46 protein-coding genes (2 of these 46 only partly in view) are annotated in these 57,671 nt (G+C 64.8%); 14 read left to right on the top strand and 32 right to left on the bottom strand.

The window, feature by feature from the left end; genetic code table 11:
• Positions 1–317 carry the start of a 7-cyano-7-deazaguanine synthase QueC gene (queC, locus tag ASF04_RS23055; protein WP_019923322.1) on the bottom strand. The gene continues 391 nt to the left of window position 1, outside the view, so only the first 317 of its 708 coding nucleotides appear in the window; its start codon is at positions 315–317; the stop codon falls past the left edge of the window.
• A gap of 216 nt (positions 318–533) precedes the next feature.
• Between queC and ASF04_RS23050 the strand changes: the two genes are divergently transcribed.
• Together ASF04_RS23050 and ASF04_RS23045 are read left to right on the top strand one after the other, a co-directional pair.
• Positions 534–2,396, top strand: coding sequence for an autotransporter assembly complex family protein (locus tag ASF04_RS23050; RefSeq protein WP_056146995.1), 1,863 nt, complete (start codon positions 534–536; stop codon positions 2,394–2,396).
• Complete coding sequence (locus ASF04_RS23045) at positions 2,396–6,922, top strand: translocation/assembly module TamB domain-containing protein (protein WP_056146993.1); 4,527 nt, start codon at positions 2,396–2,398, stop codon at positions 6,920–6,922. Before ASF04_RS23050 ends, ASF04_RS23045 begins: the two co-directional genes overlap by 1 nt.
• Here the strand turns inward: ASF04_RS23045 and ASF04_RS23040 are convergent.
• On the bottom strand, positions 6,919–9,402 hold the full coding sequence (locus tag ASF04_RS23040; RefSeq protein ID WP_056146992.1) for a S9 family peptidase: 2,484 nt from the start codon (positions 9,400–9,402) through the stop codon (positions 6,919–6,921). The two genes, ASF04_RS23045 and ASF04_RS23040, sit on opposite strands and share 4 nt — an antisense overlap.
• 168 nt (positions 9,403–9,570) lie before the next feature.
• Between ASF04_RS23040 and ASF04_RS23035 the strand changes: the two genes are divergently transcribed.
• Positions 9,571–10,098: a hypothetical protein gene (locus ASF04_RS23035; RefSeq protein ID WP_229205168.1), complete on the top strand. Its 528-nt coding sequence runs from the start codon at positions 9,571–9,573 to the stop codon at positions 10,096–10,098.
• Positions 10,099–10,156: 58 nt separating this feature from the next.
• On the opposite strand, the gene ASF04_RS23030 is transcribed toward ASF04_RS23035, so the two are convergent.
• The 5 genes from ASF04_RS23030 to ASF04_RS23010 all read right to left on the bottom strand — a co-directional run bounded on the left by ASF04_RS23030 (position 10,157) and on the right by ASF04_RS23010 (position 17,249).
• Positions 10,157–13,006 (bottom strand): ATP-binding protein, encoded by a 2,850-nt coding sequence (locus ASF04_RS23030; protein WP_056146989.1) that lies wholly within the window; start codon positions 13,004–13,006, stop codon positions 10,157–10,159.
• Positions 13,007–13,009: 3 nt separating this feature from the next.
• Positions 13,010–13,822 (bottom strand): hypothetical protein, encoded by an 813-nt coding sequence (locus ASF04_RS23025; protein WP_056146987.1) that lies wholly within the window; start codon positions 13,820–13,822, stop codon positions 13,010–13,012.
• Positions 13,815–15,170: a hypothetical protein gene (locus tag ASF04_RS23020; RefSeq protein WP_373922151.1), complete on the bottom strand. Its 1,356-nt coding sequence runs from the start codon at positions 15,168–15,170 to the stop codon at positions 13,815–13,817. Before ASF04_RS23020 ends, ASF04_RS23025 begins: the two co-directional genes overlap by 8 nt.
• 116 nt (positions 15,171–15,286) lie before the next feature.
• The gene (locus ASF04_RS23015; RefSeq protein WP_056146983.1) at positions 15,287–16,048 is read right to left on the bottom strand and encodes a DUF3108 domain-containing protein; all 762 of its coding nucleotides are present in this window, start codon (positions 16,046–16,048) and stop codon (positions 15,287–15,289) included.
• Position 16,049: 1 nt separating this feature from the next.
• Entirely contained in the window at positions 16,050–17,249 is a 1,200-nt protein-coding gene (locus tag ASF04_RS23010) for a DUF3108 domain-containing protein (RefSeq protein WP_056146981.1), read from the bottom strand.
• A gap of 141 nt (positions 17,250–17,390) precedes the next feature.
• On the opposite strand from ASF04_RS23010, the gene ASF04_RS23005 reads away from it, so the two are divergent.
• On the top strand, positions 17,391–18,128 hold the full coding sequence (locus ASF04_RS23005) for a PhaM family polyhydroxyalkanoate granule multifunctional regulatory protein (RefSeq protein ID WP_056146979.1): 738 nt from the start codon (positions 17,391–17,393) through the stop codon (positions 18,126–18,128).
• A gap of 214 nt (positions 18,129–18,342) precedes the next feature.
• On the opposite strand, the gene ASF04_RS23000 is transcribed toward ASF04_RS23005, so the two are convergent.
• The 7 genes from ASF04_RS23000 to ASF04_RS22970 form a co-directional block, all read right to left on the bottom strand.
• The gene (locus ASF04_RS23000) at positions 18,343–18,558 is read right to left on the bottom strand and encodes a hypothetical protein (RefSeq protein WP_056146977.1); all 216 of its coding nucleotides are present in this window, start codon (positions 18,556–18,558) and stop codon (positions 18,343–18,345) included.
• 68 nt (positions 18,559–18,626) lie between these two features.
• Complete coding sequence (locus tag ASF04_RS22995) at positions 18,627–20,327, bottom strand: tetratricopeptide repeat protein (protein ID WP_056146975.1); 1,701 nt, start codon at positions 20,325–20,327, stop codon at positions 18,627–18,629.
• A complete protein-coding gene (locus ASF04_RS22990) occupies positions 20,324–21,073 on the bottom strand; it encodes a sensor histidine kinase KdpD (protein ID WP_056146973.1) in 750 nt (249 codons plus the stop codon). Before ASF04_RS22990 ends, ASF04_RS22995 begins: the two co-directional genes overlap by 4 nt.
• 72 nt (positions 21,074–21,145) lie before the next feature.
• Positions 21,146–22,855: an FAD-dependent 5-carboxymethylaminomethyl-2-thiouridine(34) oxidoreductase MnmC gene (gene mnmC / locus ASF04_RS22985; protein ID WP_056146972.1), complete on the bottom strand. Its 1,710-nt coding sequence runs from the start codon at positions 22,853–22,855 to the stop codon at positions 21,146–21,148.
• Positions 22,852–23,406, bottom strand: coding sequence for a DNA-3-methyladenine glycosylase I (locus ASF04_RS22980; protein WP_056146970.1), 555 nt, complete (start codon positions 23,404–23,406; stop codon positions 22,852–22,854). Before ASF04_RS22980 ends, mnmC begins: the two co-directional genes overlap by 4 nt.
• Positions 23,407–23,463: 57 nt before the next feature.
• A complete protein-coding gene (locus ASF04_RS22975) occupies positions 23,464–26,358 on the bottom strand; it encodes a sensor domain-containing diguanylate cyclase (RefSeq protein WP_056146968.1) in 2,895 nt (964 codons plus the stop codon).
• Between the two features lie 209 nt (positions 26,359–26,567).
• Positions 26,568–27,062: a helix-turn-helix domain-containing protein gene (locus tag ASF04_RS22970; protein ID WP_056146966.1), complete on the bottom strand. Its 495-nt coding sequence runs from the start codon at positions 27,060–27,062 to the stop codon at positions 26,568–26,570.
• Positions 27,063–27,478: 416 nt separating this feature from the next.
• Here ASF04_RS22970 and ASF04_RS22965 point away from each other — a divergent pair, with 416 nt between their 5' ends.
• On the top strand, positions 27,479–27,754 hold the full coding sequence (locus ASF04_RS22965) for a hypothetical protein (RefSeq protein WP_156368742.1): 276 nt from the start codon (positions 27,479–27,481) through the stop codon (positions 27,752–27,754).
• Between the two features lie 85 nt (positions 27,755–27,839).
• On the opposite strand, the gene ASF04_RS22960 is transcribed toward ASF04_RS22965, so the two are convergent.
• The 4 genes from ASF04_RS22960 to ASF04_RS22945 are packed head-to-tail and all read right to left on the bottom strand — an operon-like array spanning position 27,840 to position 32,519.
• Complete coding sequence (locus tag ASF04_RS22960; RefSeq protein WP_156368741.1) at positions 27,840–28,874, bottom strand: spore coat U domain-containing protein; 1,035 nt, start codon at positions 28,872–28,874, stop codon at positions 27,840–27,842.
• Complete coding sequence (locus tag ASF04_RS22955) at positions 28,856–31,237, bottom strand: fimbria/pilus outer membrane usher protein (RefSeq protein WP_229205167.1); 2,382 nt, start codon at positions 31,235–31,237, stop codon at positions 28,856–28,858. Before ASF04_RS22955 ends, ASF04_RS22960 begins: the two co-directional genes overlap by 19 nt.
• A 7-nt stretch (positions 31,238–31,244) precedes the next feature.
• Positions 31,245–31,958 carry a molecular chaperone gene (locus ASF04_RS22950; RefSeq protein ID WP_227012314.1) on the bottom strand — a complete coding sequence of 238 codons (714 nt, stop codon included), beginning with the start codon at positions 31,956–31,958 and terminating at the stop codon, positions 31,245–31,247.
• Positions 31,959–31,991: 33 nt separating this feature from the next.
• A complete protein-coding gene (locus tag ASF04_RS22945; RefSeq protein ID WP_056146957.1) occupies positions 31,992–32,519 on the bottom strand; it encodes a spore coat U domain-containing protein in 528 nt (175 codons plus the stop codon).
• 231 nt (positions 32,520–32,750) lie between these two features.
• On the opposite strand from ASF04_RS22945, the gene ASF04_RS22940 reads away from it, so the two are divergent.
• Positions 32,751–33,575 (top strand): response regulator, encoded by an 825-nt coding sequence (locus ASF04_RS22940; RefSeq protein ID WP_056146954.1) that lies wholly within the window; start codon positions 32,751–32,753, stop codon positions 33,573–33,575.
• Between the two features lie 2 nt (positions 33,576–33,577).
• Here the strand turns inward: ASF04_RS22940 and pnuC are convergent, their stop codons facing one another.
• The 3 genes from pnuC to ASF04_RS22925 form a co-directional block, all read right to left on the bottom strand.
• Positions 33,578–34,156 carry a nicotinamide riboside transporter PnuC gene (gene pnuC / locus ASF04_RS22935; RefSeq protein WP_082488962.1) on the bottom strand — a complete coding sequence of 193 codons (579 nt, stop codon included), beginning with the start codon at positions 34,154–34,156 and terminating at the stop codon, positions 33,578–33,580.
• A gap of 31 nt (positions 34,157–34,187) precedes the next feature.
• Positions 34,188–34,574 carry a hypothetical protein gene (locus tag ASF04_RS27670; RefSeq protein WP_156368740.1) on the bottom strand — a complete coding sequence of 129 codons (387 nt, stop codon included), beginning with the start codon at positions 34,572–34,574 and terminating at the stop codon, positions 34,188–34,190.
• A 148-nt stretch (positions 34,575–34,722) separates the two neighbouring features.
• Positions 34,723–36,744 carry an ATP-binding protein gene (locus ASF04_RS22925; RefSeq protein WP_082488961.1) on the bottom strand — a complete coding sequence of 674 codons (2,022 nt, stop codon included), beginning with the start codon at positions 36,742–36,744 and terminating at the stop codon, positions 34,723–34,725.
• A gap of 172 nt (positions 36,745–36,916) precedes the next feature.
• Here ASF04_RS22925 and ASF04_RS22920 point away from each other — a divergent pair, with 172 nt between their 5' ends.
• Positions 36,917–38,479 (top strand): carboxylesterase family protein, encoded by a 1,563-nt coding sequence (locus tag ASF04_RS22920; RefSeq protein ID WP_056146949.1) that lies wholly within the window; start codon positions 36,917–36,919, stop codon positions 38,477–38,479.
• Positions 38,480–38,670: 191 nt separating this feature from the next.
• Complete coding sequence (locus ASF04_RS22915; protein WP_056146947.1) at positions 38,671–41,661, top strand: TonB-dependent receptor; 2,991 nt, start codon at positions 38,671–38,673, stop codon at positions 41,659–41,661.
• 152 nt (positions 41,662–41,813) lie between these two features.
• Here ASF04_RS22915 and ASF04_RS22910 read toward each other — a convergent pair whose 3' ends face one another.
• The gene (locus ASF04_RS22910) at positions 41,814–42,920 is read right to left on the bottom strand and encodes a catalase family protein (protein ID WP_056146946.1); all 1,107 of its coding nucleotides are present in this window, start codon (positions 42,918–42,920) and stop codon (positions 41,814–41,816) included.
• A 243-nt stretch (positions 42,921–43,163) separates the two neighbouring features.
• Here ASF04_RS22910 and ASF04_RS22905 point away from each other — a divergent pair, with 243 nt between their 5' ends.
• A complete protein-coding gene (locus ASF04_RS22905; protein ID WP_019923352.1) occupies positions 43,164–43,721 on the top strand; it encodes an outer membrane beta-barrel protein in 558 nt (185 codons plus the stop codon).
• Positions 43,722–43,887: 166 nt separating this feature from the next.
• Positions 43,888–45,111, top strand: coding sequence for an MFS transporter (locus ASF04_RS22900; RefSeq protein WP_200931134.1), 1,224 nt, complete (start codon positions 43,888–43,890; stop codon positions 45,109–45,111).
• Here the strand turns inward: ASF04_RS22900 and ASF04_RS22895 are convergent.
• The gene (locus ASF04_RS22895; RefSeq protein ID WP_056146945.1) at positions 45,108–45,494 is read right to left on the bottom strand and encodes a type II toxin-antitoxin system death-on-curing family toxin; all 387 of its coding nucleotides are present in this window, start codon (positions 45,492–45,494) and stop codon (positions 45,108–45,110) included. The genes ASF04_RS22900 and ASF04_RS22895 overlap by 4 nt on opposite strands.
• The gene (locus ASF04_RS22890) at positions 45,491–45,718 is read right to left on the bottom strand and encodes a hypothetical protein (protein ID WP_056146944.1); all 228 of its coding nucleotides are present in this window, start codon (positions 45,716–45,718) and stop codon (positions 45,491–45,493) included. Before ASF04_RS22890 ends, ASF04_RS22895 begins: the two co-directional genes overlap by 4 nt.
• Before the next feature lie 207 nt (positions 45,719–45,925).
• On the opposite strand from ASF04_RS22890, the gene ASF04_RS22885 reads away from it, so the two are divergent.
• The 4 genes from ASF04_RS22885 (at position 45,926) to ASF04_RS22870 (ending at position 48,658) form a co-directional block, all read left to right on the top strand.
• The gene (locus ASF04_RS22885; RefSeq protein ID WP_056146943.1) at positions 45,926–46,870 is read left to right on the top strand and encodes a dihydrodipicolinate synthase family protein; all 945 of its coding nucleotides are present in this window, start codon (positions 45,926–45,928) and stop codon (positions 46,868–46,870) included.
• A complete protein-coding gene (locus ASF04_RS22880; protein ID WP_056146942.1) occupies positions 46,867–47,541 on the top strand; it encodes a GntR family transcriptional regulator in 675 nt (224 codons plus the stop codon). The genes ASF04_RS22885 and ASF04_RS22880 overlap by 4 nt, the downstream gene beginning before the upstream one ends.
• A 176-nt stretch (positions 47,542–47,717) precedes the next feature.
• On the top strand, positions 47,718–48,257 hold the full coding sequence (locus ASF04_RS22875) for a hypothetical protein (RefSeq protein WP_056146940.1): 540 nt from the start codon (positions 47,718–47,720) through the stop codon (positions 48,255–48,257).
• A 71-nt stretch (positions 48,258–48,328) separates the two neighbouring features.
• Positions 48,329–48,658 (top strand): carboxymuconolactone decarboxylase family protein, encoded by a 330-nt coding sequence (locus ASF04_RS22870; RefSeq protein WP_056146938.1) that lies wholly within the window; start codon positions 48,329–48,331, stop codon positions 48,656–48,658.
• Between the two features lie 12 nt (positions 48,659–48,670).
• Here the strand turns inward: ASF04_RS22870 and ASF04_RS22865 are convergent, their stop codons facing one another.
• The 8 genes from ASF04_RS22865 to ASF04_RS22830 all read right to left on the bottom strand — a co-directional run.
• Positions 48,671–49,444 carry an enoyl-CoA hydratase gene (locus tag ASF04_RS22865; protein ID WP_056146936.1) on the bottom strand — a complete coding sequence of 258 codons (774 nt, stop codon included), beginning with the start codon at positions 49,442–49,444 and terminating at the stop codon, positions 48,671–48,673.
• Positions 49,445–49,526: 82 nt separating this feature from the next.
• Positions 49,527–50,723: an acetyl-CoA C-acyltransferase gene (locus ASF04_RS22860; RefSeq protein WP_056146934.1), complete on the bottom strand. Its 1,197-nt coding sequence runs from the start codon at positions 50,721–50,723 to the stop codon at positions 49,527–49,529.
• A 15-nt stretch (positions 50,724–50,738) separates the two neighbouring features.
• Positions 50,739–53,138: a 3-hydroxyacyl-CoA dehydrogenase/enoyl-CoA hydratase family protein gene (locus tag ASF04_RS22855; RefSeq protein WP_056146932.1), complete on the bottom strand. Its 2,400-nt coding sequence runs from the start codon at positions 53,136–53,138 to the stop codon at positions 50,739–50,741.
• 12 nt (positions 53,139–53,150) lie between these two features.
• Positions 53,151–54,941 (bottom strand): acyl-CoA dehydrogenase C-terminal domain-containing protein, encoded by a 1,791-nt coding sequence (locus ASF04_RS22850; RefSeq protein ID WP_056146930.1) that lies wholly within the window; start codon positions 54,939–54,941, stop codon positions 53,151–53,153.
• A 68-nt stretch (positions 54,942–55,009) separates the two neighbouring features.
• The gene (locus ASF04_RS22845) at positions 55,010–55,597 is read right to left on the bottom strand and encodes a TetR/AcrR family transcriptional regulator (protein WP_019923369.1); all 588 of its coding nucleotides are present in this window, start codon (positions 55,595–55,597) and stop codon (positions 55,010–55,012) included.
• Between the two features lie 276 nt (positions 55,598–55,873).
• A complete protein-coding gene (locus ASF04_RS22840; RefSeq protein WP_056146928.1) occupies positions 55,874–56,245 on the bottom strand; it encodes an RNA-binding S4 domain-containing protein in 372 nt (123 codons plus the stop codon).
• A complete protein-coding gene (clsB, locus tag ASF04_RS22835; protein ID WP_056146926.1) occupies positions 56,242–57,408 on the bottom strand; it encodes a cardiolipin synthase ClsB in 1,167 nt (388 codons plus the stop codon). The genes ASF04_RS22840 and clsB overlap by 4 nt, the downstream gene beginning before the upstream one ends.
• Positions 57,409–57,417: 9 nt before the next feature.
• A protein-coding gene (locus ASF04_RS22830; protein WP_026637556.1) for an endonuclease/exonuclease/phosphatase family protein crosses the window boundary here: on the bottom strand, positions 57,418–57,671 show its final stretch. The gene runs 565 nt beyond the window's last position; 254 of the gene's 819 nt are visible here — the last part of the coding sequence; its start codon lies beyond the right edge, outside the window — the gene reads right to left on this strand; its stop codon occupies positions 57,418–57,420.

Here is a 57,671-nt window from a genome sequence, read left to right as displayed (position 1 = left end):
CCCGGGACAAAGGTGTTGGGCAGGCCATTGGCCTGGGTTTCGATGGCGATATCGTGGGTCATCGCGGTTTGCGAGATCTTCGAGATCAGCGACAGGTCGATCATGTGGTCTTCGCCCAGCTTGGCGTCCCACGCGGGATTGAGGGCGCGCAGGCTGGCGATCAGCTGCGGGCGTACGGTGAGTTCGACGGCATGGCGCTGGCCGTAATCGAAACCGATGGTTTCGACCCGCGCGTAATTCTTGAGCGCCCACGCCAGGCAGGTGGTGGAATCTTGTCCACCGCTAAACAGGACCAGGGCGGAATCGGTTGGCAGCATTGCTTTTCTTTCCAGATGTATCAACTATTATTAGTACGCCATGATTCGGGGCATTCCGGTACCATGCTGTGAACGCACTACCCCTGATGGAGTCTCATGTTACCGGCATCGCCCGCAAATAAATCGGCAAGACCACGAATTTTGGCACATCTTGTGACAAAAGTATCCGTGCTGCTTGCAACAACCGCAGTGACGGCCGTGGTTCCCTCGTTGGCAATGGCCCAGGAGGAGCAAACCGCCGCGCCGGCGCCGGTTTCCGAACCTGCTACTGCGCCTGTCGCCACGCCCGCCCCCGTGGCTGCCAGCGAGGCCACTGTCGCTGCCAACGCCGCGCCGGTCGTCATCAAGTACACGGTGCGCATCGACGCACCAGGCGACTTGAAGGAATTACTGGAAGACAACCTCGACCTGCAACGCTTCCGCGACAGCCCGCGCATGACGCGCGAACAGCTGTTCCGGCTGGTGCGCGCTGCGCCCGAGCAAATCCGCACGCTGGTTTCCACCAGCGGCTACTACACGCCCGAGGTGTCGGTGACGTTCGACCGCAACGCCACGCCGGCGGTGGTCGATGTCAAGGTGGTGCCGGGCGAACCGGTACGCGTGGGCGAGACCGACCTGGTACTCGAAGGCTTTGCCCCCAACCCCGAGCAGCCGGCCGACAAGCAGTTCGACGCCAACGCGCTCAAGGCCAGCTGGCCGCTCAAAAAGGGCACCGTGTTCCGCCAGGACGAGTGGGAAGGCGCCAAGCGCGCCATCCTGCGCCAGGTCGTGCAAACCCGCTACCCGCGCGCGCAACTGACCGACAGCCGCGCCACCGTCGATCCCGAAGCGCACACCGCCAACCTGCGCGTGGTGCTCGACAGCGGCCCCGAGATGCGCTTCGGCGAGCTGCGCATCGAAGGCCTCAAGCGCTACCCGGACACCGTGGTGCGCAACCTCAATGCGATCAAGCCCGGCGACTACTACAGCGAAGCCGCCCTGCAGGCCTACCAGTCCAAGCTGCAGGACACCGGCTACTTCGCCAGCGTGGAAGTGAGCGCGGACCTGAGCGCGGTGCTCGACCAGCAGCTGGCCACCGCCGAAGGCGAGCCTGGCGCCCCTGCCACCACTGCCGCCTCCATGGAGCCGCTGCCGCTGCTGGTGCGCGTGACGGAGAACAAGCGCAAGAATGTCAGCGCCGGTGTCGGTATCAGCACCAACACCGGTAACCGGGCCTCGGTCACCTACGACGACTTGCAGGTGTTCGGGCTGCGCATGAAAAGCGCGCTCACGCTCGAGACCAAGAAGCAGACCGCCAAGGCCGACCTGTACTTCCCGATCACCCCCGAGGGCTACAACCACAGTATCGGCGTGACCTACGAGCGCAGCGACATCGCCGGCGAAGTAACAGCCGTGTCGAGTATCGCCGGCAAGCGCGCCTGGGGCACACCCCTGCTCGAGCGCAGCTTCACTCTGGAGCTGCTGTCCGAGACCAAGTCGGTCGGCGCCCTGCCCAAGGTCACCAGCAAAAGCTTGCCGCTCACGTACGCGGTCACCTGGCGCCGGCTCGACAACCTGCTGCTGCCCACCAAGGGCTACGCCATCAACGCCCAGATCGGCGGCGCCGTGCTGCCGGTGCTCACCGATGAAAAATTCGTCCGTGGCTACCTGCGCGGCGTGTACTACAAGCCGTTCGGCGCCAGCTCCAACATCATCCTGCGCGCCGAAGCCGGCGCGCTTGGCTCGGGCAGCAAGAACGGCGTGCCGTCCGTGTTCCTGTTCCGCGCCGGTGGTGACCAGTCGGTGCGCGGTTACGCGTACCAGGAACTGGGCGTGAAGGAAGGCGACGCCACCATCGGCGGGCGCTACCTGGCCACGGCCAGCGCCGAATACCAGTACTGGTTCAAGCCCACCTGGGGCGCGGCCGTGTTCTACGACGCCGGTAACGCCGGCGACCGGGTCAAGGACCTGCATCCCAAGTCCGGCTACGGCGTGGGCGCGCGCTGGAAAAGCCCGGTCGGTCCGCTCAATGTCGACGTGGCGTATGGCCACGCGGTTCAAAAATATCGTTTGCACTTCTCGCTGGGATTCACTTTCTGATGTCCGACCAACTTAACCACGATCCCCAAGAGAGCGCGCCGGAATCCGCCAGGAAGCCGCGCCGCTGGCCGCGCCGCGTATTCATCTCGCTGATGGTGCTGGTGCTGCTGCTGGGCGGCGCCTTCTGGCTGCTGGGCCGCGAATCGACCTTGCAGCAGCTGGTGCAGCGCGTAGCCAGCGCCAGCGGCGGCAGTATTTCCGTCACGGGCGTCACCGGGTCGCTGTACCACCGCATGCATATCGGTCAGCTGGTCTATAAAACCAAGGACAGCACCGTCACTGCGCAAAGCATCGACATCAACTGGTCGCCGTTGCAGTATTTTTCGGAAGGCCTGCAAATCAGCGAGCTGCACGTGGCTGCGCTCACCGTGCGCAGCACCGGCAAGTCCGACGAACCAGCCACCATGCCCGCTTCGCTGGCGTCGCCGTTCCGTCTGAGCCTGTCCGATGCGCGGCTCGACAAATTGATCATCGCCAGCGACACCGGCACCACCGTCATCGACAACCTGCGCTTCGCGCTGTACGGCGACAAGACCAGCTGGCACTTGCAGGACGCTTCGGCCAGAACCCCGTTCGGCCTGGCCAAAGCCGATCTGACGATTGCCGGCGCGCGCCCGTTCGCGCTCAAGGGCACGGCCTCGCTCACGCAGGCGCTGGTGGCCACGCCGGCCGCACCGGGCACCGCCGCCACGCCGGTGGGCCAGGCGCCTGCCCCGGCCACATTGACCTTGCAGGCCGGCGGCAGCCTGGCGCTGCTCGAACTCAAGGCCAAGGGCGACGCGGGCGCTGCCACCGGCACTGCATCGCTGGCGCTGGCGCCGTTCGATCCGGTGATCCTGCGCGCGATCGACCTGGTGGCCCGCGACGTCGATCCGCACGGCTTTAGCGCCGGCCTGCCGCCGGCCAAATTCAACCTCAAGGTGCAGGCGGCGATTGCGCCCGACCAGAAGCTGGCCGGCGAGTTCGAGCTGATCAACCAGGGCAAGGCCGGTCCGCTCGACCAGGATCTGCTGCCACTGGAAGTTTTCCGGGGCCGCCTGGGCGGCACGCTGACCGTGTCCACGCTCGACAACGTGCTGCTCGACCTGGGTCCCGCCGGCCGCTTCAACGGCGGCGGCAACGTTGCCCGCACGGCCATCGACGGCGGCATCGACACGGCCAGTTTCAAGCTGCACACCGACCGCCTCGACCTGTCGTTGCTGCACACGGCCGCCAACAAGACCGCCATCGGCGGCGACATCGTCCTGGCCAGCACCGCCACCAGACAGACCCTGAACGCCAGGCTGGCCGACAAGGGCCTGCGCCTGGACGCCGACGCCACCCTGGCCGACGCCCTGCTGCAATTGCAGCAACTGCGCCTGGTCGCCAAGAATGGCAGCATCAACGCCACCGGCCAGTTGAGCTTGAAGGACCAGCAAGCGTTCAGCGCCAAGGTGCGCACCCAGAAGTTCGATCCGTCGGCGCTGGTCCCAAGCTATCCGGCCGGCGACCTGAATATCGACGTCAATGCCGCCGGACATATCGCGGGCAAACCCGCCCCCGCATGGAAAGTGGCGGCCGACTTCCAGGTCAAGCCCAGCAAACTGTATGGCCAGCCGCTCACCGGCGCCGGCAAGCTCAATGCCGATCCCACCCATATCAGCGGCGTCGATGCGCGCCTGGCCATGGGCCAGAACACCGCCACCGTTACCGGCAGCTTCGGCGCGCCGGGCGAGCAGCTGCGCTGGAAGGTCGATGCGCGCCAGCTGGCGGCCGTGAGCCCCGACCTGATCGGCGCCATCAACGCCAGCGGCGTGGTCACCGGCACCATGGACCTGCCACGTACCAGCTTTGAAGCCGACGCGCGCGGCCTGGGACTGGCCTCGGCCAAGCGCCCCGCCAACGATAGCGTGATCCACGCCAGCGGTGACGTGGCCATGGCCGGTGCCGCCAAGACGCCGGAACTGAAAATGACCGGCACCGTGCAGCGCCTCAATCCTGCCGCCTTTGGCGCCGCCCAGGCCGGTGCCATCAACGCCGCTTTTACGGCGGACGCGCGCCTGTCCGCCGACTGGCGCGCGGGCCTGAACCTGACCTTGCAACCATCGACGCTGTCGAACGCCCCATTGTCGGGCTACGCCAAGTTGTCGGCCAATGCAAAAGACATCAGCAACGCCGACATCGACCTGCGCCTGGGCGCCAACAGCCTGGTTGCCAAGGGCAGCTTCGGCAGCGCCATGGATAAACTGGACTGGAAGCTCGACGCGCCGCAACTGGCCGCATTGGGGCCGCAGTTTGCCGGCATCCTGCACGCCAACGGCACCCTGTCCGGCACCACCGCCCGCCCCGCGATTTCGCTGAACCTGGACGGCAGCAAGCTGCGCGCGCCGGGCCAGCAGCAGGTCGAGAGCATTCGTGGCAGCGCCACCCTGGGCAGTACGGCCGCCGCGCCGGCAGCGCGCAATGGCAATCGCGCAGCGGCAGCAACGGCGGATGTGCCCCTGATCAGCGATATCGAGATTACCGGCTACGAATCGCCGTCGATCAAGATCGCCAAGGCGCGCCTGCAAACGGCAGGTACCCGCAGCGCCCACACCATCACGCTGGCCGCCAACAACAGCGACTTCGACGCCACCGTGCGTATAAAAGGCGGCTGGGCCAACGACACCTGGACCGGCGCCATCGACGCGCTGCAAAACAAGGGCCGCTTCGCGCTGGCGCTGGTGGCGCCCGCGCCGCTGCGCCTGGTCGCACCCAAGGACAGCGGCGTGGCCGGACTGGCGCGTCCCGAGCAGATCGCGCTCGGTACCACCACCATCAAGATCCGCGACGGCAGCGTGCGCATCGACAGCCTGGAAAAGAACGGCGCCGCCTGGCGCAGCAAGGGCCAGGCTTCGGCGTTGCCGGTCTGGTACCTGGGCCAGTTGTCGGACGCGTGGCGCGACAGCGTGCGCGGCAACATGACCATCGGCGCCGACTGGGGCCTGAACCTGCAAGCGGGCGTAAAGAATGCTCCGCCGGTGCTGGCCGGGTCGTTCCACGTGTTCCGCGAACAGGGCGACATCACCATCATCGGCGCCGACCTGTCGCAGCCGCTGGGCCTGAAAACCCTGGACGCGCGCGCCACCGTCAACGACGGCGCGCTGCGGGTAGAACTCAATGTCGATGGCACCCGCGTGGGCCAGGCGCGCCTGGACGGTACCGCCCAGCTGCGCGACGGCCGCCTGGCCAACGACAGCCCGTTCACCGTGACCGGCAGCGCCAATATGGGTTCGCTGGCGTGGCTGGCGCCCCTGGCCGGCCAGCCGGGACTGGAAATCGACGGCATCCTCAAGCTGGCGCTTGATGGCAGCGGCACCATCGGCGCGCCGCAGCTCACCGGCGACATCAACGGCCAGAAGCTGGTGGTCAACCTGCCCGACCAGGGCATCAAGCTGCGCAACGGCGTGCTGCAGGCGCGCCTGACCGGCGACCAGTTGCAGCTGCAAACGCTGAGCTTTGAAGGCCAGCAGGGCCGCGCCCAGGCCGATGGCTGGATCCGTTACGCCGGCAATGAAGCGACCATGCAGCTGAAACTGACCGCCGACAAGCTCGAAGTGCTGTCGCGCCCCGATCGCCTGCTGGTGCTGAGCGGCCAGAGCACGCTGGTGCGCGACGCCAAACACTTCCAGCTCGACGGCAAATTCCGCGCCGACCGCGCGAATATCGAGCTGGGCGACGAAAACGCGCCCACGCTCTCGAACGACGTGGTCGTCCTCGGCAAGGGTGCGGCCGCACCGGCCACCAAGCCGGCGCAGGGCCTGCCGCTGAATATCGACGTCGAGGCCGACCTGGGCGACTCGTTCAAACTCAAGGGCATGGGCATCGAAACCGAGCTGGCCGGTGCGGTGCGGGTGCGCATCACCGACCGCCGTCCGCCGCGCGTCAATGGTTCGATCCGGGTGGTGGGCGGCACGTACGCGGCGTATGGCCAGAAGCTGGCGATCGACCGTGGCGTGATCAACTTCACCGGCGCCTACGACAATCCGGGCCTGAACATCGTGGCCGTGCGCCGCCGTCCCGAAGGCGAGCCTTTGAGCGAGACCAACGTGGAGGCGGGGGTGGAAGTGCGCGGCACGGCGCTGGCGCCTTCGGCCAAGCTGATCTCCACGCCCACGGTACCGGACAGCGACAAGCTGTCCTGGCTGGTGCTGGGCCACGGCATCGAAAATACCGAGGGCAACGACATGGCGCTCTTGAGCACCGCGGCCGGCGCGCTATTCGGCGGCAAAGGCCAGGGCAAGCTGGCCAGTTCGCTGGGGCTCGACGAACTGGGCGTGGGGCAGGCATCGGGCAGCGCTGCCGGTGCGGCCACCGGCTTGCAGAACACCGTGGTCACGGTGGGCAAGCGCATTTCGTCGCGCGCCTACCTGAGTTTTGAACAGGGTGCGGGCACAGCGACCAGCCTGGTCAAACTCAAGTACAAACTCAATCCGCGCATCTCGCTGCAGTTCCAGACCGGGACCAATAATGCGCTTGATGTGTTATATAGCTGGGCGTTCGACTAACTCCGGGGCTGGGCGTTCTTGACGTACTTCTCCAGCCACGCATTGGTCTCATACAGCATGTGCATGATCGATTCCCGCGCCCGGTAGGCGTGGGATTCGTTCGGCAGCATCACCAGCCGCGCCGTCCCGCCCAATCCCTTGATCGCCTGGAACATCCGTTCGCTTTGCAACGGGAACGTGCCGGAGTTGCTGTCTTCCGCGCCGTGGATCAGCAGCATCGCATCCTTGATGCGGTCCGCGTGGTTGAACGGCGACATGGCCTGGTACACGGCCGGCGCCTGCCAGTACGGCCGCTCTTCCGACTGGAAGCCGAACGGCGTCAAGGTGCGGTTGTACGCGCCGCTACGGGCGATTCCCGCCCGGAACAGCCGCGTATGGGCCAGCAGATTGCCGGTCATGAAAGCGCCGTACGAGTGGCCGCCGATGGCCAGCCGTTCGCGGTCGCCCACGCCGCGCCGCACCACCTCCTCCACTGCCGCTTGCGCATCGGCCACCAGCTGCGCCAGGTACGTGTCGTTCGGTTCTTCCTCGCCATTGCCGATGATCGGGAACGACGGGTTGTCCAGCACCGCGTAACCCATGGCCAGGTACGCCGCCGGGCCCCAGTAGCTGACCGCGTTGAAACGGTACGGCGAACCGGTGGTCTGGCTGGCCGCGCCGGCCGACTTGAACTCCTGCGGGTATGCCCACATCAGCAGCGGCAACGGGCCGTCGCGCGCGGCGTCGTAACCGGGCGGCAGCATCAGGGTGGCCGTCAGCTCCACGCCGTCGTGGCGCGGGTAGCGGATCTGCTCCTTGTGGATGTCGCGCAGCTGCGGCGTGGGATGGGGATAATGCGTAAGCGCGCGCAGTTGGCGGTCGTCCGGCTTGGTCAGATCGCGCAAGTAATAATTGGGACGCTCGAGGGGCGACTCGCGCGTGGTGAGCAGCAGCGTGCCATCGTCGTTCAACACCGCCGCGACGTTTTCAAAGTATGGCGCCTGGCTCTGGAACAGCCGCTTTTTTTCGCGCGTGGTCAGGCTCAGGCGATCGAGGAACGGGCGGTCGCCTTCGGGCGTGGCGCCGGCGCCGTCGAGCAGGATGGTGGTGTTGGGGCCGATCAGCAGGAGCGGGAAGCCGCTGGCGTCGGCACGCATCACCGGCGAGCCGGGGCTGTTGTAGCGGTCTTCGTAGGAGCCGGAGTGAATCAGTTCGGGCGGCGTGGACAGGTGACCGGGAGCGATCATCCACTGCCGGTACTGGCGCGTTTTGTGCCAGCGCTCGTTGACCAGCGCCACGTCTTCGCGGCCCCACGCCACGCCGCCGTAGCGCATCGACAGGCGCGCCAGCACCAGCGGCGGCGCATGGAACGGCGCCGCGTGCAGGTACACCAGGTCGCGCACGCCGTCCGGTACGTCGCGCGCGGGGTCGCCGCCGTCCTGCGCCTCGGCCCAGACCAGCGACGCCGGTGCGTCGGCCCGCCATGACACGTGGCGCACGCCGCTTGATGCCGCATCGTTCCCCGGCGGCAGGCCTTCTTCGAGCGGCAGGTTGGCCACCGTGTGCAGCAGCCTGCCGTGCAGGTCGCGCACTTCCACCCGCTCGCCAAAGCTCGATGCGGTGACAATATACGAGTATGGGCGCGTCACGCTGTGCGTGAGCAGGTACTCGCCGCCCGGCGCCACCGAGGTGCGCGAAAACTGGCCCGGCTCGCCGATCGGACGCGCCTTGCCATCTAGGCTCAACAACACCATCTGCACCGTGATGTAGTACTCGAACAGGCGCGCGTCGTCCTCGTTGCGCAGCAGGTCCTGGTAGGTGCGCAGCTGGCGCACCGTGCCATCGGCTTCGCTGTCCTGCAGGATCGGCCCGGCCGGCACGCCGTTCGCCTGCGGCGGCTTGCCGATGCCCACCGGACGCCAGTGCACCAGCAGGCCGCTGCTGTCGGGCAGCCAGTTGAAGCCGCGCGTGAGTACGGCCGACAGAGGCTGCGGCGACAGCTTGCGCGCACGACGCGCGGCGATATCGACCAGCCACAGTTCCACTGCGCCCGTGTCTTCGCCCACGCCGCCCGCGCCATCATTGAGCGCCACGTGGGTAAAAGCGAGATGGCGCTGGTCGGGCGACCAGCTCAGGTCCGACAGCCGCAGGTCCGGCGGCAGGCCGGCAATCGCGCTTTCCTCGTGGCTGGCGATATCGAGCAGCGACAGGCCGGTGCCGAACGAGAAGCGCGAACCGGCATACGTGCGCGGGTTGATGCGCAAGCCGGCCAGTTTCAGTTCGGGTTGCGCCACCTCGGCAATGCCGGGCAGCGCGGGCGTTTGCACCACGGCAGCGGTGTCGCGGCGCGGGCTCAGGCTCAGTGCCGGCGCACGCGGCGCATCGACAATCGCCTGCAAAGGTTCGGGGGGCAGGCGGTAGCCGGTGTCGGACGCGCCCTGTTGCGGCGAGGCGGCCATCAGGCCGGGGGTTGCGGACGGCACGGTGCGTTGTTGTTTCATGGAGGTCCTTTCCAGTAGCCGGCGACGCGGGCGCTGCTCGAGCCCAGTGCCTGGGTCGAGTGTGCCGGGTTGAGTGTGCTTATGCTAACCGTGAATGTCAATCGCCGGGCACACTACTCTGGCGTACAATCGCTGTTCTCGAAAAACCGCTGTGGGCAGATTATGGAAATGACTACTATTGTGCTGTTGCTGCTGGTGCCGGTGGCCGTGTGGCGCATCTACTCGCGCCTGAAAGCCATGCTGGTGCGCACCCAGTCCGAGCTGTGGAAGCACTACACGATGGCCGGCATCATGGCCGCCGCGCTGCTGGTGCTGCTGGTGCTCTCGATCGGCAAATGGCCGGCGCTGGGCGCGCTGGTGGCCGGCGCCGCGCTGGGCGCCTGGCTTGGCCAGCGCCAGTTCGGCCTGACGCGCCTGCGCAACCTGCCGGAAGGCTTTTTCTATACGCCCGACCGCCGCCTTCCACTGTTAATCATCATGCTGTTCGTCAGCCGCCTGATTTACCGCCTGTTCGAGGCGTACCTGCATATGCACGACGGTATCGCGCTCGACCCGGACTTCCTCGGCAGCCCGGTCACCACCGTGGTCTTCGGCCTGCTGGCGGGCTTTTATCTGACCTACAGCGTGCTGCTGGTACGCTGGCACAAGAGCCAGACGCCATTACCGAAGCCGATCAACATCTTCGATATCAAGTAAAAAAAAGGGGCGAGGAGTGAAGACTCCCTGCCCCTTTTACCATCCAGCCTTATAGCCGTCAGACGGCTTTGGCGGCTGCCTTGCCAGCTTCCACATCCGCCGCCCGCCGTTGCAGCACGAAGATCGGCTGCGCCCACTGGGTGTCCTTCTTCTTTTTGCTGGTGATCAGCGTCAGTTCCGAAGGATCGTAGACGTCGGTGTTGTGCGTGAGCGGCGTCGTCATCAGGTACTGGGCATCGGTGTTCTTCAGGAACTCGCCCACCAGCTGGATGTTGCGGATATCGAGGTGGGCAAACGGTTCGTCGATGAACACGAAGCCGCCGGAACCCTCTTCCGATTTCAGCAGCGCGATCAGGAGCACCAGCGACTTCATCACCTGCTGGCCGCCCGACGCTTCGCCGTCGTTCATGCCGATGATGCCCTTGCCGTCGAACTTGAAGCGCACGTGCAGGCCGGCCTGCGACAGCAGCACATCGTCGTTTTCCAGCTTGACCGGATCGGCGTGCACCTCGATGCCGGCCAGTTCGCCGAGCTCCTTGATGTTCTTCGAATAGGTCTTGATGGTGTAGCGCAGCCGCTCCATGTAGGCCCCGCGCGCGTTGCCGGTGGCTTCGATGGCGCGGTTGTTCTGGTAGCGGCGCTCTTCGGTTTCCGACTGGCGCCCGCTCAGTTGCTCGTTCAGGCGCGTGTACTGGTCGATCACAGTGGCATCGAGTTCCCAGTCGCTGCGGGCGAGACTCGCTTCGAGCGTATGCAGGCGCAGCGTGACCTGGTGCGTGTTCTGGTGCTCGGCCACCAGCGCCAGGCGGCGCTCGAGGCGGCGCCAGGCCTTGGGCAGGTGGCGCCAGTTCTTGCGCAGCGTGAGCAAGGCGCGCGCGTGGTCGGCGCGCTGCTCGATCTGGCGTTTCAGGTTCAGGCGCGTACCCGCTTCCGCTTCCGACAGGGCAAAGCGCGCGTTCTGGCACGTGGTGTCGGCACGGGTGCGCGCCACCACGGCGCTCTTGATCAGGTTTTGCAGCTCGCCCAGGCGGCTGCCCACTTCCGTGCGCTCGGCGCGCAGCGGCACCGCGTTGCGCGCCGCTTCCTCGAATTCGTCGTGACGCGCCGCCATTTCCTTGGCTGCATCCACGCCCGCCAGGCGGGTTTTGAGCGCGCTGATTTCGGACGCCAGTTTCGATACCGCCAGGGTCAGCGTATCTTCCTGTGCTTCCAGCGCCGGCAGCGCTTTCTGGATTGCTTCCATGCGCTGGGTGCGGCCGGCCGTGCCGAAGCGGTAGCGCGAGGCTTCCACGAACAGCGAGCGGCCACCGCGGCGTTCGCGGTGATAGGCCTCGGGCGTGATCCACTCGTCGTTGTTACCGAGCCTGGCGCCGGCATCGACGCTATCGACGCGGGTGATGCGCGAGAGCTGTTCGACCAGCCACGCTGGCACCTTGGCAGCGAATTTGACCACCGACATCAGGCTGTCGTCGCGGGTACTTTGGGCGTTGACCAGGTCGGTGACGATGAAGTGGCGATAGCGCTCTTTTTCCGCCAGGCGGTAGGCCGAGGTGGCGTCGCCGGCTTTATCGAGCAGCACCACCGACGCGTAACCACCGAGCACACCTTCGACCGCGCCTTGCCAGCGCGGGTCGGTCACTTCGACGATGTCGGACAGCATGGCGTGGCTGATGCCGGCGTCGTTGAGCGCGCGGCGCATGCTGCGCTGTGCTTCCGGCTCCGGCATCGCGGTCTTGCCCTGCAGCGCCGAGATGGTGGCCATTTCGCCGGCGATTTTCGAGGCGACCGCATCGCGCGCGTTGCGCTGGCGCGCCAGCTCGATTTCCTTCTCTTGCAGCTGCTGCGCCACTTCGGCCAGGTCGGCGCCGGAATCGGCGGCCAGCTTTTGCAGGCGCGCCTTTTGTTCGAGCAGGCTGTCGAGCGGTTTAAGTTTGCCGTTGATCAGGTTCAGGCGCGATTGCAGCGACGTCGATTCCTGTTCCAGCACCGTCTCGTGCTGCTGCGCCTCGGTCAGCGCCTTGGCAAAACTGGTCACCGCGTGGCGCTTGTCGGCCAGTTGGGCGTCGGCCTGCTGCAATGGCTTACGGGCTTCGCGCAGTTGGCGGCTGATATTGCCCTGCTTTTCGCGCGCCTCGTGGTACTCCAAGGTAGGCAGCGCTTCCTCCTGCAGGTTGCGGCGCTCCTTGTTCAGGTCTTCCCATTGATGGTAGTTGGCCACGCGCAGGCGCAGGCCTTCCAGGTTGGTCTTGGACGCGTCGAGTTCCGCCTCGAAGCGTTTCAGTTCTTCCTCGGTGTCGCGCTGGTGGCGCTTGGCTTCGTCGTAGGCGTCGAGCACCTCCTTGTCGCCGAACACCTGGAACACCAGGTCGAGCAGCTGGCGCGGTGCGTATTCGCACAGCTTGTCGGTCTCGCCCTGCTCCAGGGCCAGGACCTTGGCCATGGCCGGCGACAGGCCGGCGTTGGCCAGGCGCTTGCGGTAGTTTTCCACGCCGAGCCAGTCGTTGCCGACGTCGCCGATGTCTTCGATCTGCACGTTACCGGGCCGCATCAGGTACTGGCGCTTCCAGTCGCCGCCGTTCTTCTGGATCTGGCAGAACAGCGTGACTTCGTCGTCGCTGAAAAAGCCGGAGCTGCGGAACGGGCGGTTCGACAATTGCCGGCCGACCGCCTTGTTATCGACCACTGCGCGCAGCCAGGCCGTTTGCTGGCCGCTGTGACGCGCATAGTGCTTGTAGGTGCGGCCCATCGAGCAATCGAGGCCGAACAGGGTGCGCAGCGCGTCGAGCAGCGTGGTTTTTCCGGAACCGTTCTGGCCGGCGATGGTGATGATCTTGGCGTCGAGCGGGATGTTCTTGATGCGCTGCCAGTAATCCCAGTGGACCAGCTCCAGCGATTTGATATGAAACATGGCTTAATCCTTGGGTGGTTCTTGGGTGTCTTGCGGGTCTTCAAAGGGCACATCGAAGACCGGCACGGCATTGCCATCGGCGTCGTAGTCGGGGTTTTCCATCTCCGGCTCGATCGTTTCCACGGCGTTCGGCGCATCGTCCTCGTACGCGCGCGGCTTCGGTGTGCGGCGCGGCACGGCCATCTCCTGCGGCGGCGTGCGTTTGAAGACGTCGGCCAGCGCGCCGTTGATGATGCGTTCTTTCAGCAGGTCGGTATCCATCAACAAATCGAGCAGCGGGCCTTCGAGCACCACGTCGCCACGGCGTTCGATGAAACCGAGCTTGGCCAGGATGGACAGGTTCATGTCCAGCCGGGTCTTTTTACCGAGCTTGTCGCCGAAGTCGGCCAGCAGCGCCTTGTAGGCGATGCCGATCGAGGTGTCTTCGGCGCGCGGCAGCGGGCGCTCGGTGCCGAACATGTCGTTCTGCTTGTCGTCCGCGTGCTGGTGGTTTTCCTGGCGCTCGCGCTTGGGCAGAATGATCTGCGCCCACAGCACGACCAGCAGGGCCACGCCGTCGCGCGACAGGCCGAAGTTATTGTTCTGCCAGACGTCCTTGGCGCCGAAAATCTTCGGTTCGATATTGCGCGTCAGGGCCACGGTCACATGGTCGGCATACACGTTGTCGAGCAGTTTCAGGCCCACGGCCAGCAGGCGCGCATCGACTTCGATGCGGAACTGTTCGTCAGCGAGCGCGCGCTTGACCAGGCGGTCGTCGCGGCGCAGGGTCTGATGCGCGAGCAGGCGCGCGATCAGGATTTGTGCATCATCATTCATCGGACTTGTCGCCTTCCGGGTTCAAAGACAGGGTAAGCGAAGCGAGGGACATCGCCGCGACGTGCAGGTCGGGCAGTTGTACCATTTCGTCGCTCGGAGTAAACGTCACGGGCAGGCGCGCCAGGTCGCCGGTGGCGCCTTGCAGGCGCGCTTCGTCGGCGTCGCCCAGCAGCGGCAGCATCGAGGCGCGGTACGACGCCACGGCAAACGACGCCGGCAGCAGCGATTCGTGCACCTGGATCGAGGGCGCCGCACCGTCCACGCTGGCGGGGAATTTGCCGGGCGCGGTAAAGTCGGCCAGGCGGGCCAGCCATTCGTCGAGTTCTTTTTGCATCGGTGGTCCGTCGCTGATGGTGGTGGGCGCGTCTTCGCCGCTGGGCAGACCGCCCTGCACCGCGCTGGCGGCGCGGTCGGACAGCAGTTCGGCTTCGGCCACGTCGATCATCTCCGCCGGCGTAATAAACTGCGGCACCACCGGCAGGTCGATGGCGCCCACGGCCAGCGAGGCCAGGTCGTCATGCAGCAGCAGCCAGCGCTTGATGTCGGTGGTGGACAGGCCGGACTGGCCCAGGTGCACGCGCTGGCGCTCGATCTGGTTCAGCGCGCGCGAGAACATGCCCTGCATATTCAATAGCGACGACTGCGCGCGGCCAATCGCTTGCGCTGCGCGGTGCGTGGCGTGGTCGGCGTTTTCGTCGCTGGTGATCGCGCGCAGGATCTCGGATCCCTTCTCCACCCAGTCGCACGCCACGTGCCACTTCGCCTGCGATTCGCGCAGGCGGAACTCGGAGCCGGAAGCGATGGCGTCGGCGAATTCCTCGGTCAGCTCCACCAGGCGGCCCAGCAGGTGGTGCAGCTGCTCCACCGTGACGCCGCCCATCATTTGCGAGCCGGCCACCTGCGACAGCAGGTAGCCCATGTCAGCCGGGTCTTCCTCTTTGCCCATGGCCAGCAGCGCGTCGATGGCGGACAGCACGTTGCGCGCCATCGGCGTGACGCGATAGACGGCCTGCTGCGGATCCCACGCCAGCAACTGGTTGGTGCGCAGCCGCATCAGCACCGTTTCCAGGCTTTCCGGCAGCAGGTAGGCCAGGCGGGTGTTGATGTCCGGACGCGTAAAGCTGGCCGACGCCGTGTCGGACGCCAGCTCGCGCAGCACCAGCAGGCGCACCAGCACGCCGTCGAAACCGCCGTGGAACAGCGCCGTAAACACTTGCAGCAGCGGCTGCGCGCGTTTCAGGTGGTAGACCTGCTCGATTTCATCGGCCGAGATATTGGGCTTGAAGTGGGCCTGCAGGCCGTCCTGTTGCGAGTCCAGCGCCGGGTCGGGCGCGGACTCGGTTGTCATAGTTTCTATCATTCTTTGCCATGTTGGTCGCAACAATCACCGCATTAAGCAGCCTGCCGGACTTGGGATCCTCAGCTGCTCGCGGGGGCGACAGTATAGCAGTTGCGATCTTGCGCTTACTTTTTGGCGAATTTATCAAGTGTCTGGTCCACGTAGTCGCCATCGGTGTCCTTGAACACCACGCGCACCGGGTACCAGTCCATGGACGGCGCCAGCCAAAGGTCCACCTGCGAATCCTTGTCGTCGGTCTGCTGGCGCACCAGGTGCAGCGCGCTGATCTCGTTGCCGCCCACGGTGATGTTTTCGGTCTTGAGCACCTTGAACACCCACTGCTCGGCGTTGCGGCGCGCGGCGACAAAGTACGCCCACTCGCTGCCGGGCTTGAATTTATCGGGCGTGGCGCGGGCGTTGGCGGCCAGTTGCCACTGGATGCTCACCCGGTCCTGCTCGCCGCCCTTGATCGGATAGGTTTCGTCGCCCACGCTGAAGCTGATGATTTTCGTGTCGCGCTTGAACGTGGCGGTGGTGGCTTCCTTGCGGAAGCGCTTTTCCATGAACGACACCGGCGCCAGGCCGTAGTCGTCGATGGCGCCCTCGCTGCGGGTTTCCAGTATCTTGCCGAAGATCGGCGCGCGGCTTTCGGCCGCCACCGAGTACGTGCCGTCCCCGGCGCGCCACTGCACGGTGGCCGTGCCGTTGATGGTGAGACCGTGCTGCTTGGCCTTGATGGCGTAGGTCAGGTCCGCCGACGGCGGCGCGCTGAAGGGACGCTTGACGGCGGCGTGCTCGCTGTCGGCAGCATGGGCGCCGGTGGCAACTGTGCCCAGCGCCAGCATGGCGGCCACGCTCAGCGCGTAAAAAGTATGGTTGATTGTCATATCATTGTCCGGTAGTTGTTATTCTGGAGACGGTCTGCGTGGTGAGCGCGCCGCTCGCTTCGGTATTGCGTATCTGGACCGGGTACCACTGCATGCCCGGCGCCAGCCAGATGTCGAGCCGCGACGAATACGTGCCCGGCTTCGGTGGCCGCGTCAGGTGCCAGGTGACCAGCTTGCCCATCTTCGTGTTCAGTTCATCTTCGCCCACCAGCTGGAAGCGGAACAGGGCGGCTTCCTTGTCCTCCCCTACCTGGATGTCGATGTCGCCGCCAAACTGGTTGATGTCGGCGCGGCCAATGCCGGCCAGCTGGAACGGCACCGTGGCCTTGTCCTGCGCGCCGGCCAGCAGCGGGTAGCTGCGGTCGGAGGCCGAGAACGAGATCGTGTTCGCACCAGCCACATTGCCGCCGCCATTGCGGTTGAAGTGGGTGGCGGTCTCGGACCGGCGCGCGCGCTTTTCGGTGGCTTTTTCGGGCGCGATGCCATGGTCGTCAATGGCGCCCTCGCTGCGCAGCACCAGCAGGTTCAGGCGCGTGACCAGCAGGCTCACGCCCGCTTCCACCGACGCCCGGTAACGGCTGCCGTCAGTATGCCATGTCATCACGGCAGACCCTGTCCATTTGGTGCCGTCGGCGTCCACCCGCGCCACGTCCATGTCGAACGTGGCCGATGGCGGCAACTCCACCTTGTAGCGGCGCCCGCCCTGCGGGACCGGTTCGGCGGCCGCCGGCGCGGGTGCGCTGGTGGTCGTGTCAGGCGCTGCTGCCGGTCCCTGGGTCGCCGCCGGCTCGGGCGCGTGCGCCAGTTCCAGGTCGGCGGTGTCGATGGCCGATGCAGGCGCTGCGCTGTCCACCGGCGTGATGGCGGCTCCCGCCTGCGCCTGCGCTGGCACCGGCGCACGCGGCCTGGCAAAGGCCGGGCTGGCGACGGGCGGCTTGGCGGGCGGCTTGGCAGGCGTTTTGACGGCAGGCGGCATGGCGGCAGCATCAAGCGGCGCGATCTCCCGCAACGGCGCGCTGGCCACGCGCGGCGGCAGTGTCAGGCGCACTTGCGCGGTCACCACCGACGGCGACGCGTTGACGGTGGCCGATGCCGCCAAGTGGCTTGCGGCCCAGTCGATCGCCAGTCCGTGCAGCACCACCGTGGCCGCGCAGAACAGCACCATGCGGCGGCGTTGGGAAAGGAAGGAGGCGATCGTCATGGCGCTAGTTTAACGTGTCCGGCCGAATGCTTCCGGCGCGGCGTTTGCATGGCGGTTGCCGGCAGCAAGCAACGTTGCCAGAAAACTTTGATCGGTACCGCGTTATCTGCTACGCTGAACCAACTACTACAGGAGACTTTCATGGCCCAACCGCAGATGCCGCACATTCCCGGCGCAGCAGTGATGAACGACACGCTCGATTTCGTGAAGAACCTGTGGGGTAGCATGGGCGTGCCCGGCCTGACCACGCCCACCCTGTCGGTCGATGAACTGGACAAGAAGATCAACGACCTGAAGGCGGTCGAGGCGTGGCTCAACCTGAATATGAGCATGCTGCGCGGTAGCATCCAGGCGCTCGAGGTACAGCGCAACACCATCGCCACGCTCAAGTCGGTGGGCGCCAGCCTGGCCGCCGCCGTCAATCAGGGCACCGCGCCAGGGCAGGCGCCGACCGCCGATCACAAATCGATCTTCGACGCCAACCCGTACACCTCGGCCTTCTTCCAGCATGCGCGCGAAGCGGACAAGCAAAAGCCGGCCGCCGAGCAGCCACCGCCACCACCTGCCCCGGAACCCAAGGCAGCAGCACCGGCGGCGGAAACGCCGAAGCAGGCTGACGCCACCGCCGGCGCAGCCGCGCTGTGGTGGAATCTGCTGCAGGATCAGTTCAAGCAGGCGGTATCGACCGCTGCGGCATCGGAATCGATGATGGCCGAGACAGCAGCGAAGTTCGCTGCCGCAGCGACGGCCAAGCCGCCAACCGAAGCTGTGCCACCAGCCACCGAGGCGCCGGAGCCGGCACCGGACAAAAAGCCCGCAGCCAAGCGCGCCGAACCCAAACCTTCGGCCAAATCAGTCAAACCGACAGCAGGGAAGTAGAAGCCAAGAGCGGCTGAGAAACCTCCAGAGCGAGGCGCAGCGACGAAGACAGTACGAAAGTACGGCGAGGCGCTGCAACGAAGCTATGGAGGATTTATCAGGCGCTCGACAAGCCAAGAGCGGCTGAGAAACCTCCAGAGCGAGGCGCAGCGACGAAGACAGTACGAAAGTACGGCGAGGCGCTGCAACGAAGCTATGGAGGCTTTATCAGGCGCTATGCCAAGCGTAAAATTCTGATTGCATCGATCAGTCCATCGGCTTGGCGCGTGACCTTTTGGACGTCGATCAAACCTTCTTCTTCGAGCAGCTTGGCGCTGTCGAGGGCGCCCTGGAAGCTCTCGATGGTGTCACCCTTGGCGGCGACCGGTTTTACCCAGGCTACGCTGCCGACCTTCATTTTCGTATAGACTTCTTTTGCGATATCGCGCATAAATTTACATCCTCTCTCTTGGTGGTGCGTACTTGATTGCCGCACCTGTTTTAATTCATCTAAACGGTTTAGCGGTCCGGGACCGCGCCGTTGGCCGCCTCGTATTCGCTGGCGGCGGCTGCCGCCACCACGCCGGACACCGGCGCCAGCAGCGCCAGTTGTTCCATCAGCTGGGCAAAGCGCGGCTGGCCAGGGGCGATGGCATCGACATGCATCAGCACCTCGATCGCCTCGTCGGCCAGTTCGCGCACGTAACCGGTTTGCTGCAGGCGCGAGATCAGGATCTGCGCCGAATTGAACAGGATGCGCATATTGTGCGGCAGCGCGTGGCGCGCCACGCGCATCCAGTCGATGGCCTCTTGCAGCCGCTCGGACTTCCACAGCAGCACGCCCTTGTTCATCATGTCGGCCGCTTCCTTGCGCGAGGAGCGGATCAGCTCCGTGCCCTCGTCGCCCATGCGCGCCTTGTCGAAAATCTTCTGCAACTCGTCCATCAACGGCACGTTATCATGGTTGTTGCGCGCAATGTAGCACAGCAGTACCACCGGCGCTTCCTTCACGCCCACCGCGAACAGCAGGGTCGCCATGTCCAGGCACGTGGCGGTGTCGGGACGGTGACGGCTTTCGTCGGCCAGCATGGCTTCCAGCTCGTCGCCCGATTTGCGCGCGCGCCGGAAGTCGCCCGTCTCGTGGTACACCAGGCCCTCGGTGATCTTGGCGCGCAAGGTGACCTGGTCGCCGCCGAACTGGTGGACCGCCGCGTTGAGCAGGCGGATCGCTTCCTTGGTGTCGTTCTTCTTGCCGCACACGCGCGCCATGCCGAAGTATGCATCGACCGTCTTGGCCACCGAGTACTCGCCGATATCGATACACTTGCGGAACGCCCGCTCCGCCACCGGGATGTTCTCGAGCCGCAGCGCGGTCTGGCCCAGCGTGCGCTGGCGCGGCACCGAGTTGGGCGACAGCTTGGCCGCCTTTTGCAGCACGTCGAATGCTTCCTCGTGCTTGCCCTGCAACTGGAACGCCTGCGCCAGCTGATCGAAAGCGTCGATATAGAAGCGGTTGTCGGCGATCACCGCCTGGAACATCTTCTGCGCCTCCTCCACCTCGCCGTCGTGCATCATGATCTTGGCCAGGCCGCAGCGCGCCCAGTTGTAGTCGCGCTCTTCGAGCACCTGTTCGTACACCTTGCGCGCACCCAGCGGGTCGCCGGCCTTGAGCTGCAAGGTGGCCTTCATGCGCAGCAGGTCGATCGCGTGCAGCGGGTTGACGGGAATCTGTTCCTCGCACAGGCGCGCTGCGCGCAGGTAGTCCTTGTCGGCGTAAGCCTGGTCGATTTCGCTGAATATCTGCTTCTTGATCCACACCCGATTGAGGCGCGTGAGCAGCACGCCTTCGGTGATCGGCTTGATGATGTAGGCGTCGGGCTGGTGCTCGGCCGCGCCCATCACCGACTCCACGCTTTTTTCGGCGGAGACCATCAGCCACACGCTGCTGGGCAGAATCAGGTTGCGGATGCGCGCTTCTTCAAGTACCTGCTGGCCGTTCTTGCCGTCGCCCAGGTTGTAATCGCACAGCACCACGTCGTAGCGGGTTTTGGCCAGCAACATCATGCCCTCGCCGCCGCTGGCCGCCTGGTCGATATGCTTGGCGCCCAGGTTGCGCAGCGACTCGCGCAGCAGTTGGCGGATGCCAACGAAATCGTCGACGATCAGGTAGCGCTTCGCGCCCCAGTCGATCTCGCCGTCGCTCTGTACCATGGCTGTCATGGCAGCCGCAGGACGAAGCAGCCGCCGCCCAGCTCACCACCATTTTCCAGGGCGATGGCGCCGGTGCGCTGGCGGTGGCGGTGCATGCGCGCCACCTCGCTGGAAAAGTACAGGCCCAAGCCGCTGCTGTTGCTGGAGAAGCGCACCTGCACGTCACGCACGTCCATGGCTTGCGCGCCGGCTGCCAGCATCGTCGGCGGGAAACCGTCGCCATTGTCTTCCACCCGCAGTTCCAGGTAGTCGCCGTCCACCCGCACCGACAGCCGGATGCGATCGCGCGTGTAGCGGATGGCGTTGTTGATGGCGTGGACCAGCACCCCGATCACCAGTTCTTCGTCAAAGGTCCAGATGGCGTCCGGCGCAAAGTCGGTTTCAAAGGCGATGCCGCGCGATTGCAGCAGGATGCGCGCCTGCCCTTCCACCTGCTCGACCAGTTCGCGCACGCTGCGCGGGCCGGGATCGAACGGGTAGCCGGGCTTGCCCACTTCCTTGTACAAGGCAAGCAACTGGATCAGGCTGTCGTTCAGGCGGCGCGTCTGGTACAGCATCTGGCCCAGTTGCTGGTACTGCGCCGGCTCGGGGGCGGCGGGGACAGGTGCAGCTGCGGTCGCAGGGACGTTGGTCAGCAGGTGTTCAAGCGTGCCACTCAAGACGCTGATCGAATTTTTCATGTCGTGCACGGTCGACGCCAGGAACATCAGCAGTTCCGGCGAGCCTTGATAGTGCTGGGACAAGTCGTCATCCATCGCGTCGCTCTCCGTGGATTCAAACCGGGATTATAACGCACGGTTTGCGGGCGGAACCCGGCGGTTGCAGGGCTACTGGCTGCGGCGCCGCTGCTTGAGCAGGAAGCGGCCGGGGTCGAGCGCCTCTGCCAGCGCAGCCTCGACCGGCGCGGGCGCGCCTTCCAGTTGCGACACCAGCAGTTCGGCCATCAGCGGCGCCCAGATCAGGCCGCGCGACGCATAGCCGAGCAGGCCGTACAGGCCCGGGTGGCGTGGCACGTCGCGCAGGTGCTCCAGGCGACCGGCCGATTCGACATCCGGCAGCGCGCCGGCCAGCGGCAGGCGGTCCGGCGCGGCGCTGCGAAAGCCCACCCGGCCGGCCAGCGGCGCGGTATCGATCAGGGCCGCCACGTGCGTACCCGGCACGATCTCCGCCAGCCGCGCCAGGTTTTCCCGCTGGCTGCTGGCGCGCAGTGCACGGTCGTCGTCATTGTCGTAGGTGGCGCCAGCGCAAACGATGCCGTCGGCAGCCGGCGTCACGTACGCTTCGCGGCAGACGACGAGCGGCAGTTGCGGAGCACTGGCCCCCACGGCCAGGTGGGTAACCTGGCCACGCAGCGACTGCAATGGCAGCTGGGCTGCCTGGGCGATCTGCACGGCGCCAGCGCCGTTGGCCAGGATCACCGTGGGCGCTTGCGCCAGCAAGGTACCGCCGGCGCCCTCCACCAGCCATTCGCCGTCACCGGTGCGGCGCAAAGTGATCGCCTCGCTGCAAAACACGCGCTGCAGGCGGTCACCGCAGGCGTCCAGCATGGCCGCGCACAACGACGACGGTCGCGCCCAGCCGCCTTGCGCGAACAGCCAGCCGCCGTGCGGTGTGGGGCCGCCCAGCAGCGCACCCGCTTCCGTCGCGTCGGCCCAGCGTGCGTACGCCGGCGGATAGTTCCAATGGTCGAGCACCGCGCGCTGGACGGCGGCGTGGCCGGCATCGCGCGCCAGTTGCAGTACGCCGCAGTCGGCGCCGATGAAGGCGTTGCCCACGCCGCCCAGCCGGCGCCACTCGCGCAGCGCGAACAGGTAGGCGGCGCGCGCCAGGCGGGTGGGAATGTTGTCGTCTTTCGACAGCAGCGGCATGAAGATGCCCGCCAGGTTGCCGGACGCCTCCTGCGCCGGCAGCGCGTGGCGCTCGATCAACGTCACCTCCCAGCCGCTGGCGCACAGGCGGCGACAGGCGCTGGCCCCCGCCAAGCCGGCGCCGATGACCACCGCGCGTTTATCGCGCAACTGTGGCGCGGCTGGGGCAGCAGGTGATGCTGCGCGAGCGACAGGCGGCGAGTGGCGGCCCCGGTACTCGGCGGCAATATCGTCACCGCCATCTACCCGGCGGCAGGCGAAACCGGCAGCAACCAAGGCCCACACCAGCAAGTCATCGGGCGCGCGCGCGTCAAGCGTGGCGCCGGGAACGGCCAGCCGCGCCAGCGTGCGCGCCTGCCCGGGCGCCAGCGCGCCGATATGAAAGGTATCGACACGGGCCAGCACCTGCGGCAGCACGGCAGTCATTTCGCCCGCCAGCAGGTCGAGCGTGACGCGGCCGTCGTCGAGGATGATGCGGTGAAAGCCAGGTACATCAAGCGGCCACAGGGCGCGCAGCTGCGGATCGGCGACGGTCGCCGCATCGGCCACGCGCGCGGTCAGCGCAAGGTAATGGAGCCGCTTGTTATCCTGCAGGTGCTGCGCGCGCGCTTGAGCAAAGCGCGCGCCGTCGCCGAATTCGGTGTCGAGAACGACGTGCGACACGGTCATCGGTGGCGGCAGAAGCAGTCGGCGTCATGGTCGTCCACCATGCCGATGCCCTGCATGTACGCATAAACGATGGTCGAACCGACAAACTTGAAGCCCAGCTTGGCCAGGTCCTTCGACAGCCGGTCCGACAGCGCGGTCTTGATGATGCGCTCCCCGGTGTTGTTGACGATGGGCTGGCCATCGACATAAGACCACAGCAGTTGATCGAGGCTGCCGCCGCCAGCGCGCAGGCGCAGGTAGGCCTGGGCGTTGGTGATGGCCGACGCTACTTTAAGGCGGTTGCGCACGATGCCGGGGTTGGCCAGTAGTTCGCCCACCTTGTCCGGGCCGTACGCGGCGATTTTTTCGGCGTCCCAGCCATCGAACGCGGCGCGGTAGGTTTCGCGCTTGTTGAGCACCGTTTCCCACGACAGGCCGGCCTGGGCGCCTTCGAGGTTCAGCATCTCGAACAGGCGCAGTTCGTCGTGGCACGGCACGCCCCACTCGGTATCGTGGTATTCCAGGTACAGAGGGTTGGTGGGCTTGGCCCAGGCGCAGCGGATGATGGTCATGATGGATTTTTGTCGGGAAGCGAACCCGCAGTATACAACTCTGCCCCCGCAACCGCGCTATAGCTCCAGGTCGATCGACAAACCGGTGCGGCGCCGTTCGCCATCGAGTTCCAGCGGGCCCGCCAGGTTGCTCACCACGCGCACTTCGCCGTCTTCCAGCGCTTGCGGCAGCGCGTGCATCAGGCGCGGGAAGAGGTCCACCGCATCGCCCTCCCCGGTGGCGTGCAGCGCGGCCCAGGCATTGCGGCCGGAGCGCTTGGCGATATACAGCCCCTGGTCGGCCAGTTCCACCACCTGCGGCCAGGACAGCAGGCGCGGTTGCTCGGGCAGGAACGGAAAACAGGCAAAGCCGATCGAGCAGGTCTTGCGCAGCTTTTCGCCGTCGGGCAGCACGAAGTCGCGTTCGGCCACGGCGCGGCGCATGCGTTCGGCCAGGGCGCCAGCTTCGTCGCGGTGGGTGGCGCGCGCCAGCACCAGGAATTCCTCGCCGCCCCAGCGGATCACGTAGTCCGATTCGCGGAATACTTCGCGCAGGCGGGCCTGCATCTGCACCAGGATCGAGTCGCCGGCGGCATGGCCGTAACGGTCGTTGACGTGCTTGAAGTGGTCCAGATCGACCATGTAGAACACCAGGTCGTTGGGCGCCTGGCGGTCGCAGTCGTTGGCGGGCCGCGGCTGGCCGCGCTGCTGCACACGCTCCTGCATATTGTCGTAGCCGCGCAAGCTCATGGCGACGTCGGCATCGACGTTGCGCAGGAAGAAGCGGCGGTTGCGCAGGCCGGTCAGCTGGTCGGTCAGGCTTACTTCTTCGAGCGCCTGGTAGGCGCGCTCGAGTTCCAGGTTCTTGTCGAGCAGCTGCTGCTGGGTGGCAGCCACCTGGCGATAGGCGCTGGCGTTGTCGAGGGCGATGGCGCCGTACGCACACAGGGTGCGGAAGATCAGCCGTTCGCGTTCGCCGTAGGCGTTGGCGCGCATCGACTGCACCGTCATCACGCCCAATACCCGCTCGCCCACGGCCAGCGGCGCGAACAGCATGCTCAGCGTGGGCAGGGTGCCGGAGATGTGGTTGACATTGGCCTCGCCCTCCTGCAGCGCGACCAGCAGCTCGCGGCGCTCGCGCACGCAGCGCGCGGAATTGGCGTCGGGGTCGTCGAGCGCCACCCGCAGCGGCGGCAACGGCCGGCCCGCTTCCACGCCAAAGGCGCTGGCCAGCCACTCGCCACCAGGCTCGATCAGGAAAATGGAGAACAGGGTGGCGTCGAGCAGACCGTGGACGTGGCGGTCCAGCGCGCGGAACACGGCCGCCGATTCCAGGTGGGCGGTGATCTCCTGCCCCACCGCGCCCAGGTTCGCCAGCGTGGCGCTGGTGCGTTGCAGGATTTCGGCGCGGCGCGCCTCGGCCGCCGCCAGTTGACGGTGGTGCTCGCCCTCGGTCTGGGCGCGCTCGGTCTGGTATTGCACCTGCATGGCGATGGCGCGGTTGGTCGCTTCGCGGCTGTGGGTAAAATCGCGCGCGGCGCCGGCCCGCAGCGCGATGGCGTAGGCGCGCTCGAAGTCGCCCACCGCCGCGTATTCGCGCGCGGTGGCGTCGAGCAGCGCGCCGGGCACGGTATAGCCGTCGATGGTGGTGGCGATGTCCAGCGCCAGCAACAGGTAGTGCAGCGGCGCGCTGGGAGCGCTCATGCCGGGCGGCGGCGCCAGCGCCGGATCGTCCGCGCTGCCCGGGCGCGCGTGGATGTCGGCCAGCACCTGCAGGGCGGCAATCTGCGCCAGCGTGTCGCCCTTGGTGCGCGCCAGCGCCAGCGCGCCCTGCGCCACGGACAAGGCCTCGCCTGCCCGGCCCAGGTGCGCCAGCGCGTGCGCCTGGCCGCGCCGCGCGCTGCTCTGGAAATCGCCCTGGCCCAGCGCGTCGCCGCGCGCGGCCAGCCGGGTGAAGCTGTCGAGCGCCGCGGCGTGGTTGCCAAGGTCGAGCGCCAGGTCGCCCTCGTATTCGAGCGCCACCGCGTAGGCGCGCGAGCCGGCCAGCGGCGCGAGCACCACCAGCGATTCGCGCAGCAGGGTTTGCGCGGCCTCGCGCTGGCCCAGCTGGCGCAAGGTTTCGGCGGTCTGCATCAGGCACATGCCGATCGACAGCGGCCAACCGGTGGGGCGCGCCAGGTCCTGGGCGCGCTGCATCCAGTCCAGCGCCGCCTCGTGGGCGTTCAGGCAGGTGAAGCCGTTGCCGATATTGGTGGCGATAATGATGGCGCGACGCAGCTGGCCGCTGGTCAGCGCGGTGTCGAAGCTGCGCATCAGGTGGCCGATGGCGCGACCGTATTCGCTGTGCTGGAAGGCGCGGGTGCCGAGAAAATCGCTGATCCAGCCGGCAGCGATGGCCGGCATGGCATCGAGGTCGGTGTCCCGCGTGGCGGTGTCGGGACGCCACGCCACTGGCCCGCCGGCGCCGTCGGTGAAGGCGGCGCAGATGCCGGCTGCGGCGCCGATGATATCGCCGCGCACCGGATCGGACGCGGCGTGTGCCGCTGCGGCCGCCTGCGCCAGCCAGCCGCTGGCGGCAATACTGTCGCCGCGGTCGTTGGCGATCCAGGCCTGCACCCAGCAGGCGTCGGCGCGGCTGCGCGCGGCGGCAACCTGTAACGACTCGGGCATGGCGGCATCGTGGTCCAGCAGTTGCAGCGCCTGGTCGGCATGGTACTGGGCGGTATCGAGTTCGCCGCGCACCCACGCGCCCTCGGCCGCCACCAGCAGCAGCCGCGCGCGCAGCACCGGCGCGTCCTGCGGCGCCACGGCCGGCAGCATCGCCTGCGCCTCGCCGGACAGCTCGCGGGCGCGCACGGGATCGCGCTGGCGCAGGTGCCAGGCCAGCGTCGCCAGGTGCGGCAGGCGCGCCATGCCGGTCAAGTCGGGCAAGGTGTTTTCCCATTGCGCCAGGTCTGCGTCGCGCACGAACATGTCCACTCGGTGATTCCTCCTGCTATTGCTGGCGGTCGGTGCCGGCCAGTTTCTGCATTATTCCACAATTTCCAGACAACACAGTTTCCTATTTGCAATTATTGTTTTTCTTCGGTTCAAAACCGGTACACGGTGGCGCAATCACTGCGCGAGGACAAAAAAAACGCCGGCCATTACCGGCCGGCGTGTGGTCGCAGCGAGAGAACGGGTCAGGAAGCGTGCTTGCTGATTTCGCTGAGGCGGATGCGCATGCTGTCGGTGGCGGCCGGGCCCGGTGCAAACATGTAATCTTCGTCATTGATGGCCAGGCCGCTGTTGGCGTCCACCAGCACCTGGTCGGCCGGTTTGCCGGTCTCGCGACTCACCACCAGCAGGCTGGCGCCTTCGGGGGCCAGGTGGTCGTTGCCCCAAGCGATGAAGGCCAGCAGCACCGGCTTGAAGTCGCGGCCCGACTTGGTGAGCACGTATTCATAGCGCGGCGGTCGGGCGCTGTACTGGCGCCGTTCCATCAGGCCGCCCTCGACCAGGCCGTTCAGGCGCCGGGTGAGCATATTGGGGGCAATCTTGAGGCTCTTCTCGAACTCGTCGAAGCGGCTCAAGCCATAGAAGGCGTCGCGCAGGATCAGGATGCTCCACCATTCGCCTACTTTGCCCAGGCTGCGGGCGATCGGGCAAGGCATGCGGCCAAAGTCGGTATGTTTCATTGTTTACTCCTCGGTTCCAGGTTTTAAATCGGAAAAAACTGCCAGACAGTCACTAAGTCGAGTTCGGTAAGAATCAGTGACTTGCATGTTTGAGGTGAAAATTTGTGAACTTTCCCGGCGGTGGATGCCGCGTGACATTGTGTGTATTTTGGTCTCTCAATTTTCTTCTCCTGTTGTGATACATGACCCGGATGTTTCTCTATGAAAACTTCGTTTTTTAGACTATCGTGACACCCCTCAAAAATAGGCTAAAAAGAGGGGTTACAAACTATCCAAATTCCACTATTTGAAGAGAAGTTGATCTCGCCTGAATTGTGTACATTGGATAGAATGTTTATGTAGGGTAAAATTCGTTTCGTTGTTACACATAAAGACAAGCACTTCCAACTGATACACACCTCACACTTCTGACAAAAATGAAACTTCTTGTTAAAGCACTTGGCCTGGCCCTGATGACGTTGCCACTGCTGGCTTCGGCCGGCACCAAGTCCGCTTCCATGCAAGTAAGTTTCACCGTCACCGACGCCTGCACCGTGCAAGCCGGCGCCACCGCCGCCAAGGCCCCCACCGTGGCCTGCCAGCTCAACGCGCCGCACCTGATGACCGCGACGCAACCAGCGCCAGCCACCTCCGCCGAGGCCGCAGCAGTGCGCCCCGCCGCCGGCGCGCAAGACTGGACCGTCTACTTCTAACCGCCAACGTCCCGGAGCGCCTGAGAAAGCCTCCACAGCAAGGCGCGGTGCTGCAACGCCGCCATGGCGGCTTTATCAGGCGCGACTAGAACGACACCGTGGCGGTCACCGTATCCTTGTAGTCTCCCGGCGACGGCGTATCCTGCGCCGGCACCATGCCATACACCGTCATCGCCTGCGCCACGCCCGTACCGGTGCCGGTCACCGCTACCGTGCCCCCGGTGCCATCGCCCCAACTGGCGCCATCGAGCCCACTGGACACCACGTAATCGACCGTCTCCGCCGTACCGGTATTGCGCATGCGCCGCGCGGTGGTGGTGGCACCATAGGTGCCGGCGCCAAGCGTGATGCGGTAGGCGGTATCCTTGCTGCACGTGACGGACAGGCTGGACGTGGTGCGCACGGCGGCAGTCAACAGCCGCGATTGCGGAAACGCCAGGTTGCCGATATTGATATTGCAATCGTTGATCACCGGTGCGCTCACCGTGAACGGAATTGCCACCGTCTGCGGGATCAGGCAGCCGAGCAGGCCCAGCGTGGCGAACTGGTAGTTCATGACCGCGCTGCCGGCGCCGAAATTCGACGTGAAATTGAGGTTGTCCGGCCCCACCGACAGGCTCGACAAGGTGGAGTCCGCCTCGAGCTTGCCGTAGATCGTGACGAACCGGTCCAGGCTGCCCGGCCCGCCGCTCTTGGTCATGGTAAACACGATGCCATTGCCCGAGGTGGTCGTCCCGGTCCAGCCGCCCCAGATCTTGGCCGGCGCGTAGGTGGCGTCGGTATACAGGTTGTAGTTGACCCGCAGCGACCCGCTCGACAACTGCCGCGACGTGGTCGCGGTCGTTGACGCGTTGCCGCTGCCGGCGCCCAGGTTCAGGCAGATGGTCGCGTTGGGCGTGAGCAGGCCGGTCAGCACGTCGGTCGCAGTCCAGGTGCAAGTGATCTTGAAGGTCGACGACGCATACACGGGTCCGGGACTGATCGAGCTGACGCTGGGGAACACGACATTGGCCGGCGTGACGGCGCAACTGTCGGCGCGCGCCTGACCGCCGCACAACATCAGCAACATCAGCAGCAACGCCGAAGACAGCAGGCGCGCCATCACTGCACGCTCCGGCACACGACCGGTCCGATAGTGGGCATGGCATTGCCCGGCTCTTTCACGTAGGCGAATTCGGCGATGCAGCGCCGCCCTTCCACCACGGCCTGCACATGGTTGAGGGGGGCCAGGTTGTCGATGAAGGCCAGGCCGTCGAAGCCGGTGACGGTGGTGGCGCCGCTTTCCACGTGTACCACCTCGAGGCCGGTTGCCAGTGGCTGGCCGGCAGCGTCGTGCAGGATCACGGTGGCAGCGGCATAGGTTTCGACCGGGAACTCCGCCACCACGCCCGAGCGCCGCGCCGGGACCACGGTCAGCGTGGTGCGGGCGATGCGCGCGTCCAGCGGCAGGCTGCTGGTGTCGATCGAGATCTGGTTCGACAGGTACGGCGTGAGATTGGGCACCAGCAAATAGCCGCTGCTGCTGGTGGTACCGATGGGCCGGTTCTCCTGCAGCACCGGCAAGCCGCCCACGCCAGCGGACACCAGCGCGAAGCCGGCGCCCACCTGGCGCGCCGCGTGCACGCTGCCATCCATCACCACCACCGAGCCGGACGCGCTGAACGCGGTTTCGCGCTTGCCGCCGCTTTCCTGCAGGAAGGCGCCCACCTGGCCGTAATTGCCGAGGTAGGTGCCCTGGGCCTGGCGCAGGGTGGCGCCGTTGTTTTCCAGCGACTGCAAGCCCCAGCCGAAGCCGCCCGCGTAATCGACCGTGCGGCCCAGCGTGAGGTTTTTCGATTGCACACCGTTCTGGCGGCCGCTGCTGGCATTGGCCGAGAGCCGGTCGCCGAAGGTGCCACTGAGGCTGAAGAATATGCCGCGCGTGTTGGCGTCGCGGAAATCGCGGTAGGCGCTCACGCTCAGGTACAGGCCGGCGCCCAGCGTGGCCGCGTACGACAGCGCCGCCACTCGCGCGGGCGGCGATACCGGCACGCGCTGGCTGATGAACGACAGGCCCAGGGTCTGGCCGCCGAACAGGCCCATGTTGATATTCACGCGGTTGCTGGCGCGCACGCCGGGGCCGCCTTCGGCAGTGCCCAGGTCGCTGTAATGGCGGCTGGCGCGCAGCGATTCCATGTCCACCGAAAAGCCCGGGCTCAGGTACTGGTAGCCGATGCTGGCCTGGGCGCCCTTGCCGCTGCCGGCGCTGGCTGCGACCGAGCCGGTCAGCACACCGATCTGGCCCATGCGCCACATGCCGCCCACGCCGCCGTTGACCACGCCGTTGCCGGCCTCGCCGTGCGCTTCCACGGTCACGCGGTCGGTCACGCCGCGCCGCATCGAGCCACTCAGCGCCGGCGAGTGATCATAATTGAAGGACTTGCTGGTGTAGTCGCGCCGCAGCACGCCCAGCTCCACCGAGTAGTCGGTCAGGCCCTCGGCCAGCAGGCGGGTATCGACATACAGCGGCACCACCGTGGTGATGGCGCGCCCGGCGGTATCGCGCGTGACCAGGGTGGCCTGGCCGGCGCCGCTCAGGCCCGACACCTGGTTGATGACGAACGGGCCGGACGGCACCGCCGTCTCCATCTGGCGCACGCCGTTGACGTACAGGCTGACCGCGCTCGGCACCACCGACGAACCGGCCAGCGATGCGACCGGGAAGGTCAGCAAATCGGGCCGCAAATCGAAGCTCTTGCGCCACTGCACGCCGCCCATGCGCAGCGACCGGCTCCAGGTCAGCGACGAGGAAATCAGGTCGCCCACCTGCCAGGTTTCCAGCGTGTGCGGGTCGGAATGGACCCAGGAAGAATCGAGGCGCACGTACTGGGTCAGCAGGCTGCTGGTGTTGAACACGCCAGTCGTGCTGAACACGCCATTGTTGTTGAAATACCGCAGCTCGTTGGCCACCGACAGGTAGCGCTCGTCGCCGCGGCGGGCAAAGGCGTCGTAGCTGAACACGGCGCCGGGCGTGACGCTGGCCTCGCCCGGCTGGCGCAGGCTGCGCGCGTTCAGCGCCACCGGCGTGCGCAGCGCGTCGTCGAGGCGCAGCGCAAGGCGCTGGTTGGCGGCGTCGTAGGTGTAGCGCAGGCCGTGAACATCGTCGAGGTTGACGGACTCGCGGTCGGCCACGCCCAACCGTTGCGGATCGAGTTCGAGGTCGCGCAGGTTTTGCACTGTCGTGTTCAGTCCGGTACTACCGAGCACAGTGCCGGGCTGGCGCGTGAAGCGCAAGATCAATCCGGTCTCTTGGCCGTTCAAAGTCACCTCCAGAAATAGTTCTTCCTCGGATGCCGCCGAGGTTGGTGCCGACGCCGGTGCCGAGGCAGGCACCAGCGCCGGCATCGGCGCCGGCGCGGCAGGGATCTGCGCGCGCACGCCGCCCATGAGTCCCCAGGCCAGCACCGCCATCGTCACCTTCAGGCAAGGCAGCCGCCGCCACATGGCGCGGCTACTCGAGTGCCGCCACGGTGCTGGCAGTTGCGGGCTTGGCATTGATATTGGCTTTGACCGCCAGCGTGCCGGACAGGTCGGCGTCGGCGGGTACCGGCAGGCGCCATTCGCGCTCGCGGCCGGCCAGCACATAGCCGAACAGGCCTTCGGCGATCGTAAAATTCTTGCCACGGGCATTGCTCAATTCGAACGAACCGATCTGCGCGCGCAGGGTGCCGCTGTTGCGCACCTTGAGCCGCCAGTGATCGTCCTTGCGGTAAACGGACCAGGCCAACGCCGGAGCAATACGCTCGTCGGCGGGCTGGACAAACATGGGCACGGAATAGCGCAGGCGGATATCGACGCCACTGGCGGGGCCTTCGCCCTCGCGGGGGATTTCGTCGATGAGGATCCGGTAGCTCAACTCGCGGCTGGGGAGTTGACTGCTGCGTCGCACGAGGCGAATGATCTGGCTGCTTTTAGGCCCGATCTGCAATATGGGGGGACTGGCTACTACTTCTTGTGTCGGGGTCAACACATCTTCCGTGTTGTTCTGGTCCCACAAAAACACCCTGACCTGGCCGTACACGGGAGTCTCTCCCATGTTCTGCATGGTGATGCCGGTGGCACCCTGGCCTGCACGCAAAATAATCATGACTGGCGATATCTGCAAATTAGCAGCGCTCGCTTCCAACCCCAGCATCCCGCTCAACACGAGCATACCGAGTTTCATCCAGCACACCAGGCGCGCGGATAAGGTCATCGTTTAGAAATACACCGTGGCCGTGATGGTCGATTTATAGGTGTCAGGCTGCGGCGTCGCCTGGGCGGGAATGGCGCCATAGACGGTGAGCGTTTGCGCGGTGCCCGAACCGGTGCCGGAGCGGGTATCGGTGCCCTGGGTATTGCCCCAGTTGGTGGCGCCGGCGGCCTGGAACAGGTTGTAGGCGACGGTGCTGGTATTGGCGCCCGTGCCGCTCATCACTCTTGCAGCCGTGGTGGAGCCGGTGCCGGTGCCCGCGTTCAGGCCCACGTTGTACGGCGTGGTGTTGGTGCAGGTGACGCTCAGCGTGGTGTTGACCGAGACCGTGTTGGCCAGCACGCCCTGGCTCTGGCCGAAGTCCAGCGGCTGGGTGGCGATGGTGCAGTCGGCGATGATCTTGAGCGTGACGTCGAAGTTCGCGGTCTTGCTGCCATTCGAATACGTCACGGCGTCGGCCATCGGTGCGGCGGCAAGCAGGGTGGTGGCCATGGCAGCAGCGAGCGCGGCACGGCCATTTTTGCGGGTGATCATACAACCTCCTTCAGAAATGAATCACAAAAAGTTGAGCTCCGGCGCCTTAAAAATTGCCCAATCCCAACACATGATTCAATTATTGATGATCTAAAAAAACTCTGCTTCTGCTGGAGGAGAGGAAGGTTTTGCGTGCGTAGAAATCCACCAAAAAATTTTCCAAACATGGGCATAATGGCGGCAGGTGCGCAACACTTCGTATCAAAAGATGACCAACCTTCAGGGTGAGCCATGCAGACTGCCGATAGCACTATGAGCAAGATTCTCATCGTCGACGACTCGGCGTTCGAGCAGCGTTTGCTGGTCGATCTGCTGAGCGAGTTGCCGTACAAGGTCTCGGTGGCGCATAACGGCCTGCAGGGTTACCACCTGGCGCTGGCCAACCATCCCGACCTGATCCTGCTCGACGTGCGCATGCCCGACATGGATGGCTACACCGCCTGCCGGCTGCTCAAGGCCAATCCGGCCACCCAGGACATCCCGGTGATTTTCCTCAGCGGCGCCGACGCCGACGAGGAGCGCATCATGGGCTTGTCGATCGGCGGCGTCGATTACGTGTCAAAACCGTTTTCGCCGGGAGAACTGGCGGCGCGCATCCAGGTCCACCTGACGCTGGCCCAGCGCGCCCATGGCGCTTCGGCCTCGACAGCGCCGGCACCGCTCAACGATGCGGTCGACAGTCACCTGCCTGCCTCGCCCTACGGTGTCGATCCCGATGCCGTGACCGTGGCGGCCGTCAAACGCCTGATTGCCGACAACCTGGCCTCGCTGCCGGGCCTGGCCGAAATCGCCCGCAGCGTGGGCACTTACCGCGAAAAGCTGTCGCAGGTGTTCCGCGAACAAACCGGCATGACGGTGTTTTCGTTTATCCGGGAAGCGCGCATCCGGCGCGGCGAGGAACTGCTCAAGGACACCGACATCGACGTCCAGGACATCGCGCTGTTAATCGGTTTCAATAACGCCGGCAACTTTGCCACCGCGTTCCGCGAGAAGCTGGGGGTGACACCCACGGCGTACCGGCAGGCGATCCAGCAGCGGCGCTCGCCATTAAACTAATTTCAGGCAGGCAACTGCGGCGCAGCTTGCTGCATCTTGCGCCTCCAGAAGAACCACGACGCCAGCGCATTGATCCAGTACACGCCGTACAGCACCGACGTCAGGTACAAGCCGCGACTGGCGTACAGCGGTACGGCGATGGTGTTGACCAACAGCCAAAATTGCCAGGTTTGCAGGCGGCGGCCCATCAGCAGCAGCTGGGCGATCACGCTGAACATCAGCACGCCCGAATCGATGAACGGCGCGTAGGCGTTGGTGTACGCTTGCAGCAGCAGGCCATAGATGGCGGTGGCTGCCAGGCCGAGCGCGCCCATCCAGATCAGCGCCTGCGGCCGGGCGCGCGTGATCGGCAGCGGCGTGCCGGTGCCGCCGCGCAGCCAGCGCCACCAGCCGACCGCGCAGGTGACGATGAAGAACAGTTGCAGGGTGACGTCGGCGTACAGGCGGGTGTCGTAGAACAGCACGGCAAACAGACCGCAGCCGATGATGCCCAGCCACCACGAATGCACATTGTTGCGCCCCGCGAGAATGATCGAAACCGTCATGACGGCATTGGCGGCGATTTCCAGCAGAGAGGTCAAAAGTATCTTTCGGAAGCAGAGGCGAAGGCGATCAGTCGCGGCAGTCAGGTGGCAGCACGGCGGCGAGAAGGTCTTCCCCGCTGCAACGCCAGAGCACGCGCCTATTCTCGTCCACGCGGGGCGTGAACGCAAGCGCGCCGCCGCGGTACCGCATGTCGGACGGGTACACCCGGACCACGCCGTTGCCGGCATCGACTTCAAAGGTTTGCACCGCGTGGCCGGGATCGATCAGCGCGTAGCCGGCCTGCTCCAGGGTGGCCAGCCCGGCCTGGGCGCTGGCCAGCTCGGCGCAGGCGTGGAAACCATGGCGGTCGCACGAGTATTCGCGGGCGCGGGGCAGGCCAAATACCAGGCCAGGTAAAACGCCGCCGCGTACAGCAACGCATGGCCCAAGTTGCCGATCAGCAGCGCGCCCCACGCCAGCATGGACACCGCCAGCATCACGCCGAACAGCAGTTTTTCATTCTTGTACACCAAGTTCATGCGGTTCCCGGACCAAAAGTTTCCGGGAGACATTTTATAGATGTTTTGAGAAAAATTTAAAGTTTTATGACAACAATCTCACCTCAGGGCAACGCGGTTTGCAGGTCGCCAAGGTTGACCGGCTTGACCAGGTGGGCGTTGAAGCCGGCCGCACTGCTGCGCGCCTTGTCGTCGGCCCGGCCGTAGCCGGACAGCGCGATCAGGGTCACCGCTGCGCCGTGCGGCAAGGCGCGCAGGCGGCCGGCCAGCTCGAAGCCGTCCATGCCGGGCAGGCCGATGTCGAGAATCGCCACCTGCGGCATCGATACGCTGGCGGCGGCGATGGCCTGGGCCGGATCGTAGGCCACGCTGGCCTCGTAGCCGAGCGCGCCCAGCAGCTCGGCAAGGGAATCGGCGGCATCCTGGTTGTCGTCCACCACCAGCACGCGCACGCTGCCACTCGCTGCCGGCCCGGGATCGGCAGATACCGGGGCTGCGATCGGCACCAGGACCGGCGCGGGCACAGCCTCGGCCACCACCGAGTCGGGCAGGTTGATGGTAAACGTGCTGCCGCGCCCCTCGCCGCCACTGTAGGCCTGGATGGTGCCGCCGTGCATGCGCACCAGGTTGTGCGCCAGCGCCAGCCCGATGCCGAGGCCGCCCTTGGCGCGATCGAGCTTGCGGCTACCCTGGACAAACAGATCAAAAATGTGCGGCATCAGGCTGGCCGGGATGCCATTGCCGTCGTCGGTGACCAGGATTTGCAGGTCGGCGCCGCGCACCCGCGTGGCCAGCGTGATGTGGCCGGCATGCGGGGTGTAGCGCGCGGCGTTGTTGAGCAGGTTGGCGACCACTTGCGCTAGCCGCGCCGGATCGCCGTGCCAGCGCACGGTGGGCACGTCCACCAGCAGGCGGTGCTGCTTTTGTTCGATCAGCGGCGCGGCCATCTCGATGGCGCGGTTGAGGATGTCTGCCAGCGGCGTGGTCTCCTTGCGCAGCTCGACCTTGCCGCGCGCCAGGCGCGAGACGTCGAGTAAATCGTCGACCAGCCGTACCAGGTGATCGACCTGGCGCTGGATCACTTCCTGCTCGTGGCCGGTATCGAAGCCGTCATGCGCACCGGCGCCGCGCAGCTTCATCAGCTTGAGCGCGGTGACGATGGGCGCCAGCGGATTGCGCAGCTCGTGGCCCAGCATGGCCAGGAATTCATCCTTGATGCGCGCCGTGGAATCGAGGTCGCCGTGCAGGCGCTCGCTCTCGGCCATGGCCAGCGCCAGTGCACGGTCGGCCTCGAGGCGGCTCAGCGTGGCGCACACGCTGGCGGTGAATTGCGCGAGGAACTGGCGGCAGGCGGCGTCCACCGGCAAATGCGGCGAGACGCGGAAGGCCAGCGCCAGCTCGGCGCACAATTGCAGTTCCGCGCCCTGGATCACGACCAGGCCGGCATCGGGGTCGGAGCTGACGTTGCCTGATGCCTCGCCGCGCAGCAGTTCCACGCTGCGCAAGTCGCGCGGATGGTCGGCCGCGCAGCGCGAGATGGCGACAGCCACGTCGGCCTCGCTGCGGCAGGCCAGCAACGCCCGGCCCAGCAGGTCGAGTGCATGGCGGCGCCGTTCGGCCAGCACTTGCGCGGTGGTTTCGGTGCACACGACCAGCACGCCGCCCACGCCGTCGCTGTCATCGAATACGGGCGTAAAGCTGTAGTTCCAATAAACGTCTTCGAGAATGCCGTTGCGCAGGATGGGGACCAGCTGGTTGACATGGACTTGCGGCTCGCCGCCGTGCCGTACGTGCTCGATCTGCGGGCCGATGGTGGCCCAGGCCTCGGCCCAGCAGGCCGCCCCGCCCTGCCCCAGCGCGGCGGGATGTTTATCCGCGCCAAAGCACGGCACGAAGGCGTCGTTATAGACCTGCACCAGGTCCTCGCCCCAGTACAAGAACATCGGCTGGGCAGCGTGCAGCACAACGCCGACGCAGGTGCGCAGCGATGCCGGCCAGGCGTCGATGGGGCCCAGCGCCGTGGTGTGCCACGGAAAGGCGCGCACCAGGTCGCGCATCGGCGTACTGGCGCCGACGAAGCGGTGTGCGGGCGTTGCCGGCAGGGAGGAAACGGGTAAGGCCGCCATGATCTATTTATCTGAGGAAAGCAGAAGTGTAGCAACTGGGCTGCGGCGCGGCGCACGATAGACGGCCAGTTATCCCCGGAGAATCGCCTGTTCGGCTGCATGATTTTCCATTGCCTTTATGCTATTCTCGCTGCGGTTCGCCCGCCGGGTGAAGACGACAGGAAAGCGCACCATGCCGCATCCAACATTCACCGCTGGCCTGTTGATGCTGTGGCTGCCAGTATCGCTGGCGCAGACGAATGCGCCAGCGCGGCAGCAACAGCTGCAGCAAGTCGCCACCACGGTCACCGTGACCGGCGGCCAGGTGCTCGGTGCCGCCATGGCCGACGGCAGCACGATCTTCAACGGCATTCCCTATGCCGCCTCCCCTGCCAGCGCCAGGCGCTGGTTGCCACCCGCGCCGCGCACACCGTGGCCGGGCGTGCTCGATGCCTCCGCACCTGCCCCCGCCTGCGTGCAGGCCGATGTCGGCTGGAACCAGAGTTTTATCGCCAGCGCGCAGGAGGACTGCCTGAGCGTTTCGCTGCGCACGCCGTCGCTGCAAGCGGATGCGCGGTTGCCGGTGCTGGTATATATTCACGGCGGCTCCAATGCGGCTGCCGGCGCCGGCAGCCTGGCCGACGACAGCCTGCACCGCCAGGGTATCGTCGTGGTCAAGCTGCAATACCGGCTGGGCGCTTTCGGCTTCCTGGGGCTGGACGCCTTGCGCGCCGAAGATCCGCACGCCTCGTCGGCCAACTACGGCCTGCTCGACCAGATCGCCGCCCTGCGCTGGGTGCAGGCCAACATTGCCGCTTTTGGCGGCGATCCGGCCAACGTCACCATCAGCGGCAACTCGGCCGGCGCCACCGACGCCCTGTTCCTCACGTATACACCGCTGGCCCGGGGCCTGTTCCGCCGCGCCATCCTGCAGGCGGCCGCGCCGGGGGCGCCGCGCACGGCCGCCCACAGCGAGGCGATGGGCGACGAACTGCTCGACCGCCTGCACCTGCCACGCAATGCGGCCGGCCTGGCCGCATTGCGCGCCCTGCCCGCCGCCGCGATTGCCAAGGCAGCGGAAAATTTGCCGGTCTCGCCCGGCGTCGATCCGAGTTTTACGTGGGAACAGCAAAATATCGACGGCTACGTGCTGCCGCAAAGCTATCCCAAGGATGCCGGCCGTGGCATCGACATCCTGATCGGCAACAACACCCAGGAACTGGGCGCCGACCGGGCGCCGGCCAGCGGCCCGGCGCTGATCGCCGCAGCGTTCGGCGACCGGGCCGCCGCTGCCCAGCGCCTGTACGGCACGCCTGGCGTGAACGGTCCGCTCGGCGCCATCCCCACCCAGTTGATGACCGACCTGTGGTTTCGCTGCCCGGCCCGCTGGCTGGCCGGCCGCATGGCAACGGCCAATTCACGGGTGTGGCGCTACGAGTTCGGCTACGGCGCGCCCGGCAGCGGCAAGCCGCCCGAGCATACCAGCGAAATGGACTATATCTACCGGGCGCCGCCCGCCAAGACCCTGGCGGCCGACTGGCCGCCGGTGCAGCGCTATTGGGCCAACTTCATCCGCCATGGCGATCCGAACGGCCCCGGCCTGCCGCGCTGGCCGGCGGTGAAAGACCGTGACGGGTCGCTGTCGATCACGCCGGCGGGCACCGTGGCCGTGCACGGCGCGCGCGCGGCGTTGTGCGACTTGCTGTTCGAGGGACGCGACCATCCGCCGTCGAGCATCGTGCCGCCCGCACCGTAGCGGTTCGCTTGCCAAACTGTAGTTATGGCGCAACGACCGGGGGTGATCGAAGGCCCGGTCGTACCAAAAGAAGTATTAATAAAATCAACTGCGTGACTGTTTCCCGCAGCCCCGGTTTTTCGTCCGGATGCCTCGCATATGATCGATTCACCCGCAAGGGGGAGACGAATCAATACTATAAGAGGATACGCATGAAGAACCGGAACCATAGCAGTCCGCTCAAGCCGTCCGTGCTGGCAGTCATCGGCGTACTTGCCGCCATGAGCGCCCAGGCACAGGAAACCACCCCACCCGCCAGCGCCAGCGAAGCCAAGAGCGCCGAAGAACAGGTCGTTGTCGTGACCGGTTTCCGCGCCAGCCTGAACAGCGCACTGAACACCAAGCGCGCCAGCGACGGCATCGTCGATGTGATCAAGGCCGAAGACATCGCCAAGTTCCCCGACGCCAACCTGGCCGAATCGCTGCAACGCGTGCCGGGCGTGTCGCTCACGCGCGGCGACGGCGGCGAAGGCAAGCAGATCACCGTGCGCGGCCTGAACGCGGGCTTTACCCGCGTGCGCATCAACGGCATCGAAGGCGTGACCGCCACCGGCGCGTCCGACATCAACGGCAGTACCAACCGCGGCCGGGGCTTCGACTTTTCGGTGTTCGCCTCGGAACTGTTCAACAGCCTGGAAGTGCGCAAGACGTCGGAAGCGGCCGTGGAAGAAGGTTCGCTCGGCGCCACCGTCGATCTGCGCACGGGCCGGCCGTTCGACTTCAAGGGCCGCACCTTCAGCATCGGCGCCCAGGGCATGCACAACTCGGTGTCCAAGACCAACGACCCGCGCGTGACCGCGCTGTACTCGGACCGCTGGAAAACCTCGTACGGCCAGTTCGGCGCGCTGATCTCGGCCGCGTACTCCAAGCGCACCGCGCAGGAAGAAGGCTACGAGGCGGTCGAATTGCTCAGCGCCAGCAACGACGGCGGCTTCTGCTCGCCGCTGGGCGCGGCCGTGCAAAATCCGGCCAACAACGCGGTCAAGGGAGTTACCGCTACCAATTGCGGTTTCGGCGTGCCACGCACGTCCAATACCGCCGCCTACAACGACGTGATGGGCCGCACCGACAATTACGGCGGCACGGTCGCCAACCCGCTGCCGGGCTCGGGCGCATTCGCGCCACGCATTCCACGCTTCCGCCGCTCGCTTACCGAGTACGAGCGCACCGGCCTGACCGGCGCGCTGCAATGGCGCCCAAGCAGCGCCACCGAGTTGAACCTCGACCTGATGGGCGGCAAGTTCAACAACAAACGCTACGACAACTACATCTCGGCCATCTCGTTCGGGCGCAGCATGGCGCAATCGAACGGCAAGCCGCAGACGTCGATCGTCGATGCGCACTTCAACGACAACGGCAGCTGGGACTACGGCAAGTTCAACGCGGTGGACATCCGCACCGAGGGCTTGCTCGACGTGTATTCGACCACCTTTAAACAATACGTGCTGTCGGGCCGTCACGACGTCACCGACCGCCTCAAGCTGGACTTCCTGACCGGCCGCTCGCGCTCGGACCTGGACGAGCCGCAGCGCACCACGGTGCAGTTCGACTCGCCCAACGCCAACGGCTATTCCTTCGACTTCCGCAACAACCGCAACGTGCCGACGATTAACTTCGGCATCGACGTGACCAACCCGAACAATTTCTCGTTCGCGCCGCAGGAAGCGGACGGCACCTTCCACGGCCAGTTCGTGGGCCGCTACCTGCACACCCGCAATACGCTGAAAACCAACCAGGTCACTGCGGCGTTCGAAGCAAATGACAACCTGACCCTGCGCACCGGCCTCTCGCGCCGCAATAACCAGTGGACCAACGTGGAGATCGGTTCGGGCGGTAACGGCTTGCGCCTGCCGGCCGGCGTCACCATGGACTCGATCTCGCGCCAGATCAGCGGCTTCGGCAAGGGCCTCGGCGGTTCCGGCGTCCCGAGCTCGTGGGCGGCGGTGGACTTGAACAAGTTCCTCGCGGTGTACAACATCGAGTGCCATTGCGCGGCCGTGCCAGGTTCCGAATATAACTACCTGAACCAGGCCAACCGGGGCGTCGAGGAAAAGATCGACGCCGCCTTCCTCATGGCGGATTTCAACTACGACCTGTTCAACATCCCGCTGCGCGGCAACGTCGGTGTGCGCCACGCACGCACCGAGATGAACTCGTTCGCGCTGGTCAACGCCAACGGCACGCTGGAGCCGGTGCGCGGCCGCAACCGCTACAACGACTACCTGCCGGCGTTGAACGTGTCGGCCACCCTGCACAAGGACGTGATGCTGCGCTTCTCGGCAGGCAAAACCCTGGCGCGTCCCGAGTACACCGACCTGGCGCCATCGAGCACGCTCAATGCGCAGGTCCAGACAGTTACCATCGGCAATCCGAACCTGTCGCCGATCCGCGCCAAGACCTTCGACCTGCAAGCCGAGTGGTATTACGACAAGAACGCCATGGTGTCGGTGGGCGCCTTCCACAAGAAGATCGGCACCTTCATCCAGGGCGTGTCGGACCGCGCCGTGTTCTCGAGCCTGGGCCTGCCCGACTCGGTGCTGCTGGGCGGCGGTTGCAGCATCACCGGCGGCACGCCGGCTTGCGCAACCTTACCTAGCACGACGGTGGTGGTGAACCGCCAGGTGAACACTCCGGGCGGTCCGCTGACCGGTTACGAGTTCAACCTGCAAGCACCGTTCAGCTTCCTGCCCGGCATCTGGAGCAACTTCGGCCTGCTGGCGAACTACACCTACGTCGATTCGAAGATCACCTACATCACGCGGGTGGACAATCCGAACACGCCGGCCAACGAGCAGCTGACCCAGCGCGCCAACTTCACCGGCCTGTCGCCGAAGGCGCATAATCTGACCTTGTTCTACGAGGACCCGAAGTTCAGCGCCCGGGTTTCGGCCGCGCACCGTTCGTCGTACCTGCTCAACGTGCTTGGCAACGTGCAGGGACACGACTTCACCACCGTCGATGGCTCGACCAACGTCGACTTCAGCATGTCGTACAACCTCACGCCGCAACTGCGCCTGAGCTTTGAGGGCCAGAACCTCAACGACACGCCGCTGCGCTACGGCCGCGACAACCAGCGTAACGACACGCTGCTGTACGTGCATTCAGGCCGCACCTTCGTGGTGGGGATGAATTACAAGTACTAGTTAGCTTGCACCAATGAAGAGGGGCGCCACTGCGGCGCCCCTTTTTTATTAAACGGTCAGAGCAAGGCGCTGCAACGACGCTCAGAGCGAGGCGCAGCGCCGCAGACAGTGCATGAGCACGGCAAGGCGCTGCAACGACGCTCTGGCCGTTTTTAGTGTTCTTGCCAGTGGTCGAGATTGTGAGGTTCGGCTAATGGCGTGCCATTGCGCTCGGCGCGGAACCGCGCCGACGCTGCATACACGGCGCGCCGCACCCGCATGATCGAGCCGAGCGGGCGGTGCGCGGCGATGCAATGCCACGGGCTGAACTGCATGCCGTCGTCCACCAGCACCGACAGGCCGTGCGTCCAGCCGGCCTGGGCCGGGGCCGAAATGCGCGCCACTGCCACCCACGGCGTAGTCCATTCCACGGTCGGGTCTTCGATCGGCGTCTCGTCGAGGTCGGTGCACAGTTGTACCCGCAGTTCCCACTCGGCCGCGTGCTCGGTCATGAAATCGACCACCGCGCCGCGCAAGCCGTTGGGCTTGTGGTCGAGATCGACCGGCTGGTCCTTGAGCATGGCCAGCTCAGGCGACACCGGCACCAGTTGCAGCTTGGCCATGTAGCGACCGAACAGCACCGGCACCTGGGTAAAGAAGGTTTCGCCGAGGATGTGGGTTTCCGGATGGCCGCCCATGCTGATCAGGGTGGCGCTTTCGCCGCCGACCGCTTCGATCATCTTTTCGGCGCCCTGCAAGGCGGCCGACAGCGCTTTCTTCAAACCGGGCGCCTTGTCGGTGGTGGCAGCCAGCAGCTTGACGCTGCCGAGGAATTTCTTGGCGGTCGGAGTCTGGAAGGTCGGGCCATTGACCATAACGAAGTCCTGGGTAACATCGCCCTGGCCGTCGGCCAGACGTTCGCCCGGCACCCCGATCACCTTGATGGCCATGCCGCGCGGCGTGGACACTTTATCGTCGAGCAGGTCGCCGGGCGTGGTGGACAGGCGCATCACCACCGGGTATGCACCGCTGGCGGCAAACAGGCCCTGCGAGTAATCGGGCGGCAGGTTGTCGAGCACGCGCAGGGTACCGCGCAGCAAGCCGTGGCTCTTGGCGTGCACGCCGCGCGGGGCGTGGCCGCTATCCTTGTGGACGGTGCCGGCGATATCGCGCATCTGCTCCTGCAGACCGGCGATGGTTTCCGCTTCGTCCTCCTCCAGTACTTCGTAGGAAGGATCGTAGGGCAATGGCTGTTTCAGGTGACGCGTGGGAAAATCCATGAGGGTATCCTGCTGGCTGGTTGGCTGACATTGCCATCATGGCGTGGTTGCGGCCTGGCGTCTGTGGTGCCACGCACGCACGGCCCGAGCCTTCACTACGCTCGCCGGTTCCGCACAAAGGCGCGCACGATTGCGCACCAAATTGAAGCATTTCAGCGCGAACGTTAATTTATATATATAATATTGCGCTCACGAAATATCAATTAAACCACTTCGTGAATTGACCCATTTAAAGAGAGAAATATGAAAAACACCATCTTGTTCGCCATGCTGGCAGCACTGGCCGGCACCGCCGCCGCTCAATCGCAAGGCGCTTACGTCGGCGGCAGCGTTGGCCGTGCAGAACAAAAACTGTCGATCGGTTCGACCAAGGATCACGACACCGGCTTCAAGCTGTTCGGTGGCTACAACTTCAACCAGAACTTCGGCCTGGAAGGCGGCTACACCGACCTGGGCAAGCTGGAACGCTCGGGCTTTGGCGCACGTGCTTCCTTCGAACCAACCGCAGTATATTTCGCTGCGACCGGCACCCTGCCGCTGGACGCGCAATTCTCGCTGATCGGTAAAGCCGGCGTGGTCCGCTCCGAAGTGAAGGCCAACGCTTCGCTCAATGGCTTCAACGTGAACGACAAAGCAAACCGCAGCTCCGCTTACGTCTCCGTTGGCGCTGCCTACGCCATCAACACCAACTTCAGCATTGTTGCCGAATACGAATACTTCGGCAAAATCGCCAAGTTCGAAGACAGCAACGACAACCTGAAAGCCAACATGGTGTCGGTCGGCGTACGCTACAAGTTCTAAGCAATACCCGTTCAGTATCGATCAGCGGCAGGCGTGCATAGCGCCTGCCGTTTTTTTTTGTTCTCAGTATCTCAGTAACATTACGCAGGCCGGACCGTGGCCAACGAAAGTCGGCCAAACATGCTAAGGTTGACCCTTTTTGCCACTGATTTTTCAGCCACTCCCGATGCATTCCGACCCTGTTTCCGACACATCCCTCCCCGCCGTTCCGATTGCCGCGCCGCACGGCGCCGGCTTGGCCAATTTCGCACTGGCCATCGGCGGCCTGGCGATAGGCACCGGCGAATTCGCCTCGATGAGCATCCTTCCGATCGTCGCCGCCGACCTGCACACCGACCTGCCGCACATGGGCCACATGATCAGCGCCTATGCGCTGGGCGTGGTGTTCGGCGCGCCGCTGATTGCCATCTTCCTGGCGCGGATGCCAAAGAAGGCCATGCTGGTGATGCTGATGGCGCTGTACGCGGCCGGCAACCTGCTCAGCGCCGCCGCGCCGGCCTACGGTTCGCTGCTGCTGGCGCGCTTCGTGGCCGGTATTCCGCACGGCGCCTATTTCGGTGTCGCCGCACTGGTGGCCGCCGCCATGGCAGTGCCGGAAAAACGCGGCCAGGCCGTCTCGCGCGTGCTGCTCGGACTGACGATTGCCAACATCTTCGGCGTGCCGCTGGCCACGTGGCTGAGCCAGGCCTTCGGCTGGCGTTCGGCCTTCCTGGTCGTCGGTGTGCTGGGCGTGGTCACCGCGCTGATGGTGCGCCGCTACGTGCCGTTCATCGCCGCCGGCGACGCCAGCCCGCGCCGCGAGCTCGGCGTATTCCGCCGCGCCCAGGTGTGGGTCACCCTGCTGATGGTGTCGGTGGGCTTTGGCGGCCTGTTTGCGGTGTACACGTACGTGACGCCGACCCTGCTGGAAATCACCAAGGTATCGCCAAACATGGTGGCGGTGCTGCTGGCCCTGATCGGCGTGGGCATGACGCTCGGTAACCTGGTGGGCGGCTGGCTGGCCGACCGCTCGCGCCTGTGGACCATTTTTGGCGCACTGGTGTGGAACGTGGTGGCGCTCACTGCCTTCTACTACACCAGCGCCAACGTCTGGGCAGTGGCGATCAACCTGTTCCTGATCGGCTGCGGCATCGCCGTCGCGCCAGCGGTGCAAACGCGCCTGATGGACGTGGCGGGCGATGCCCAGACCGTGACCGCTGCACTGAACCACTCGGCCTTCAATTGCGCCAACGCAGCCGGCGCGTGGTTCGGCGGCATGGCGATCGCCCACGGCCTGGGCCTGCAATCGACCGGCCTGGTCGGCGCCATGCTGGCGCTGGGCGGCATTGCGGTGCTGGGGGTGTCAGTGCTGATGGAGCGGCGGCAGGCGCCCGTGGCAGTGGCTGTTTAAGGGGTAATGCGCTGCCTGAGCCAAATGGCAGTGTCGGTTTCGTTGATGCTGCCATTGGCGATTGCGAGCATGAGGTCGATCGCCTCGATATGGGTAAATATCAGCTCGATGCCATTGAGCGCGAGAAACAACCTGCCAATCACCCACGCGGTGCGCTTATTTCCGTCCGAAAAACCGTGGCTGGTAGCGAGCCCATATAGATAGGCGGCCGCAAGATCGGCTGCATCGAGAGGGGGCTTGCCGTGGGCGTCGAGGTTAGGTGCCCGGTTCAGCGCCGAATCGACTGCGTTCAAGTCGCGAATGCCGGTCAGGCCGCCGTGCTGTGATAACTGCATATCATGCACTGCGTAGACCGTAGCCGATTCAACCCATTTCCACGTCATTTCGCCAATGCACGCAATATTTCGCGGTCATCATGCAGGATGGCCTCCGCCAGTGCCATCTGGCGTTCGAATTCCGGATTATGTGGTGTGATCCGCATCGCACCGTCGGGCGCCTCGGTCAGATAAAGCGTATCGCCTTTTTGGACGTTCAGTATCCGCTTGGCCTCTTTATTGAGGATCAAGCCTTCGGATGCGCCAACGGTTGTGACTTTAAATTTCAACATGACACCCCCTATATCATTTTGATTATATGCCCGGTTGCGTAGGTGTCAAGCTGGCGCTGAAAGCAGCACGTGGATCAATATCCGACGCGTTAAAAATCAGCACCTTACACGACTAAATCTGCATAGTCGTCGTTCGGATTGTATAAAATATCCAAAACCGAAGTATGATTTCGCCCATGCCCTTTCCCCTCCAGCTGAAGGAACACCATGAGCGATAATATTTTCACCGGCACCATCCCGGCCCTGATGACTCCCTGCACCGCCGACCGCACGCCCGACTTCGACGCCCTGGTGCGCAAGGGGCGTGAGCTGGTCGATGCCGGCATGAGCGCGGTGGTGTACTGCGGTTCGATGGGCGACTGGCCGCTGCTGACCGAAGCGCAGCGCCAGGAAGGCGTGGCGCGCCTGGTGGCAGCCGGCGTGCCGACCATCGTCGGCACCGGCGCGGTCAATTCGAAAGAGGCCGTATCGCATGCTGCCCACGCCGCCAACGTCGGCGCGCAGGGCCTGATGGTGATTCCGCGCCTGCTGTCGCGCGGCTCGTCGCCGGCGGCGCAACACGCGCACTTCTCGGCCATCCTGCAAGCGGCGCCGGCGCTGCCGGCCGTGATCTACAACAGCCCGTATTACGGCTTTGCCACCCGCGCCGACCTGTTCTTCGAACTGCGCGCCAAGCACCCCAACCTGATCGGCTTCAAGGAATTCGGCGGCGCTGCCGACCTGCGTTACGCAGCCGAGCACATCACCAGCCAGGATGACGATGTCACCCTGATGGTGGGCGTCGATACCCAGGTGGTCCACGGCTTCGTCAACTGCGGCGCCACTGGCGCGATTACCGGCATCGGCAATCCGCTGCCACGCGAGGTGCTGCACCTGGTCGCCCTGTCGCGCAAGGCGGCCGCCGGCGACGCCTTGGCCCGCCGCCAGGCGCGCGAACTGGAAGCGGCTCTCCTGGTGCTGTCGTCGTTCGACGAGGGCACCGACCTGGTGCTGTTTTACAAGCACCTGATGGTGCTCAACGGCGACACCGAGTACACGCTGCACTTCAATGAGACCGACGCCCTGAGCGCCAGCCAGCGCCGCTACGCCGAATCGCAATATGCGCTGTTCCGCGACTGGTACGCCAACTGGAGCCGGGAAGTGGCCGCGTGAAACACGCCGGCCTGGCGGTGACTACCGTCGCCGACCAGGCGGCGGACGCGCTGCGCCGCAAGATCATGTCGGGCGAACTGGCCGAAGGTTTTTCCCTGCGCCAGGATGCCCTCGCCGCCGAGTTCGGCATCAGCCGGATTCCGGTGCGCGAAGCGCTGGTGCAACTCGAGGGCGAAGGGCTGGTCAAGATCGTCGCGCACAAGGGCGCGGTGGTGTCGGGCTTGTCGCTCGACGAGATCAGCGAGCTGTTCATGCTGCGCAGCGTGCTGGAACCTTTGCTGCTGAAGAAGTCGGCGCCAAAGCTGACGCCGGAAGACTATGCGCAGCTCGACGCCATCCTGGCCGAATACAAGGTGGAATTGCGCGCCCAGCACACCACGCGCTGGGGCGAACTCAACACGCGCCTGCACGACGTGCTGTTCGCGCGCGCCGATCAGCCGCGCACGGCAGCCATTGTCGCCACCCTGCTGCAGCAAACCGACCGCTACACGCGCATCCAGCTGTCGCTGAGCGCCGCCAGCATCCGCCAGGCGCAGCAGGAGCACGAGGAACTGGTCGACCTCTGCCGCAGCGGCGATGTGCGCGGCGCGGCAGCGCTGCTCAAGCGGCATATCGAGCATGCGAGCCGTGATCTCGAACGCTTTATCCTGTCGAACCGGCGCGCGCGGTAGGTCGAACGGCGCCAGCCACGGTTCATCTCCGTGCAAGTTCACCCGTTTGCCAAAAGTTAGTCCCGCTCCTTCCCTCCCGGACAGTATTCGCCGCACGGCAATCTCGCTATTCTCATTACACGCTTGCGGCACATTCCCCGGTTGCCGCGAGCTTCATTGACCATTAGGAGAGTGCCATGACCGTTATCCGTTCCGACCTGATTCTGTCCCAGTCCGCGTTCAGCCACATCATCGACGTGCCGTTCGAGAAAGTCGATATCGCCAAGTGGCTGTTCACGCTGCCCGACGCCGAATACCAGCGCTGCGCCCCGCCCGACCACATTGCCGCCGGCGCCACCTTTACGGACGATGGCCGCCGCATGTCGATCAACGTCGAGATGATCGGCACCGGCCTGGTCGTGCAGCACTACGTGGGCGACATCACCGAAGCATCGCACTGCCGCATGGTGTCCACATCGGACGTGTTTACGCTCACCGGCCGCACCAAGGTGCAGGTGATCTGGGATCTGAGTGTTAAAAAGATCGACGACAACCGCTGCGAATACACCAACGGCGTGGTGTCGCATCCGACCGAGGAATTCCTGGCCTTCATCAAGGAGCACGGCATCTCGTGGGAAAAGGCGTGCGCCGACCGCCAGGCATCGTCGGGCGACCATAACCGCCGCGAAACGCCGCTGTTTGCCGAGAGCATTGCCCGCGCTGCGCGGGCGGCCTGACTCCAGCAATATCACCCCTTGGCGGTTGCAGCCGTGCTGAAGCCGCCACTAACAACCAGCCGGAGCCACGCATGCCTGTCATCGATTTCACCAGTCCCCGTGCTGCGGCCAAGCCGTTCACGCCCAAGTTGGCGGACCTGGTTGAGCAGCCACTGTTTTCGCAAGTCTGGGCCGACCCCGACCTGGCGCCCCGCGACCGCAGCCTGATCACCATTGCCTGCCTGGTTGCGCTCAACCACATGGACGAACTGCCGGCCCACCTGCGGCGCGCAGTCGAGCATGGCATCACGCGGAAAGAACTAGCTGCCGCCATCACCCATCTGGCATTTTATGCGGGTTTTCCAGCTGCCATTTCGGCGTCGGCCCACGCCCAGGCGGCGTTGGGCGATTTGCCACCCTGATTACCTGGGCGTTCAGGCAAACTTGGTAAAGTCCGGCTTGCGCTTCTCAAAGAACGCCGTAAACGCCTCGCGCGCCTCCGGCGACGACAGCATTGCGCCGAAATGCTTGTTCTCGGCAGCGATGGTGTCGCTGATCGCATTGATGCGGCTGGCCTTCATCAGGTGCTTGGTTGTGCGGATCGAGCTCGCTGGCAGGGCTACCAGTTTGGCCGCCTGGCCTTGAGCAAAGGCCAGCAGTTCGTCGGCCGGCACCACTTTCGACACCAGGCCCATTTCCAGTGCTTCGGCAGCGAGGAACGCTTCGCCCAGCATCAGCTTTTCGGCAGCGCGCGGGTAGCCGGCAATTTGCGTGAATAGCAGGCTCGACGCGAATTCCGGGCACAGGCCCAGTTGCGCGAACGGCATCGAGAACTTGGCGTTGTCGGCGGCATACACGAGGTCGCAATGCATGAGCAGCGTGGTGCCGATGCCCACGGCCGCGCCGGAGACGGCAGCCACCACCGGCTTGGTTGCGCCCGACAGCGCCAGCATGAACTTGTACACGGCGCGGTCTTCCAGGTCGCCGCTGGTGGGGGCGTTTTTCATGAAGTCTTCCAGGTCGTTGCCGGCCGTGAAAATCTCGGGCTTGCCGGTGATCAGGATGGCGCGGACGGCGGCGTCTTCTTCGGCGTCGTTGATGGCGTCGGCCATGGCTTGGTACATGGCGGCGGTAATCGCGTTCTTGCGCTCGGGGCGATTGAATTCCAGGGTCAGGATGCCGTCTTGCTTGGTGCTCAGAATGTCCATGCGTGTCTCCAATGTACTGTGTAAAACAAAGGGCGCCGTGGTTCTCACCGCAGCGCCCTTCTTGATGATGATCCGATCGCGCTTATACGCGTTCGATGATGCCTGCCGCGCCCATGCCGGCGCCGACGCACATGGTGACCATGCCGTATTTCAGGTTGTTACGGCGCAGCGCGTGCACGACGGTGGCCGCGCGGATGGCGCCGGTTGCACCCAGCGGGTGACCCAGCGCAATCGCGCCGCCCATCGGGTTCACTTTTGCCGGGTCGAGGCCCAGGTCGCCGATCACGGCCAGCGCTTGCGCAGCAAACGCTTCGTTCAGCTCGATCCAGTCCAGCTGGTCCTGGGTGATGCCGGCCGCCTTGCAGGCGTCGGGAATCGCGAACTTCGGACCGATGCCCATGATTTCCGGTGGCACGCCCTTGACCGCGAACGACGAAAATTTCGCCAGCGGGGTCAGGTTGTGCTCGCGCAGGAAACGCTCGGACACGACCAGCAGCGCGCCGGCGCCGTCGGACATCTGCGAGCTGTTGGCGGCGGTAACCGAACCCTTGGCAGCAAATACCGGTTTCAGCTTGGACAACGATTCGATGGTGGAATCGGCGCGCGCGCCTTCATCGGTATCGACGGTACGGGTCTTGATGTCGATTTCGCCGGTGGCCAGGTTCGGCGTGCGGGTGATGATCTCGACCGGAGTGGTCTCATCCTTGAAGAAACCGGCCTGCTGCGCAGCGATGGCGCGGCGGTGCGATTCGACGGCAAACGCGTCCTGCGCTTCACGCGAGACTTTCCACTGGGTCGCCACTTTTTCGGCGGTCAGGCCCATGCCGTAGGCCATGCCCACGTTTTCGTCCGAGAACATATTCATGTTCATCGATGGCTTGTTGCCCATCATCGGCACCATCGACATCGATTCCACGCCGCCAGCAATCATGGCGTCCGCTTCACCGACGCGGATGCGGTCGGCTGCCATGGCCAGCGCGGTGATGCCCGAGGCGCAGTAACGGTTGATGGTCACGCCACCGACGGTTTTCGGCAGGCCGGCCAGCAGCACCGATTGGCGGGCGATATTAAAACCCTGCTCCGCTTCCGGGAACGAGCAACCGATGATGGCGTCGGTGATCAGCGCCGGATCAAGGCCTGGCGCTTGCGCCAGGGCCGACTGGATCACGCGCACCAGCAGGTCGTCCGGGCGGGTTTTGTTGAACATGCCGCGCGGCGCCTTGCCGATCGGGGTACGGGTGGCAGCGACGATGTATGCGTCTTGAAGTTGTTTGGTCATTATGTTCTTCCTAGATTAGTTGCGTACCGGCTTGCCGGTCTGCAGCATGCCCATGATCCGTTCTTGCGTCTTTGGATGATTCAACAGCTCGAGGAAGGCCTTGCGTTCGCGATCCAAAATCCACTGCTCGCTCACGAACGAACCCTGGTCGATGTCACCGCCAGAGACGATCTCGGCGATCATGTCGCCCAGCTTGAAGTCGTGCGCCGAAATGAAGCCGCCGTCGCGCATATTGACCAGCTGCGCCTTGATGGTGGCCCAGCCGTAGCGGCCGGTCACCTGGATCGGCGCTTTTACCGGCGGGCGGTAGCCCTTGTCGAACATGGCGCGCGCTTCCACCTTGGCCACGTGCAGCAGCTCGTAGGCGTTGAACACGATCACGTCGTCTTCCTTCAGGTAACCCATGGCCTGCGCTTCCAGTGCCGACTTCGACACGTTGGCGGTAGCGGCATTGGTGAAACCGGTTTTCAGGAATTGCAGGATGTCGTTGCCCTTGGCTTCCTTGTAAGCGCGCGATGCCGCTTCTTTCAGGCCGCCGCCGGCAGGAATCAGGCCCACGCCCACTTCCACCAGGCCGATGTACGATTCGATCGAGGCCACGCGCTTCGACGCATGCAGCACCAGCTCGCAACCGCCGCCCAGCGCCAGGCCGGCCACGGCAGCAACCACCGGCACGTTGGCGTATTTGAGCGACATGAACGCGTCCTGCAGGTCCTTGATGATCGGATCGACTGCCTTGGCGCCACCCTGCATGAAGGCAGGCAGGGCCGATTGCAGGTCGGCGCCGGCCGAGAACGCGCCGCCTTCGGCTGCGTCCGCGTTCCAGATCACCAGGCCCTTGAAGTTTTTCTCCGCTTCGGCCAGCGCCTTGGTGAAGCCGGTGATGACGTCGGGGCTGATCACGTGCATCTTGGTTTTCAGCGAGATCACCAGCACTTCGTCGTCCATGTGCCAGATGCGCACCGAGTCGTCCTCGTGGAACGTGGTGCCGGCAGTGCGGCCGTCGATGGCGCCAGCGCCCACCACCGGTGCACGGAACGCCTGGCGCTCATATACCGCCAGGGTCGAACGTGGCACGAACGATTGCGATACGGCCGACCACGAACCCTCAGGCGTGTGCACGCCGCCCTTGTCGGCAACCGGGCCTTCGAAGACCCAGGCCGGCAGCGGTGCGGACGACAGCGCCTGGCCGGCATCGATGTCTTGCTTGACCCACTGCGCTACCTGCGACCAGCCGGCGGCCTGCCAGGTTTCGAACGGACCGACGGTCCAGCCGAAGCCCCAGCGCATGGCGAAGTCGATGTCGCGGGCATTGTCGGCCACGGTGTCGAGGTGCACGGCGATGTAGTGGAACGCGTCGCGGAAGATCGCCCACAGGAACTGGCCCTGGGGATTGGTCGATTCGCGCAGCGCTTTCATTTTCTTGACCGGATCTTTTTCCTTCAGGATGCGGCCAATGATGTCGGCAGCCTTGCCGCCGCCCGGTACGTATTCACCGGTGGCAAAATCCAGGCGCAGGATGTCCTTGCCGACCTTCTTGTAGAAACCGGCGCCGGACTTCTGGCCCAGCGCGCCCTTTTCCACCAGCTTGGCCAGCGTTTCCGGCGTTTTATAGACGGCGGCAAACGGATCGTTCGGCAGGTTGTCCTGCATGGTCTTGATCACGTGGCCCATGGTGTCGAGGCCCACCACGTCGGCAGTGCGGAACGTGCCCGACTTGGCGCGACCGAGCTTGGCGCCGGTCAGGTCGTCGACCACGTCGACCGACAAACCGAATTTTTCCGCTTCATGGATGATGGCCAGGATGCCGAACACGCCCACGCGGTTGGCGATGAAGTTCGGCGTATCTTTGGCGCGAACCACGCCCTTGCCCAGGGTGGTGGTCAGGAAACCTTCGAGATGGTCGGCGATTTCAGGCTTGGTGAACTCGGTCGGGATGATTTCGACCAGGTGCATATAGCGTGGCGGGTTGAAGAAGTGCACGCCGCAGTAGCGCGATTTCAGGTCGGCATCGAAACCTTCGGACAGCGTGGTGATCGACAGGCCCGAGGTGTTCGACGCGAAAATGGCGTTGGCGCCGATGTGCGGTGCGACCTTCTTGTACAGGTCGTGCTTCCAGTCCATGCGCTCGGCGATGGCTTCGATGATCAGGTCGCACTCTTCGAGCTTGGCCAGGTCGTCTTCGTAGTTCGCTACTTCGATCAGCGCGGCGTGATCCTTGTTGCCGAGCGGTGCAGGCGACAGTTTCTTCAGGCCTTCGATGGCTTTGAGGACGATGCCGTTTTTCGGGCCTTCCTTGGCCGGCAGGTCGAACAGCACGACAGGCACCTTGGCGTTGACGCAGTGGGCGGCGATTTGTGCGCCCATCACGCCGGCGCCCAGCACGGCTACTTTTTTAACGATGAAATTGGTCATGTCGTTCCTCTCTTAGAACAGGTCGGCGTCGAGGGCCATCAGGTTGGCGGAACCCGAGCGAGCCTGGCGGATCAGGGTGGCGGTTTCCGGTTGCAGACGGGCGAAGTAGAAGCGCGTCGTGGCCAGTTTTGCCTTGTAGAAGTTGTCGCCGCTGTCTTCCTTGGCCAGAGCAATCTTGGCCATTTGCGCGAACAGGTAACTGTACACCAGGTGACCGACCACACGCAGGTACGGTACGCAGGCAGCGCCGACTTCGTCCGGGTTCTGGAACGCCTTCATGCCGATTTCCATGGTCAGCTTGGTGACCTTGTCGCCAAGGTCGCCCAGCGGGGTGATGAATTCGCTCAGCGCTTCGTCGGTACCGTTTTCTTCCACGAAGTTCTTGATCTTCTCGCCGAACTTGCGCAGCTTGGCGCCGTTGTCGCCCAAAATCTTGCGGCCCAGCAGGTCCAGCGACTGGATGGTATTGGTGCCTTCATAAATCATGTTGATACGGGCGTCGCGCACGTACTGTTCCATGCCCCACTCGGCGATGTAGCCGTGGCCGCCGAATACCTGCATCGCTTCCGAGGTGGCGATCCAGCCGTTGTCGGTGATAAAGGCTTTAACGATAGGCGTCAGCAGCGCGACTTCGTCGGCAGCTTCCTTGCGCACGTCGGCGTCCGGGTGGTGCAGTTCGCGGTCGATCTGCAGCGCCACGTACGACGTGAACGCGCGGCCACCTTCGGCGTAGGCCTTGGCGGTAAGCAGCATGCGGCGCACGTCCGGGTGCACGATGATCGGATCGGCTGGCTTGTCCGGCGCCTTCACGCCAGACAGCGAACGCATCTGGATGCGGTCCTTGGCGTAGACCAGCGCGTTTTGATACGCGACTTCGGTCAGGCCCAGCGACTGCATGCCCACGCCCAGGCGGGCGGCGTTCATGAACACGAACATGGCGTTCAGGCCCTTGTTCGGCTGGCCGATGATCCAGCCTTTTGCGCCGTCCAGGTTCATCTGGCAGGTGGAGTTGCCGTGGATGCCCATTTTTTCTTCGATGGCGCCGCAGGTGATCGGGTTGCGCGCGCCAATGGTACCGTCGGCGTTCGGCAGGAATTTCGGTACCAGAAACAGCGAAATGCCTTTCGAGCCTTCCGGTGCGTCCGGCACGCGGGCCAGCACCAGGTGCAGGATGTTTTCAGCCATGTCGTGTTCGCCGGCCGAGATGAAGATCTTGTTGCCGGTGATCAGCCACGAGCCGTCTTCCTGTGGCAGCGCTTTCGAGCGCAGCATGCCCAGGTCGGTGCCGCAGTGCGGTTCGGTCAGGCACATGGTGCCGGTCCATTCGCCCGAGACCAGTTTCGGCAGGTAGGTCGATTTCTGTTCGTCGGTGCCGTGTTCCTTCAGGCACTCGTAGGCGCCGTGCGACAGGCCCGGGTACATGGTCCAGGCCTGGTTGGCCGAGTTCAGCATTTCGTAGAACGAATTGTTCAGCAGCACTGGCAAGCCTTGGCCGCCGTATTCCGGATCGCACGCCAGCGCCGCCCAGCCGCCCTCGACGTACTGCTTGTAGGCTTCCTTGAAGCCTTTTGGCGTGGTCACGGAGTTGGTCGCCACGTCGAGCTTGCAACCTTCGCGGTCGCCCGAATGGTTCAGCGGGAACAGCACTTCCGACGTGAACTTGCCGCCCTCTTCCAGTACTTGGTTGATGATGTCGGCATCGATTTCGGCGTAGTCCGGCAACGCTTTCAGTTCTTCCTGCACGTTGAGCAGTTCGTGCAGCACGAATTGCATATCCCGGATTGGCGCGACGTATTGACCCATGGTGTTCTCCTGATGACTTTTATTGACTGCAAAAATGGTGGCTTGCGTAGGTGTTACCAACTGCCTTGCTAATTCTTGTACGACACGATCAAACGTTCAAATCCATTACCGGCCCGCTCCAGGCTGCCGGGGATGCGCAGGAAGCGCGCATCGTGGTGCAGCGCCAGGATCAGGCCGTACATCTCGTAGACCATCTGGCGCGCATCGCTGTCGGCTTTCAAGTCGCCCACTTCGATGCATTGCTGCACACAGCGCAGCAGCGCGGCCTGCCAGGCGCCGACCATGGCCATCAACTCTTCGCGGATCGGGCCCGGGCGGTCGTCGTACTCGACCGCGCCGCTGATATAGATACAGCCCGACGCCACTTCCACGCTCACGCGCTTGACCCAGCGCGCAAACATCGAGCGCAAGCGCAAGATGCCGCGCGGCTCTTTGACGCTGGGGAAAAACACTTCTTGTTCGAAACGATGGTGATACAGCTTGAGCACTTCCAACTGCAAATCCTCGCGCGAGCCGAAATGGGCGAACACGCCGGACTTGCTCATGTTCATCTTGTCCGCGAGCAGGCCGATGGTCAGGCCTTCCAGCCCGTCCCGGCTGGCCAGGTCCAGCGCCACGTCGAGAATTGCCGCCCGTGTCAGTTCGCCCTTGCGCATAAATTTAGTTGAGGTATTAATAAGAATGGATCCCGAGGTGAATTTGGCCGTGGAGCAAAGTATTCTGCGCCACTTAAATTTACTCCGTATGAAAAGAATTGCGAACGCTCGTACTATTATCCAGCGCGTGACAAAAGTCAAACGCTACGTTTAGAGTCGAGGTTCTATTGCTGCGGTGCAGCATGGGGAGATGCGACGTGTATCCCGTAACGGTGATCTGTTGCAGGGTGGCGCCTTGTGCGCGGTCCGGACCCGCGCATGAGGCCGGAGGTGAGCTTACAATTTGCCGAGCTGGCGGCGGTCGCGCTTGGTCGGACGGCCCTTGAAGTCGGCGGTCGGCTCGCGGAACAGGCGGCGGTTTTCCGCCACCAGCGCCCGCCGCTGCACGCTCTCGTCGGTCTCTTCGTACAGGTTGCGGGCGATCGGCGCGGCAGCGCGCACGTCGGACAGATTCATCACATCGACTTCCCAGCGGTCGGAGCCGTTGTCGATGTCGAGCTGGTCGCCGATGTGCACATTGCGTGCCGGTTTGACCTTGTCGCCGTTGACTTTGACTTTACCGCTGTCGATGGCATCGGTGGCCAGGGTACGGGTTTTGAAGAAGCGCGCGGCCCACAGCCACTTGTCGAGTCTGACGGTATCACTCATGCATATTTTCCTACTGAGAACAGGCGCATCACGGTCCGGTAGAACACGAACGCGATCTCGTAACCGATGCGGCGAAAACGGCCGACATGTTCGAAGTCGGCATAATCAATCGGCACGCCATCGGCGACGGCGTCCTCGATGTGGGCGCGCAAGGTCTGCGCAAATGCGGCATCCTTGATTACCACGTTGGCTTCCTGGTTCAGGAACAGCGACAGACCATCGACATTGCTCGAGCCCACGGTGGCCCAGTCGTCGTCGATCACGGCCACCTTGGCGTGCAATTGCGTCTTGCGGTATTCAACGATCTTGACGCCGGCCGCCAGCAGTTTCGGATAAAACGAGTGGGCGACCGCATCCTGCAGCCAGATCTCGCCCACGCCGATCAGCAGCGTGACATCGACCCCGCGCTCGGCGGCAGCGGCCAGCGCGCGGCGAAACTTGCGCCCGGGCGCGAAATACGGATTGGCCAGCAGCACGCTTTTACGGGCGCGGCCCAGCGCCTGCAAGTACGCGCGCTGGATGGTGCTGCGATTGCGCAGGTTGTCGCGCACCACGAAGCCGGCCTGCACCATGTTTTCGGCGGCAGCCTTGTTCACCTTGCGCATGTCGCGATACAGGCTGATGCGCTTGATGAGGTTCATCTTGCCCAGCCGGCGCCACTGGGTTTCCTGCTCTTTTTGCACCGACGCCACCAGCGGCCCGCACACTTGCACCGCGAAATCCCAGCGTGGAAAATCGAGCGCAATTGCGTGGTTGTAGTCGCAGAACATGTCGTCGTTGATGTTGATGCCGCCGACCAGCGCAATCTCGCGATCGACCACGCAAATCTTGCGATGGGTGCGCGTGACGCCGCGCTTGAACCACGGATTGAACACGCGGTGTTCGACACCGCCAGCCACCAGCTTCTCGTGCATGCTGTTGACCTGGCGCCGGCCGGTGCCCCACCAGTCGGTGATCATGCGCACGTGAATGCCGCGCCGGGCGGCGCCGATCAAGGCTGCCATCACGCGCTGGCCGGTGTCGTCGGGGGCAAAGATATAGGTTTCGAAATAGATTTCGTGACGGGCGTTGTCGATCGCTGCAATGAGCGCGGGAAAATAATCCGTGCCGGTATGCAGGAGCCTGACTTCGTTATCGGCGAGGAAGTTGACAGAGGTGCCCATGGCGCCATTCTAGCCAAGTGATAGCGACGCGACAATCGGCGCGTGATCCGACAACTTGGCCCACAGCGACCCGTGCAGGACCTCGGCCGTATCGACCTTGAAGCCGCGCACGTAAATCCGATCGAGGCGGAAAAACGGCAGCGCCGACGGGAAGGTGCGGGCCGGATTGACGGACGATTTGCGGCGCAGTGTGCGCATGATGTCGCTGAGCGCCGACGGCGGACCGCCAAGCTGGTCGAATGCCTCCACCACGCCGAGCGCAT

This window comes from Duganella sp. Leaf61 (assembly GCF_001421905.1).
In the GTDB taxonomy this organism is placed as follows: Bacteria; Pseudomonadota; Gammaproteobacteria; order Burkholderiales; family Burkholderiaceae_D; genus Rugamonas; species Rugamonas zoogloeoides.
Note: the sequence above shows the minus strand (reverse complement) of the source record. Positions and strands in the feature narration are given on the sequence as shown.

What these genes read in the sequence shown, in the direction of transcription:
- ASF04_RS22995 (WP_056146975.1), bottom strand. Translation starts at nt 20,327, where the DNA reads ATGACAGCCATGGTACAGAGCGACGGCGAGATCGACTGGGGCGCGAAG.
- ASF04_RS22970 (WP_056146966.1), bottom strand. Translation starts at nt 27,062, where the DNA reads ATGAAACATACCGACTTTGGCCGCATGCCTTGCCCGATCGCCCGCAGC.
- ASF04_RS22940 (WP_056146954.1), top strand. Translation starts at nt 32,751, where the DNA reads ATGCAGACTGCCGATAGCACTATGAGCAAGATTCTCATCGTCGACGAC.
- ASF04_RS23015 (WP_056146983.1), bottom strand. Translation starts at nt 16,048, where the DNA reads ATGACAATCAACCATACTTTTTACGCGCTGAGCGTGGCCGCCATGCTG.
- ASF04_RS22885 (WP_056146943.1), top strand. Translation starts at nt 45,926, where the DNA reads ATGAGCGATAATATTTTCACCGGCACCATCCCGGCCCTGATGACTCCC.
- ASF04_RS22980 (WP_056146970.1), bottom strand. Translation starts at nt 23,406, where the DNA reads ATGACCATCATCCGCTGCGCCTGGGCCAAGCCCACCAACCCTCTGTAC.
- ASF04_RS22850 (WP_056146930.1), bottom strand. Translation starts at nt 54,941, where the DNA reads ATGGGTCAATACGTCGCGCCAATCCGGGATATGCAATTCGTGCTGCAC.
- ASF04_RS22840 (WP_056146928.1), bottom strand. Translation starts at nt 56,245, where the DNA reads ATGAGTGATACCGTCAGACTCGACAAGTGGCTGTGGGCCGCGCGCTTC.
- ASF04_RS22955 (WP_229205167.1), bottom strand. Translation starts at nt 31,237, where the DNA reads ATGTGGCGGCGGCTGCCTTGCCTGAAGGTGACGATGGCGGTGCTGGCC.
- ASF04_RS23040 (WP_056146992.1), bottom strand. Translation starts at nt 9,402, where the DNA reads ATGAAACAACAACGCACCGTGCCGTCCGCAACCCCCGGCCTGATGGCC.
- ASF04_RS22870 (WP_056146938.1), top strand. Translation starts at nt 48,329, where the DNA reads ATGCCTGTCATCGATTTCACCAGTCCCCGTGCTGCGGCCAAGCCGTTC.
- ASF04_RS23000 (WP_056146977.1), bottom strand. Translation starts at nt 18,558, where the DNA reads ATGCGCGATATCGCAAAAGAAGTCTATACGAAAATGAAGGTCGGCAGC.
- ASF04_RS22920 (WP_056146949.1), top strand. Translation starts at nt 36,917, where the DNA reads ATGCCGCATCCAACATTCACCGCTGGCCTGTTGATGCTGTGGCTGCCA.
- ASF04_RS22900 (WP_200931134.1), top strand. Translation starts at nt 43,888, where the DNA reads ATGCATTCCGACCCTGTTTCCGACACATCCCTCCCCGCCGTTCCGATT.
- clsB (WP_056146926.1), bottom strand. Translation starts at nt 57,408, where the DNA reads ATGGGCACCTCTGTCAACTTCCTCGCCGATAACGAAGTCAGGCTCCTG.
- ASF04_RS22945 (WP_056146957.1), bottom strand. Translation starts at nt 32,519, where the DNA reads ATGATCACCCGCAAAAATGGCCGTGCCGCGCTCGCTGCTGCCATGGCC.
- ASF04_RS22915 (WP_056146947.1), top strand. Translation starts at nt 38,671, where the DNA reads ATGAAGAACCGGAACCATAGCAGTCCGCTCAAGCCGTCCGTGCTGGCA.
- ASF04_RS22875 (WP_056146940.1), top strand. Translation starts at nt 47,718, where the DNA reads ATGACCGTTATCCGTTCCGACCTGATTCTGTCCCAGTCCGCGTTCAGC.
- ASF04_RS22895 (WP_056146945.1), bottom strand. Translation starts at nt 45,494, where the DNA reads ATGACGTGGAAATGGGTTGAATCGGCTACGGTCTACGCAGTGCATGAT.
- mnmC (WP_056146972.1), bottom strand. Translation starts at nt 22,855, where the DNA reads ATGACCGTGTCGCACGTCGTTCTCGACACCGAATTCGGCGACGGCGCG.
- ASF04_RS22925 (WP_082488961.1), bottom strand. Translation starts at nt 36,744, where the DNA reads ATGGCGGCCTTACCCGTTTCCTCCCTGCCGGCAACGCCCGCACACCGC.
- ASF04_RS22965 (WP_156368742.1), top strand. Translation starts at nt 27,479, where the DNA reads ATGAAACTTCTTGTTAAAGCACTTGGCCTGGCCCTGATGACGTTGCCA.
- ASF04_RS23010 (WP_056146981.1), bottom strand. Translation starts at nt 17,249, where the DNA reads ATGACGATCGCCTCCTTCCTTTCCCAACGCCGCCGCATGGTGCTGTTC.
- ASF04_RS22845 (WP_019923369.1), bottom strand. Translation starts at nt 55,597, where the DNA reads ATGCGCAAGGGCGAACTGACACGGGCGGCAATTCTCGACGTGGCGCTG.
- ASF04_RS22975 (WP_056146968.1), bottom strand. Translation starts at nt 26,358, where the DNA reads ATGTTCGTGCGCGACGCAGACCTGGCGCAATGGGAAAACACCTTGCCC.
- ASF04_RS22905 (WP_019923352.1), top strand. Translation starts at nt 43,164, where the DNA reads ATGAAAAACACCATCTTGTTCGCCATGCTGGCAGCACTGGCCGGCACC.
- ASF04_RS22865 (WP_056146936.1), bottom strand. Translation starts at nt 49,444, where the DNA reads ATGGACATTCTGAGCACCAAGCAAGACGGCATCCTGACCCTGGAATTC.
- ASF04_RS22990 (WP_056146973.1), bottom strand. Translation starts at nt 21,073, where the DNA reads ATGGATGACGACTTGTCCCAGCACTATCAAGGCTCGCCGGAACTGCTG.
- ASF04_RS22855 (WP_056146932.1), bottom strand. Translation starts at nt 53,138, where the DNA reads ATGACCAATTTCATCGTTAAAAAAGTAGCCGTGCTGGGCGCCGGCGTG.
- ASF04_RS23005 (WP_056146979.1), top strand. Translation starts at nt 17,391, where the DNA reads ATGGCCCAACCGCAGATGCCGCACATTCCCGGCGCAGCAGTGATGAAC.
- ASF04_RS23050 (WP_056146995.1), top strand. Translation starts at nt 534, where the DNA reads ATGGCCCAGGAGGAGCAAACCGCCGCGCCGGCGCCGGTTTCCGAACCT.
- ASF04_RS22910 (WP_056146946.1), bottom strand. Translation starts at nt 42,920, where the DNA reads ATGGATTTTCCCACGCGTCACCTGAAACAGCCATTGCCCTACGATCCT.
- ASF04_RS23020 (WP_373922151.1), bottom strand. Translation starts at nt 15,170, where the DNA reads ATGACAACCGAGTCCGCGCCCGACCCGGCGCTGGACTCGCAACAGGAC.
- ASF04_RS23030 (WP_056146989.1), bottom strand. Translation starts at nt 13,006, where the DNA reads ATGTTTCATATCAAATCGCTGGAGCTGGTCCACTGGGATTACTGGCAG.
- ASF04_RS23035 (WP_229205168.1), top strand. Translation starts at nt 9,571, where the DNA reads ATGACTACTATTGTGCTGTTGCTGCTGGTGCCGGTGGCCGTGTGGCGC.
- ASF04_RS22860 (WP_056146934.1), bottom strand. Translation starts at nt 50,723, where the DNA reads ATGACCAAACAACTTCAAGACGCATACATCGTCGCTGCCACCCGTACC.
- ASF04_RS23025 (WP_056146987.1), bottom strand. Translation starts at nt 13,822, where the DNA reads ATGAATGATGATGCACAAATCCTGATCGCGCGCCTGCTCGCGCATCAG.
- ASF04_RS23045 (WP_056146993.1), top strand. Translation starts at nt 2,396, where the DNA reads ATGTCCGACCAACTTAACCACGATCCCCAAGAGAGCGCGCCGGAATCC.
- ASF04_RS22890 (WP_056146944.1), bottom strand. Translation starts at nt 45,718, where the DNA reads ATGTTGAAATTTAAAGTCACAACCGTTGGCGCATCCGAAGGCTTGATC.
- ASF04_RS22950 (WP_227012314.1), bottom strand. Translation starts at nt 31,958, where the DNA reads ATGAAACTCGGTATGCTCGTGTTGAGCGGGATGCTGGGGTTGGAAGCG.